The organism is Actinomadura latina NBRC 106108, assembly GCF_001552195.1.
In the GTDB taxonomy this organism is placed as follows: domain Bacteria; phylum Actinomycetota; class Actinomycetes; order Streptosporangiales; family Streptosporangiaceae; genus Spirillospora; species Spirillospora latina.
Window position 1 is genome coordinate 113296 of record NZ_BCQS01000027.1, and the last position, 55195, is coordinate 168490.

Sequence of the window (55195 nt, forward strand, 5' to 3'; positions counted from 1 at the left end):
CGGTCGCGATGCCGCCCGGCAGCATCACCAGGGTCCCGATGATGCTGGCCAGGGCCAGCCCCGTCGTGCCGGGGATGCGCCGCCCGGTGGCGGCGGTGAGCAGGATGTAGGACGCCCAGCCGACCGCGGCGAGCAGCGCGAAGACGATGCCGAGGAGGTCGATGTCGCCGTTTCCCCGGGCGAGCATGACCACGCCCGCGCCGGCGAGCGCGACCCACAGCACGTCGCGGGGGCGGCGGGAGCCGGCGATGGCGACCGACAGCGGGCCGAGGAACTCGATGGTCACCGCCACGCCCAGCGGGATCCGCGACAGCGACTGGTAGAACGCGAAGTTCATCCCGGCGAGCGAGATCCCGTACCCGGCGACGACGGCGAGGCTCGTCCAGGAGTGGTCGCGCAGCACGGTCCGCAGCGCCCTGCGGGCCAGGAAGCCCAGCACGAGCGCGGAGGCCAGCAGCCGGATCGACACGACGGCGGTCGGCGGCAGCCGGTCGAACAGGTGCTTGGCCAGGCCGGCGCCGACCTGCACGGAGACGATGCCGAGGAAGATCAGCGCGGGCGGCGGCACCGATCCGAGCGACAGCATCCGCGCCGCCGGCCGGGCGCGTCCGGCCGCCCGCGACGCGCCGCCGGGCGCGTCAGCGAGCGCCACGCGTCACTCCCACCGGAAGAAGCGGGCGGCGAGGACGAGGCCGGCGACGGCCCACACCGCGAGGACGACCAGCGGCTGCGCGGGGAACGCGGCGCCGTCCCGCAGGACGTCGCGCAGCCCGCCCGCCAGCGCCGAGATCGGCAGCAGTTCCAGGGCGTCCCGCACCGGGCCGGGGAACTTGTCGAGCGGGAAGACGACGCCGCCGACGGCCAGCAGCAGGATGTAGACGAGGTTCGCGCCGGCGAGGGCGGCCTCGGCGCGCATCGTCCCGGCCATGAGCAGCCCGAACCCGGAGAACGCGGCGGTGCCGAGCAGCAGCAGGACGAGCACCGAGGCGGGGTCGCCGTGCGGCTGCCAGCCGAGCGCCAGCGCCACCGCGCAGATCACCGCGGCCTGCACCGCCTCGACCGCGAGCACGCTGGCGGTCTTGGCGCCGATCAGCCCGGCGCGCGGCAGCGGGGTGGCGCCGAGCCGCTTGAGGACGCCGTAGCGCCGCTCGAACCCGGTCCCGATCGCCTGGCCGGTGAACGCCGTCGACATCACCGCGAGGGCGAGGATGCCGGGTGTGAGGAAGTCGACCCGGCGGCCGGCGCCGAGGTCCAGCAGCGAGGTGGCGCTGAACAGGACGAGCAGCACCACCGGGATGATCAGCGTGAGCAGCAGCTGCTCGCCGTTGCGCAGCACGGTGCGGAACTCGTAGCCGGCCTGCGACACGATCATCCGCGGCAGCGGCACGGCCCCGGGGGCCGGGGACAGGTCCAGTGGGGCGGTCATGACCGCAGCTCCCGTCCGGTCAGTTCGAGGAAGACGTCCTCGAGGGTGCGGCGCTCGATCCGCAGGTCCTCGGTCAGGACGCCGTGCGAGGCGCACCAGGCGGTGACGGTGGCGAGCAGCTCGGGCCGCACGTCCGCCTCGATCAGGTAGTGCCCGGCGGGCGACTCCTTGGCGGCGCTGCCGGCCGGCAGCGCCGCGAGCAGCTCGTCCAGGCCGAGGCCGGGCCGGGCGCGGAACCGCAGCTGCCGTTCGGCGCCGGTCAGCTCCTCGGGGGCGCCCTCGGCGACGACCTTGCCGTGGTCGACGATGACGACGCGGTCGGAGAGGCGTTCGGCCTCCTCCATGTTGTGGGTGGTGAGGACCACCGACACCCCTGCGGCGCGCAGCTCCTCGATCAGCTCCCAGGTGGCGTGCCTGGCCTGCGGGTCGAGCCCGGTGGTGGGCTCGTCCAGGAAGACCAGCTCGGGCCGCCCGACGATGGCGACGGCGAGGGAGAGCCGCTGCTGCTGCCCGCCCGACATGCGGCGGAACGGGGTGCGGGCGTGCCCGGTGAGGCCGAGCCGCTCCAGCAGGGCCGCGGGATCGAGCGGCGTGGCGTGGAACGAGGCGACCAGCTTGAGGAACTCCCCGGCGCGGGCGGTGCCCGGGACGCCGCCGGACTGCGGCATCACGCCCACCCGCGGCTTCAGCGCCCGGGCGTCCGCGACCGGGTCGAGGCCGAGGACGCGGACGGTGCCGGAATCGGCCCGCCGGAACCCCTCGCAGATCTCGATCGTGGTCGTCTTGCCCGCGCCGTTCGGGCCGAGCAGCGCGGTCACCGCGCCCCGGGCGGCGCGGAAGGAGAGGCCGTCGACCGCCGTGGCGGAGCCGTAGCGCTTCACGAGAGAGTGCAGCTCGACCGCGCCGTCTCGGCCGCCGCCTCCGGGGGGTGTCATGCTGACGAGTTTAGGTCCGGGCCCGGACAGCTGCGCGCGGGGTCCCGCCGCGGGGCCGGGTGAAGGTCCGGCAAAGCCTCCGGGTGGAAGTCGATCTAGTTTCGCCCGCCGGGCCCCGGGGAATTCCGGACCTGTCGCCGGGCCGTCCCCGGTGAGCTGGGGTCGTGCGGCACCGTGGCCGGGTCCCCGAGGAGGTGGGGGATGCCGTTCCACGTCGATTCGGAGGCCGGCCGGCTCCGGGAGGTGCTGCTGCACCGGCCGGAGCTGTCGTTGAAGCGGCTGACCCCCTCCAACGCGGCGGGGCTGCTGTTCGACGACGTTCTCTGGGTCAGGCGGGCGGTGGAGGAGCACGAGGAGTTCGAGGACGTGCTGCGGGCGGAGGGCGTCCGGACGCACCTTCTGACCGACCTGCTGGTCGAGACGGTCGGCAACCCCGAGGCGCGGGTGCACATCCTCGACGCCGTCGTGGACCCGCACTGGTACGGCCCGCTCGCCGTCGACGCGATCCGCAACTGCTTCGACGCCATGGACGCGGCGGAGCTGGGCTCCTACCTCATCGGCGGCATCACCAAGCGGGAGATCCTGGAGCGGATGCCCGAGCCGGCGTCGATCGCGTTCCACTCCCTCGACCTGGACGGTTTCGTCCTGCCGCCGCTGCCCAACCACCTGTTCACCCGCGACACCTCCTGCTGGATCTACGACGGCGTGTCGATCAACACGATGCGCAAGAAGGCGCGGATGCGCGAGACCGTCAACATGGAGGCGATCTACCGCTGGCATCCGCTGTTCGCCGACGGTTACGACCGGCGTGCCACCGGCGGCTTCCACGTCTGGAACCGCGGCATGGAGATGGCCCCGGCGACGCTGGAGGGCGGCGACGTCCTGGTCATCGGGAACGGCGCCGTGCTGGTCGGGATGAGCGAGCGGACGCAGCCGCAGGCCGTCGAGATGCTCGCGCAGTCGCTGTTCGCCGCCGGGTCGTGCGGCCGGATCGTCGCGCTGCGCATGCCGCACAAGCGGGCGTTCATGCACCTGGACACCGTCATGACGATGGTCGACCACGGCGTGTTCACCGCCTACGCGGGGATGGGCATGCTGCCGTCCCACACCATCGAGCCGGGCGACACCGAGAAGGAACTGAAGATCACCGATCACCCGCCGGAGGACATGCACCGGGCGATCGCGGCGGCGCTCGGCCTGGACGGCGTCAAGGTGCTCGTCCCGACGCAGGACGTGTTCGCCGCCGAGCGCGAGCAGTGGGACGACGGCGCGAACGTCCTGGCCGTCGCGCCGGGGGTCGTCGTCGCCTACGAGCGCAACGCGACGAGCAACAACCATCTCAGCCGGAACGGGATCGAGGTCATCACCATCCGCGGCAGCGAGCTGGGCCGTGGGCGGGGCGGACCGCGCTGCATGACCTGCCCGCTCGTGCGGGACGCCTGACGACCACGAGACCCGGGAGACGACATGGCGCTGGACCTTCGCGGCCGCAGCCTGCTCAGGGAACTCGACTTCACGCCGGAGGAGTTCGGGTTCCTCATCGATCTCGCGGCCGAGCTGAAGGCCGCCAAGGACGCCGGGACGGAGCGGCGGGCCCTGACCGGAAAGAACATCGCGCTGATCTTCGAGAAGACGTCGACTCGGACGCGCTGCGCGTTCGAGGTCGCCGCGCACGACCAGGGCGCCCACGTGTCCTACCTCGACCCGGCCGGGACGCAGATCGGCCACAAGGAGTCGATGAAGGACACGGCCCGCGTCCTTGGACGGATGTACGACGGCATCGAGTACCGGGGTTCGAGTCAAAGGCTCGTGGAGGAACTCGCCGAGTACGCGGGCGTCCCCGTGTGGAACGGGCTGACCGACGAATGGCATCCCACGCAGATGCTCGCCGACGTGCTCACCATGCGCGAGCACAGCGGCAAGCCTCTGCAGGACGTCACGTACGCGTACCTGGGCGACGCACGCAACAACATGGGCCACTCCTACGTGGCCACTGGCGCGCTCCTCGGCATGAACGTGCGGATCGTCGCGCCGCGCACCCTGTGGCCGGACGAGGAGACGGTCGTCCAGCCGTCCGGGAAGGTGGCGGCCACGACCGGCGCGGACATCACCCTCACCGAGGACGTCGCCGAGGGCGTGCGGGGCGCCGACTTCGTCATGACCGACGTGTGGGTGTCGATGGGCGAGCCCAAGGAGGTATGGGACGAGCGCATAGCGCTGCTCAAGCCCTACCAAGTCAACGCCCAGGTCATGCGGGCCACCGGCAATCCGGACGCCAAGTTCATGCATTGCCTCCCCGCCTTCCACGACAGGGGGACCACAGTGGGGGAGGAGATCTACCGGAAGACCGGCCTGGAGGCGCTGGAGGTCACCGACGAGGTGTTCGAGTCCGCCGCCTCCATCGTCTTCGATGAGGCCGAGAACCGGATGCACACCATCAAGGCGGTCATGGTCGCGACGCTCGGCCGGCCGGGCGGGTGAGGGGGGACGGATGCGCGTGGTCGTCGCGCTCGGGGGGAACGCGCTGGTCAAGCGGGGGGAGACGCCCGACGCCGGGCCGCAGCGCCACAACGTCGACCGGGCGGTGCGGGCGCTGGCGCCGCTCGCCGAGAAGCACGAGCTGATCATCACGCACGGGAACGGGCCGCAGGTCGGCGTGCTGTCGCTGGAGAGCGTCAACGACCCGAACCTGACCCGGCCCTACCCGCTGGACACGATCGGCGCCGAGACCCAGGGGATGATCGGCTACTGGATGCTGCAGGCGCTGCAGAACGCGCTGCCCGGCCGCCAGGTGATGGCCATGATCAACCAGACGCTGGTGTCGGCGGTGGACCCGGCGTTCGAGAACCCGACCAAGTTCGTCGGCCAGGTCTACGACCGCGAGGACGCCGAGAAGCTGGCCGGCGAGTACGGCTGGACGATCCGGCGGGACGGGGAGATGTGGCGCCGGGTGGTGCCGTCCCCGCGCCCGCAGCGGGTCATCGAGACGCGGCTGATCAGGGAGCTGGTCCGGCTCGGGACGGTCGTGGTCTGCGCGGGCGGCGGCGGCATCCCGGTGTTCCGCAACGACGTCGGGCGGCTGGAGGGCGTCGAGGCGGTGATCGACAAGGACCTCACCGCGTCCCTCCTGGCGGAGAGCATGGACGCGGACGCGCTGCTCATCCTCACCGACGTGCCCCGGGTGATGCGGAACTTCGGCACGCCGGAGCAGGAGGAGATCGTCCACACGACCCCGCACGAGCTGCGGGCGGAGGACTTCCCCGCCGGGTCGATGGGACCCAAGGTCGAGGCGGTCGCGGGCTTCGTGGAGCGGACCGGCGACATGGCCGCGATCGGGCTGCTCGACCACTGCGTGGAGATCCTGGCGGGCACCGCCGGGACGATCGTCACCCCTAACGCCACCTGGCCGCTGGAGAGCACCCTGTGACAGCGGGGGCGGCCTTCGCGCGCAGCCTGCTGCGCACCAAGCCGGTCGACCGGATCGTCGCCGAGGGCGGGCAGGGCGAGGGCGGCGAGCTGAAGCGCTCGATGAGCCTGCTGCAGCTCACCTTCTTCAGCGTCGGCGCGACCCTCGGCACCGGCATCTTCGTCGTCCTCGGCGAGGCGGTGCCGCTGGCCGGCCCGGCGGTCGTGCTGTCGTTCGTCCTCGCCGCCGTCACCGCGCTGTTCTCGGCGCTGTCCTACGCCGAGCTGGCCGGGACGATCCCGGTGTCCGGCTCGTCCTACTCCTACGCCTACGCGACGCTCGGCGAGCTGGTCGCCTGGGTCTGCGGCTGGTGCCTGCTGCTGGAGTACGCGGTGTCGGTGTCGGCCGTCGCGGTCGGCTGGGGCTCCTACCTCAACGCGTTCTTCGACTCCGCGTTCGGCTTCACGATCCCCGCGCAGATCAGCAATCCGCCCGGCGACGGCGGCCTGGTCAACATCCCCGCGGTGGTCGTGGTGCTGATCGCCACGATGCTCCTGCTGCGCGGCACGTCCGAGAGCGCCACCGCCAACACGATCATGGTGTTCCTCAAGATCGCCGTGCTGCTGTTCTTCTGCGCGGTCGCCTTCACCGCGTTCAAGGCCGGGAACCTCAGCGCGTTCACGCCGATGGGCTGGGCCGGCATCAGCGCCGCGGGCGGCAAGGTGTTCTTCTCCTACATCGGCTTCGACGCCGCGTCCACCGCGGGCGAGGAGGCGAAGAACCCCCGCCGCGACCTGCCGCTCGCGATCATCGTGTCGCTGATCATCGTCACCGTCCTCTACGTGCTGGTCGGGCTCGCCGCCGTCGCCGCGATGCACTGGGAGAGGTTCGCGATCAGCGGCGCGGAGGCGTCCCTGGCGGAGGTCCTGGACGTGGCGACCGGGAAGTCGTGGCCCTCGATGATCCTCGCCCTCGGCGCGGTGATCGCCATCGCCAGCGTCGTCCTCACCGTCATGTACGGGCAGACACGCATCTTGTTCGCGATGTCGCGGGACGGGCTCGTCCCGGACGTCTTCCAGCGGGTCAGCCCCAGCCGCCGCGTGCCCGTCGCCAACACGGTCATCGTGGCGGTCTTCATCGGCGTCCTCGCCGCGGTGATCCCGCTCGGCCGGCTCGTGGACGCCACCAGCATCGGGACCCTGTTCGCGTTCGCGCTGGTCAGCGTCGGCGTCATCGTCCTGCGCCGCACCCGGCCCGATCTGCCGCGCAGCTTCCGGACCCCGTTCTTCCCCGTGACCCCGCTGCTCGGCGTCGCCTTCTGCGTGTACCTGATGGTCGGCCTCGGCGGAGTCACCTGGGTGGTGTTCACGCTGTGGTGCCTGGCCGGGCTGGCCGCCTACTTCCTGTACGGCCGCCGCCATTCACGCCTGGCGGGCGGATCCGGGGGAAGGGGGACGCCGTGAACGATGTGAAGGGGAACGACACCGGCGGAATGCGGGTACTGGTCGGCTACGCGCCCGGCGAGCGCGGCGACGACGCGCTCGCGCTGGCCGCCCTGCTCGTCCGGACGATGAAGGCGCCGCTGACGGCCGTGCACGTCCATCCGCCGCCCTGGCCGACTCCCGGCCCGGGCGCGGTGGACGCGGAATGGGTCGCCTACCTCAAGGGCCAGGCGGACGAGGCGCTCGCCCGGGCCGCCGCGCGGCTCGGGGAGCTGGGCGTCCCGGAGCGGGACGTCGCGCTGCGCGTCCACGCCCACCGGAGCAGCGGGCGCGGCCTCATCCAGGTGGCGGGGGACGTGGGCGCCGACCTCATCGTGGCAGGCTCGGCGCCGCGCGGGCGGCGCGGCCGGGTCGCGATCGGCAGCACCGCCGACCAGCTGCTGCACGGCTCGCCCGTCCCGGTCATGCTGGCCCCGCGCGGCTACGCGGCGCGCCCGCCGAAGCGCATCGCGCGGATGACGCTGGCGTACTGGCGGCGCCAGGACGCCGACGGCCCGCTGACGGCCGCCGCCGCGATCGCCGAGCGGCTGGGCGCCGAGCTGCGGCTGCTCACCCTGGTGCTGCGGCCGCCCGGCCTGGCCGCGAGGTTCCGCGTCCCGGGCGGGGTGCTGGACCGCCAGCTCGCCCAGGCCGAGGAGGACCTGCGCTACGCCGCCGGGCTCTTCGGCGGCGGGACGCCGGTGGAGCGGGTCACGGCCATCGGTACCGACATCGCCAAGACGCTCGGCACCGTCGATATGCTGCACGGCGAGGTGCTCGCGTGCCTGTCCAGCCACGAGGGCCCGCTGCGCAAGGTCTTCCTGGGGGAGAGCTCCGGCAAGATCGTCCGCGCCGCGCCGTGCCCGGTGCTGCTGCTGCCACGCGGGGCCGCCGCGCCGACCGTGGGCGAGAAAGTCCAGGTTAGGTAAGGCTTACCTGCGTGAGCTACGACATCGGCGTTCCGGTGTTTCGCGGGAAGGAATTACGGCACACTGATGTTGTGAAATACGTGAGCGAGGACGAGACGACCACCGGAGGCGCCGCCGCGCGGCCTTCCGGCGCGCCGTCGGGCCCCGGTCACACCGAACGCGACACGCGCGCTCGGGTGGCCCGGCTGATCCTCGAGCACGGCCCGGTCACGGCGTCCACGCTGGGCGAGCGCGTCGGCCTCACGCCGGCCGCGATCCGCCGGCACCTGGACGCGCTGCTGGCCGAGGGGATGATCGAGGTGCGCAAGGCGCGGGTGCCGCAGACCCGGCGCGGCCGGGGACGGCCCGCCAAGTGGTTCGCGATCACCGACGCCGGGCGCAGCGCGTTCGTGCACGCCTACGACGACCTGGCGACCAGCGCACTGCGCTTCCTCGCCGACACGGCCGGCGACCGCGCCGTCGCCGAGTTCGCCCGGCGGCAGATCGCCGACCTGGAGCAGCGGTACCGGCCCGTCGTGCAGGACGCGCCGCCCCAGCAGCGGGTCCGCACACTCGCCGAGGCCCTTTCCGGCGACGGCTACGCGGCCGCCGCCGCCAAGGCCCCCCAGCCCGGCGGCGGTGAGCAGCTGTGCCAGCACCACTGCCCGGTCGCGCACGTCGCCGCGGAGTTCCCGCAGCTGTGCGAGGCCGAGACCGAGGCGTTCAGCCGGCTGCTCGGCACCCCCGTCCAGCGGCTGGCCACGATCGCCCACGGCGACGGGATCTGCACCACCCACGTCAGCCCGGTCGACTTGTGCGCCGACCGGGCCCGAGGTGACGGTCCGAAGGGATCTCCCTTTGGCATCCACCCAGCGGCCGAGGCCGAGGGGTCCGACCCGGGGGGCCGAGGTTGACGCTTCACAGACCGCCCAGCGGCGAAGTCTCCACGTCCTGCAACGGCATGCCCTGCCGCCGATCGCTTGGCTATCGCGACGTGACGAAAATATCACTCTCTGGAGTTGTTCTATGACTATGGCAGCCCACCCCGAACTCGAGGGGCTCGACAGGTACAAGTTCGGCTGGGCCGACTCCGACGAAGCCGGCGCTTCGGCCCGCCGCGGCCTGAACGAGGACGTCGTCCGCGACATCTCGGCCAAGAAGAACGAGCCCGAATGGATGCTCGACCTGCGCCTCAAGGGGCTGCGGCTGTTCGACAAGAAGCCGATGCCCACCTGGGGCTCCGACCTGTCGGGCATCGACTTCGACAACATCAAGTACTTCGTGCGCTCCACCGAGCAGCAGGCGTCGTCGTGGGAGGAGCTCCCCGACGACATCAAGAACACCTACGACAGGCTCGGCATCCCCGAGGCCGAGAAGCAGCGCCTCATCGCCGGCGTCGCCGCCCAGTACGAGTCGGAGGTCGTCTACCACAAGATCCGCGAGGACCTTGAGGAGAAGGGCGTCATCTTCGTCGACACCGACACCGGCCTGCGCGAGCACCCGGAGATCTTCCAGGAGTACTTCGGCTCGGTGATCCCGGTCGGCGACAACAAGTTCGCCGCGCTCAACACCACCGTGTGGTCGGGCGGCTCGTTCGTCTACGTCCCGCCGGGCGTGCACGTGGAGATCCCGCTCCAGGCCTACTTCCGGATCAACACCGAGAACATGGGCCAGTTCGAGCGGACGCTGATCATCGCCGACGAGGGCTCCTACGTCCACTACGTCGAGGGCTGTACCGCGCCGATCTACAAGTCGGACTCGCTGCACTCGGCGGTCGTGGAGATCATCGTCAAGAAGGACGCCCGCGTCCGCTACACGACCATCCAGAACTGGTCGAACAACGTCTACAACCTGGTGACCAAGCGCGCCGTCGCCTACGAGGGCGCCACCATGGAGTGGGTCGACGGCAACATCGGCTCCAAGGTCACCATGAAGTACCCGGCCGTGTACCTGCTCGGCGAGCACGCCAAGGGCGAGACCCTGTCGATCGCCTTCGCGGGCGAGGACCAGCACCAGGACGCCGGCGCCAAGATGGTGCACGCGGCCCCCAACACGTCCTCCACCATCATCTCCAAGTCGGTGGCGCGCGGCGGCGGCCGCACGTCCTACCGCGGGCTGGTGCAGATCCAGGAGGGCGCCGAGCACAGCAAGTCCACCGTCAAGTGCGACGCGCTGCTCATCGACCAGATCAGCCGGTCCGACACCTACCCCTACGTCGACGTCCGCGAGGACGACGCGGAGATGGGCCACGAGGCCACCGTCTCGAAGGTGTCGGAGAAGCAGCTGTTCTACCTGATGAGCCGCGGCCTCACCGAGGACGAGGCGATGGCGATGATCGTGCGCGGGTTCGTCGAGCCGATCGCGCGGGAGCTGCCGATGGAGTACGCCCTTGAGCTGAACCGGCTCATCGAGCTGCAGATGGAAGGAGCCGTCGGCTGATGGGGCTCGCCACTGCATCATCGGACTCACGGCCCCTCTCGACGCTGCACGAGAAGGCGTCCTACGACATCGCCGACTTCGGGGTGCCGACGGGCCGCGAGGAGGAGTGGCGGTTCACCCCGCTGCGCCGCCTCCGCGGCCTGCACAAGGGCGCCGCCGCGGACGGCGGCAAGGTCCTCCTGGAGGCCGAGGCGGCCCCCGAGGTCACCGTCGAGACCGTCGGGCGCGACGACCCGCGCATCGGCAAGGCCTACGTCCCCGCCGACCGGGTCAGCGCCCAGGCGTGGAACTCCTTCACCGACGCCACCGTCGTGACGGTCCCCAGAGAGGCCGTCGCCTCGGCGCCGACCGTCCTGCGGCTGCGCGGCGAGGACGCGTCGGCCGCCGCCTACGGCCACATCACCGTCGTGGTGGAGCCGCTCGCCGAGGCCACCGTCGTGCTCACGCACCGCGGCTCGGCGACCTACGCCGACAACGTGGAGTTCGTCGTCGGCGACGGCGCCCGCCTGTCGGTGATCAGCCTGCAGGACTGGGCGGACGACGCCGTCCACGTGTCCCACCAGCACGCCCTGCTCGGCCGCGACGCCAGGTTCGTCTCGCACAACATCTCGCTCGGCGGCGACGTCGTGCGGATCTCGCCGTCCGTCGCCTACGGCGCGCCGGGCGGCGACGCCGAGCTGTACGGGGTGTACTTCGTCGACGGCGGCCAGCACCTGGAGCACCGCCTCCTCGTCGACCACACCGTCCCGCACTGCCGCAGCCGCGTCGACTACCGCGGCGCGCTGCAGGACCAGGACGCGCACGCCGTCTGGATCGGCGACGTGATCATCCGCGCGGAGGCGGAGGGCACCGACACCTACGAGCTGAACCGCAACCTCGTCCTCACCGACGGGACGCGGGTCGACTCGGTGCCGAACCTGGAGATCCTGACCGGCGAGGTCGCCGGCGCCGGGCACGCCTCGGCGTCCGGGCGGCTGGACGACGAGCACCTGTTCTACCTGCAGGCGCGCGGCATCACCTTCGACGACGCGCGCCGCATGGTCGTCCGGGGCTTCCTCGGCCAGCTCGTCGACCGCATCGAGGTCGCCGAGGTCCGCGACAAGGTCCGCCAGGCCATCGAGGAGGAGCTCGACCAGGGAGCAGCTCGATGACCACATCCGCGAAGCCCGGCGGGCCTGGAGGGGCGTCCTCCCAGCAGGGGTACGTGAAGGTGTGCGCGCTGGACGAGATCCCCGCCGACGGGGCCCTCGGCGTCGAGGTCGACGACACGCCCGTCGCCGTCGTGCGCAGCGGCGACGACGTGTACGCCCTGAACGACATCTGCTCGCACGCCGAGGTCTCGCTCGCCGAGGGCGAGGTCTACGACGGCACCATCGAGTGCTGGCTGCACGGGTCCTGCTTCGACCTGCGCAGCGGCAAGCCCACCAACCCGCCGGCCACGCAGCCGGTCGCCACCTACAAGGTCAAGGTCGAGGGCGGGGACGTCTACCTCTCGCTCGGCGACGACTGACCCCACGACGAAGGACTACACGCACTATGGCCACGCTAGAGATCCGCGACCTCCACGTCTCCGTCGGCGACGGCTCCGACGGGGCGAAGGAGATCCTGCGCGGGGTCGACCTGACCGTGCAGGCCGGGGAGACCCACGCCCTCATGGGGCCGAACGGCTCCGGCAAGTCGACCCTGGCCTATGCCGTCGCCGGCCACCCCAAGTACACGGTGACGTCCGGCACCGTCACGCTGGGCGGCGAGGACGTCCTCGCCATGTCCGTCGACGAGCGCGCCCGCGCCGGGCTGTTCCTGGCGATGCAGTACCCGGTGGAGGTGCCGGGCGTGTCCGTCTCGAACTTCCTGCGCTCGGCCGTGACCGCCGTCCGCGGCGAGGCCCCGAAGCTCCGCGAGTTCTCCAAGGAGATGAAGACGGCGATGGACGACCTGTCCATCGACCCGGCGTTCGCGCAGCGCAGCCTGAACGAGGGCTTCTCCGGCGGCGAGAAGAAGCGGCACGAGATCCTGCAGCTGGAGATGCTCAAGCCGAAGGTCGCGATCCTCGACGAGACCGACTCCGGCCTCGACGTCGACGCCCTCAAGGTCGTCTCCGAGGGCGTGAACCGGTTCGCCGGCGGCGACACCGGCGTCCTGCTCATCACCCACTACACCCGCATCCTGCGGTACGTGAAGCCCGACTTCGTGCACGTCTTCACCGCCGGCCGCGTCGTCGCCGAGGGCGGCCCCGAGCTGGCCGACGAGCTGGAGAACGAGGGCTACGAGAAGTACGTGAAGGCGGGCGCGGCCCTATGACCATGCTGCCCGAGGAGCTGAAGAAGGACTTCCCGCTGCTGGGACGCACGGTCCGCGGCGGGCGTCCTCTGGTGTACCTCGACTCGGGGGCGACGTCGCAGAAGCCCGTCCGCGTCCTGGACGCGGAGCGGGAGTTCTACGAGCGGCACAACGCGGCCCCGCACCGCGGCGCGCACCTGCTCGCCGAGGAGGCGACGGAGGCCTACGAGAACGCCCGCGCCTCCATCGCCCGGTTCATCGGCGCGACGCCCGGCGAGATCGTGTTCACCAAGAACGCCACCGAGGGCATCAACCTGGTCGCGTACGCGATGAGCAACGCCGCGACCGCCGGCCCGGAGGCCGAGCGGTTCGCGGTCGGCCCCGGCGACGAGGTCGTGGTGTCGGAGATGGAGCACCACGCGAACCTCGTCCCGTGGCAGCAGCTCTGCCGCCGCACCGGGGCGACGCTGCGCTGGTTCGGCATCACCGACGAGGGCCGCCTCGACCTGGAGGACCTCGACGGCCTGGTCAACGAGCGCACCAAGATCGTCGCGCTGACGCACCAGTCGAACGTGCTCGGCACCGTCCCGCCGGTGAAGCAGATCATCGACCGGGCCCGCGCCGTCGGCGCGCTCGTCCTGCTGGACGCCGCGCAGTCCGTCCCGCACCAGCCGGTCGACGTGACCGATCTCGGCGCCGACTTCCTGGCGTTCTCGGGGCACAAGATGCTCGGCCCGACCGGCATCGGCGTCCTGTGGGGCCGCGGCGAGCTGCTGGAGGCGATGCCGCCGTTCATCACCGGTGGCTCCATGATCGAGCTCGTCCACATGGAGGAGTCCACGTTCATGCCGCCGCCGCAGCGGTTCGAGGCGGGCGTCCCGATGACCGCGCAGGCCGTCGGGCTCGGCGTCGCCTGCGAGTACCTCGCCGACATCGGCATGGACCGCGTCCAGGCCCACGAGGAGTCGCTCGTCGGGTACTCGCTCGAACGGCTCGGCGAGATCCCCGGCGTCCGCGTCATCGGCCCCGGCACGACCGAGGCGCGCGGCGGCGCGGTCTCGTTCACCGTGGAGGACATCCACCCGCACGACGTCGGCCAGGTCCTGGACGACCTGGGCGTCGAGGTCCGCGTCGGCCACCACTGCGCGTGGCCGATCTGCCGGCGCTTCGGCATCCCGGCGACCACCCGGGCGACGTTCTATCTCTACAACACGCTCGCCGACGTGGACTCGCTCGCCGACGGGGTACGGCACGCCCAGAAGTTCTTCGGAACACACTGAGCCGCGGGCCGGTTGTAGCGAAAAAGGCTTGGAAGGGACGACATGCAGCTGGAGGCGATGTACCAGGAGGTCATCCTGGACCACTACCGCAACCCCCACCACAAGGGGTTGCGGGAGCCGTTCGAGGGCGAGGCGCACCACGTCAACCCGACGTGCGGTGACGAGGTGACGCTGCGCGTCCACCTGGACGGCGAGGGCCAGGACGCCACGGTCGCGGACGTCTCCTACGACGCCATGGGCTGCTCGATCAGCCAGGCCAGCGCCTCGGTGATGTCCGACCTGATCATCGGAAAGTCCGTGAAGGAGGCGATGGCCGTCGGCGAGGAGTTCCTGGCGCTGATGCAGTCCCGCGGCCGGGACATCGAGCCGGACGAGGACGTCCTGGAGGACGCCATCGCCTTCGCCGGGGTCTCCAAGTACCCCGCCAGGATCAAATGCGCCCTGCTCGCCTGGATGGCGTGGAAGGACGCGACCGCACGCGCACTCGGAGAGGCATCATGACCGACACGCCCGCCACCACCGTCCAGGAGGAAGAGGTCCTGGAGGCCCTGAAGGACGTCGTCGACCCCGAACTCGGCATCAACGTCGTCGACCTCGGCCTGATCTACGGCGTCAACCTCGACGACGAGGTGGCCACCATCGACATGACGCTCACCAGCGCCGCCTGCCCGCTCACCGACGTGATCGAGGACCAGGCCCACAGCGCCCTGGAGGGCCTCGTCAAGGACGTCAAGATCAACTGGGTGTGGCTCCCGCCGTGGGGCCCCGACAAGATCACCGACGACGGCCGCGACCAGCTCCGCGCCCTCGGCTTCAACGTCTGAGCACCTTCAACGTCTGAGCACCTTGAACGTCTGAGCACCTTGAACGTCTGAGCACACCGCCCGCGGCCTGGGCGCACGCACGAGGCCGCGCCCCTGCCCCGGGGCGCGGCCTCGTGTGTTTCCGCCGGCCTTCCGCCGGACCCCGCGATCGTCACTCGCGCGGTGCGCGCTCCGCGCGGTCCTTCGGCTTGGCAGGCCAGAGGGTGTGGCTGACCGGCCAGATGGCCCAGATGGCGAGGACCGCGCCCAGGCGGGCCAGCCAGGCGGTGAGGGCCTGCGTGCGGTCCGGATCGTCCACGAGGACGATCATGGTGAGGAGCAGGGCGCAGGCGATGGCGGTGGCGAGGGCCGCCTTGCCGAACTCGCGCCACTCGTAGCGGGTGCGGGCCGAGCCGTACTCCGGCTTCCCGCGAGGGGGCGGGCCGCCGGCGAAGCGGTGCGCGAAGCGCTCGTCGGCCCAGCGGACCATGCCGTGCCCGAACGCGACAGAGTAGCCGAGGTAGGCGGCGGCGAGGCCGTGGCCGGTGCCGGCGGTCGCCCCGCCGCGCAGGTCGGCCGCCGTCGCGGCGAGCAGCACCAGGTCGACGAGGGGGACGCAGAGCAGCAGCGCGGCGCCGGTGCGGCGCAGCCGCAGCGGGTAGCGGGCGAGGAGGCCGGCGGCGAGGAAGACCCAGAACCCGATCTCGCATCCGGCGATGACGGCGATGAGCACGGTTCCATCGTGTTCGGGGAGGGGCGGGGGTTTCGTCGGCCGCGGTGAGGTTTCGCGGGTCCTCCGAAGGATGTACGCGGGCTCCTCACCCGGAGGGACGAGACATCGCGGCCGGGATGCTGAGATGTATCCGTGCACCTGATCCGACGGCCGACCACGCGCCAGGACGTGCTGATCGTCGTGGCGGCGCTCGCCGGCGGGCTGCTGATGCTCGCGGCGCACGGCTACTCGACGTGGTCGCGGGACTGGGACCCGTCGTTCTGGCTGCGTCTCGTCCCGCTGCTCGGGCTGTGCTCGGCGATGCTGCTGCGGCGGAGGGCGCCGCTGACCGGGCTGGCGCTGGCGACCCCGTTCAACTTCGCCGACGTCGCGTTCGGGCCCAGCATCGCCACCGCGATGATCTACGGGGACGCGCTGTACGCGGCGAGCCTGTACGGGCGGCGGCGGACCGCGGAGTGGCTGCTCGGCGCGACCGTGTCGGCGTCGCTGGCGGTGGTGGCCGGCGTCGGGATCGGGCTGCGCGGCGTCGCCGTCGGCGTGGTGGCGGGTGCGGTCGCCGGGCTGGTGTGGGTCGCGCCGGTGCTGACCGCGATGGCGGTCCGCGAGCACCGGTTCCGGGCCGACGCCGAGCGGCGGCGGGCGGAGGCGGAGCGGCGGCGGGCGGAGGCGGAGCGGCAGCGGGCCGAGCAGGTGGCGCGGCTGGCCGAGCTGGACCGGCGCGCCGCGGTGACCGCCGAGCGGGCCCGGATGGCCCGCGAGCTGCACGACGTGATCGCCAACCATCTGAGCGCGGTGGCGCTGCACTCCTCGGCGGTGCTGCGGGTGCCCGACCTGGACCGGGCCGAGATCGAGCGGTCCATGCGGGTCATCCGGGAGAACAGCGTGCAGGGGCTCGCCGAGATGCGGCGGATGATCGGGCTGCTGCGCGACGGCGGCGACGCCGACCCGGCGGCCCGGCCGCGGCTCACCGAGCTGGACCGGCTCGTCCGGCACACCGCGCGGGCCGACCTGTCGGCGCGCCTGGAGGTCGCGGGGGAGCCGGCGGAGCTGCCCGCGGCGGTGGAGCTGGCCGCGTACCGGATCGTCCAGGAGTCGCTGACCAACGCGCTCAAGCACGCCGGGCCCGGCCGCGCCGAGGTCCGGGTCGAGTACGGCCGGCGGCTGGTGATCGACGTGTCCAGCCCGCTCGGCCGGGACGGTTCCCGGCTGCCGGGCAGCGGCCGCGGCCTGGTCGGGATGCGCGAGCGCGCGGTGATGCTGTCCGGGGACTTCGACGCGGGACCGGACGGCGGCCGGTGGCGGGTGCACGCCGAGCTGCCCGTGGAGCTGGAGAGGACGCCATGATCGAGGTGCTGGTCGCCGACGACCAGGCGGCGGTGCGGGCCGGCCTGGTGCTGATCCTGCGCGGCGCGCCGGACGTCCGGGTCGTCGGGGAGGCCGCGGACGGGCTGCGCGCGGTCGAGCTGGCCCGGGAGCTGCGCCCCGACGTGGTGCTGATGGACGTCCGGATGCCCCGCCTCGACGGCATCAGCGCGACCCGGGAGATCGCCGGGTTCGCCGACGTCCTGGTGCTGACCACCTTCGACATGGACGAGTACGTGTTCGGCGCGCTGCGCGCGGGCGCCGCCGGCTTCCTGCTGAAGGACGTGGACGCCGACCACCTCGTGGACGCCGTCCGGACGGTCGCGGCCGGCGACGGCATCATCGCCCCGCGGGTGACCCGGCGGCTGATCGGCGCGTTCGCGTCCCGCCCGGCGGCCCAGGCGGCGGCGCCCGGCCTGGACGCGCTGACGCCGCGGGAGCGCGAGGTGTTCGCCTGTCTGGGCGAGGGCCTGTCGAACGGGCAGATCGCGGCGCGCCTCGACATGGCGGAGACGACCACCAAGACGCACGTCAGCCGCATCCTCGGCAAGCTCGGCCTGGCCGGCCGGGTCCAGGCGGCCATCCTCGCTCAGGAAACGGTCGCCACCGGACTTTCCCGGCGTGGTCCACTCGACGGGCCACCGAGCGCCCGCTGACCCGGCAGCGGCGGTCAGAGGCTGCGGGTGCCGGCCAGCGCGGCGATCAGGTAGGTGGCGCCGGCGACGGCCGCGAGCCACACGTACGGGGTGATGTCGGAGCCGCGCAGCGCCTGGACGACGAGGCCGCCGACCACCGCGACGGTCAGCACGTCGCCGGTCGTCGCGGCGGCGCGCAGGTGCGCGCGGGCCCGGGTGCCGGAGCCGAACCCGTCGCTGATCGGCAGCGCCGGTTCGTTGCGCCGGTAGCCCAGGTAGCCCGCGTATCCGGCCAGCGCGGCGAGCGCGATGAGGGCCGTTCCGGACCGTCCATCTGCGGCCAGCACGGCCCCGACCACCACACCGGCGGCCAGGACGAGTCCCGGCACGGCCCACCGGCTGATACTGCGGCGTTCGGGAGCGATCCACATGGTGCTCATCCTTCCCGATGTGCGCGCGAGCGCGACCGGCAACGCGCCGGGCTGTATCTTCTCGCTTCGTGGCGCAATTTCGATTGAACGGCTCGAAGATGCTCGCCGTCGACCTCGCGGGCGAGACCATCCGGGCGCTGAACGGCTCCATGGTCGCCTACGAGGGCCAGATGGCGTTCAAGCGGCAGGGCATGACGGGCGGCGAGGGGCTGCGGGGCGCCCTCAAGCGGCGGATCGCCGGCGAGGGCATGACCCTCATGGAGATCACCGGGCAGGGGACGGTCTACCTGGCGAGCGAGGCGACGGAGGTGACCCTCGTCCAGCTCACCGGCGACACCCTCTTCGTGGAGTCGGAGAGCCTGCTGGCCCTCGACGGGAACCTGCAGACCGGCGTCCAGTTCGTGGGGCTGCGGGGCATGGGCACCGGCCAGGGGCTCGCCACCACGAAGGTGGACGGGCACGGGACGGTCGCGGTCTTGTCCGACGGACCGGCCATCGCGCTGGAGGTGACGCAGCAGACACCGCTGTGCGTCGACCCCCACGCCTACGTCTGCCATCACGGGCAGCTCCAGCAGGATGTGGTCACCGACGTCAACTGGCGGACGGTGATCGGCCAGGGATCGGGGGAGAGCGTGCAGTTCCGGTACCAGGGGCACGGGCTGGTGTACGTCCAGCCGGCCGAGCGCGGCGGGATTCTGGAGATCTGATGCCCGGATACCAGTCGATCAACTCCAAGATGCTCCAGGTGCGGATCGGGCCGGGGCAGGAGGTCTACAGCAAGCGCGGCGCGATGCTCGCCTACACCGGGCCCGTGTCGTTCGCCCCGACCGCGACGGCCGGGCAGGGCATCGGCGGCACGCTCGGACGCGCCGTCGCCGGCGAGCGCAGCGCGATGATGCACGTCACCGGGCAGGGCAGCGTCATGTTCGGGCACGGCGGGCTGGAGGTCACCGTCATCGACCTGAACGGCGCCGACACCCTGTACGCCGAGGCCGACCGGCTCCTCGTCCACGACACGACCCTCCAGGTCGGGACGATGTTCATGGGCGAGCAGGGCGGCGTGCGCGGCATCGTCCGCGGCGCGGTCACCGGGCAGGGCCTGTTCACCACGACGCTCACCGGGCACGGCTCGTGCGCGCTGCTGTCGCACGGCGGCGTCATGGAGATGCCGATCACCCCGCAGCGTCCCGTCCACGTCGACCCGCAGGCGTACGTCGCCCACCGCGGCCAGGTGCAGAACAAGCTGACCACGGCGGTCGGGCTGCGCGACATGATCGGACGCGGCTCCGGGGAGGGCTTCCAGCTGGAGCTGAGCGGTTCCGGCGTCGTCTACGTCCAGGCCAGCGAGAGGAAGATCTGACCCGTGACCAGTTTCGGCACGCGGACCTGGAACCCGCACACGCTTCCGTCCAACGACAACGTCAATCCCTACGCCTTCAGCGTCGACCTCAACGGGCAGTGGTTCGCGCAGAAGGGCAAGATGATCGCCTACTACGGGCAGATCAGGTTCGAGGCGCTGTCGGCGGGCCCGCTGGACTCCCTCGTCGCGCACACGTTCAACTCCCCGCTGTACGCGCAGGACTGGATCGTCGCCCAGGGGCAGGGCAAGCTCGTCCTCGCCGACCGGGGGTTCGACGTCAACTCCTTCGACCTGGAGAACGGGAACCTGACCGTCCGGGCCGGGAACCTGCTCGCGTTCGAGCCGGGCCTGGAGCTGAAGCAGTCGATCATCCCGGGGTTCCTCACGCTGATCGGGACGGGGCGCTTCGTGGCGGCCTCCAACGGGCCCGTCCACTTCGTCGAGCCGCCGATCAGGGTCGACCCGCAGGCGCTGCTCGGGTGGGCGGACTGCCCGTCCCCCTGCCACCACTACGACCACTCCTACATGCGCGGGGCGTTCGGCGCCGCCCGGATGGTGTTCGGGATCGGCGGCCAGTCCGGCGAGGAGCACCAGTTCGACTTCACCGGCCAGGGCACGGTGATGATGCAGTCGTCGGAGGCCGTGATGAACGAGGACGTCCTGCTGCGCGACCTCGAAGGCCAGATCGGCCTGGTGGGCACGTCCGGGCTCCAGCGGCTGCACCAGACCATCGGGCAGCGGCTCGCCGCCGAGCGGCAGGGCTGACTCCGGGGCCGTTCTCCGGGGGCCCGGCGGGCCGGGCCCCCGGAGAACGGTCACGACTCGGGCTCGGGCGCCGGCTTCATCACGTGCAGCGGCACCCCGAACGGGTCGCGGACGGCGGCCGCCCGGCCGTACGGGCTGTCGGCCGGCTCGGAGTCGACCGTGCCGCCGCCCGCCCGCACCTTCCGGACCGCCGCGTCGGCGTCGTCGACCGCGAAGTACGTCGTCCAGGACGGGACGGGATCGCCGCCGCCCCCGAGGACGAGGCCGGAGCCGCCGAGGATCCCGCCGATGTAGCGGCCGTCGCCCGCGCGCCGCAGGACGAGGTAGTCCATGTCGCCCGGCATCGGCTCCGGCTCGTAGCCGAACACCGCCCGGTAGAACTCGCCGGCGGCCGCGGAGTCGGGCGTGGCCAGCTCGTTCCACACGAACGATCCTGGGGCGTTGACGATCCGGGAGCCGGGATGGGCCTGCCCCTGCCACAGGCCGAACTGGGCGCCCTGCGGGTCCTTGAGGATCGCCATGCGGCCCTGGTCCATCACGTCCATGGCGGGGGCGACGACCTCCCCGCCCGCGTCCGTGACGCGCTTGACCAGGCCATCGCAGTCGTCGGTGGCGAAGTAGACGTTCCACCAGTACTGCGCGGGCTGGTCGTCCGGGTTCCGCATCATCCCGGCGACGGGCTCGCCGCGCAGCATGCACATGTTGTAGTGGCCCCCTTCGGGGCCGGTGTCCTCGAATTGCCAGCCGAAGAGCGTCCCGTAGAACGTCTTCGCCCGCTCAAGGTCGGGGACGCCGATGTCGAGCCAGTTCGGTGTCCCCTCCGGCACATTCGCCGTGACCTGGGTCATCCGGCTCACCCTCCTTCGTGCCGGGACCAGTCGCTGGTCCCGGAGCCGTCCCGCCGCACGCCGCCACCCTCATACTGGCCCCCCGGGGGCCTTTCACACATGCCCCCCGCACCGGATCGGCATGGCCGGGACCGGCCCTGCCGTCCTCCGGCCCCCACCCGCCACCGGCCGGACGACGAGCGCCCCTCCGCGGTCACGTACACTGGGCGGATGGTTCCGCTCCCGAACTGACAGGCCGCCCAGCGCGCCGCCCGGTCACAGGACCGCGGCGCGCTGTTTCGTGCGCCTGTCCACCGAGCCGTCCGTCAGGGGAGCCCTGCACTGTGATCATCGCGAAAGACATCGAGCTGCGCGCCGGTTCCCGGCTGCTGATCGAGGCCGCCTCGTTCCGGGTGAACCCCGGCGACCGGGTCGGCTTCGTCGGGCGCAACGGCGCCGGCAAGACCACCCTCACCAGGGTGCTGGCCGGGGAGGCGCTGCCCGCGCAGGGCGCCGTGACGTCCTCCGGCACGATCGGCTACCTGCCGCAGGACCCGCGCGGCGTCGACCTCGACGAGCTGGCCCGCGACCGCATCCTGTCGGCGCGCGGGCTGGACGAGGTGATCCGCAAGCTGCGCGCCGCCGAGGACCGGATGGCGACCGCGACGGGCTCCGACCGCGACAAGGCCGTCCGCCGGTACGGGCGCCTCGAAGAGCGCCTGCACGTGCTGGGCGGCTACAGCGCGGAGGCCGAGGCCGCCTCCATCGCCTCCAGCCTCGGCCTGCCGGACCGGGTGATGACCCAGCCCCTCGGGACGCTGTCGGGCGGCCAGCGCCGCCGGGTGGAGCTGGCCCGCATCCTGTTCTCCGGCGCCGACACCCTGCTGCTCGACGAGCCGACCAACCACCTGGACGCCGACTCGATCGTCTGGCTCCGCGACTTCCTGAAGGGCCACCAGGGCGGCCTCGTCGTCATCAGCCACGACGTGGAGCTGCTGGACGCGGTCGTCAATCGGGTGTTCCACCTGGACGCCAACCGCAGCGTGATCGACATCTACAACGTCGGCTGGAAGAAGTACCTCGACAGCCGGGAGACCGACGAGCGGCGCCGCAAGCGCGAGTCGGCCAACGCGCACCGGCAGGCGTCCGCGCTGCTGTCGCAGGCCGACAAGATGCGCGCCAAGGCGACGAAGGCGAAGGCGGCCCAGCAGATGGACCGGCGCGCCCGGCAGCTGCTCTCCGGCGTCGAGGGCGAGCGGCAGGCCGACAAGGTGGCCAAGATCCGCTTCCCGGAGCCGGCTCCGTGCGGCAAGACCCCCCTCACCGCGGAGGGTTTGTCGAAATCGTACGGATCTTTGGAGATTTTCACCGACGTGAACCTGGCCGTCGACCGGGGCAGCCGCGTCGTCATCCTGGGCCTGAACGGCGCAGGCAAGACGACGCTGCTGCGCCTGCTGGGCGGCGTCGACAAGCCCGACACCGGCGCGGTGGTGGCAGGCCACGGCCTGCGGCTCGGCTACTACGCGCAGGAGCACGAGACCCTGGACGTCGACCGGTCCGTGCTGGAGAACATGCAGTCGGCCGCGCCCGGCATGGCGCCGGTCGAGGTCCGCAAGATCCTCGGCTCGTTCCTGTTCTCCGGCGACGACGTCGACAAGCCCGCGGGCGTCCTGTCCGGCGGTGAGAAGACCCGGCTGGCGCTGGCGATGCTCGTGGTGTCCAGCGCGAACGTCCTGCTGCTCGACGAGCCCACCAACAACCTCGATCCGGCCAGCCGCCAGGAGATCCTCGGCGCCCTGCGGACGTTCGCCGGGGCCATCGTCCTGGTGACGCACGACGAGGGGGCCGTTGAGGCGCTCTCACCGGAAAGAGTGATTTTGCTGCCCGATGGTGTGGAAGACATCTGGAGTGACGAGTTTGCCGATCTGGTGGCGCTCGCGTGACCTGCGGGGTGACTTCCGCAGATCTTTTCTGGCCGAGTGGGTAGCCGAACAGCCGGGAATGACTGATCATGGCGGGGGATAACGCAGCGGTCACCACATCACTACGGGAGGTACTCGTGGCCGAGACCCTTAAGAAGGGCACCCGCGTGACCGGTGCCGAGCGCGACAAGCTGGCGGCGGACCTGAAGAAGAGGTACGACTCCGGCGAGAGCATCCGCGCCCTGGCAGCCGCCACCGGCCGCTCGTACGGTTTCATCCACCGGATTCTGACCGAGTCCGGCGTCAACCTGCGCGGTCGCGGTGGCGCGACCCGGGGCAAGAAGTCCTGACCGGACCCCTGCCCCCGGATGAGCGCACCGCCTGATCCGGCGCCGCGGCCGGCCGAGTAGGGTTCGGTCGCGGCGGCGGACCGGGCGAGCGGGCCCGCCCCGTGGACGGCGGGGCGGGCCCGCCACGCTCATCGAGAGGAAGACCAGTGGGGGACGCGACAACGGCCGGACGGCCGGAAACGGTCATGGCGGACGCCGACCTGGAGAAGGCGGGGCTGCGCCTGGAGGTCGACGGCGCGGTCGCGACCGTCACCCTGAACCGGCCCGAGCGGCGCAACGCCATGACGTTCGGCACCTGGCGCGGGCTCGCCGCGATCGGGCGCTCCCTGCCCGCGGACGTGCGCGTCGTCGTCCTGCGGGGCGAGGGCGCCTGCTTCTCGGCGGGCATCGACCTCGGCATGTTCTCCGGCGACGGGGAGGGCTTCACCGACGGCTCGGACGCCGAGGCCACCGACCGCTTCATCGCCGAGCTGCAGGAGGGTTACACCTGGCTGCGGCGCCCCGACATCGTCACGGTCGCGGCCGTGCACGGGCACGCGATCGGCGGCGGGTTCCAGCTCGCGCTGGCCTGCGACATCCGGGTGGCGGCCGACGACGCCAGGTTCTGCATGAAGGAGCCCGCGCTCGGGCTCGTCCCCGATCTGACCGGCACCAAGCCGCTGGTGGAGATCGTCGGCATCGGGCGCGCGCTGGAGCTGTGCCTGACGGCGCGGACCGTCCTCGCCGACGAGGCGGCCCGGCTCGGCATCGCCGAGATCGTCGTCCCGCGCGACGGCCTGGACGGCGCCGTCCGCGACCTGGTGGCGTCGCTGCTCGCGGTGAACCCCGGCGCGGCCGTGGCGACCAAGCGGCTGCTGTGGGAGGCCGCCGAGAACACCCTTGAGGAGCAGTGCGCCGCCGAGCGCCGCGAGCAGATCGGCCGCCTCCGCGAGATGTTCGGCGGGTGACCGGCCGGGGGCGGGCCGGCTGCCCGCCCCCGGGGACTACTTCAGTGCCTCCCGGCCGCCGCGCGCCAGCGGCAGCAGCACCCTGCTGAGGCCGGGCCGCACCGCGACCTCGGTCCCGTCCGGGTAGCACAGCGTGTAGTCGTAGTCGGTGGACAGCAGGACGACGCCGAGCCGGTGCCCGGCCCGCACTGTGTAGTCGGCGGGTTCGAGATTCCACCGGAACGTGTAGGTCTTCCCGGCCTTGACCGGCTCGGTGCGGCTGAAGCCGCGCCGGTTCCGGGCGTCCAGCCACCCCCGCGTGATGATCTTGTAGGGGGCGGTCTCCGTCTTCAGCGCCTGCCGGGTCGTGCAGCCGGGGTCGCCAGGGACGCTCTCCCCGTAGCAGACCTGCTCATCGGTGTTGACGCGGGCGCCCGTCGGGCGCGTATCCGTGCCGTAGTCGACCAGCAGCGCCGTCAGGTACGGCGACCGCCCGTAGAGCGAAGCCCGCAGGGAGACCGACGGGATGCCGTCCACCCGGACGTCCCGGGGCAGCGGTCCGGTCAGGTAGGCGAGCCGGTCGGGGTCGGCCCGGTCCTCGCCGGCGAGGAGCTGCCCGGCGGTGCGGGTCTTGCCCGCGTCCACGAACGACTGGGTCCCGCCGGGCCGGGGCAGGAGCCCGAGCTTGCCCGGCCGGCCGGACGGCCCGGCGTTCAGGCTCAGCGGGACGATGTCGACGGTCTGGGTGACGGCGTCGGCGCGGGAGAACACCGGCTGGGTCTCACCGTTCCGCACCGTGACGCGGGGGGTGCCGTCCCTTGTGGGGACGTCCGCCGCCGCGGGGAGCGCGGTCGCGGCGAGCTGCGCGGCCGTGACGGTGATCACGCCGGCGCCGCGCCGGGGAGGCGTCGTTTCATCTGCGGGCTCCTGGGGGTGTGAGCCTGGGGATGTTGATCACAGTTACACCGGCGCCAGGGGTTGTCCAGGGCCGTGAGCGCCGTGATTACGCCGTGAGCGGAGCAGGGAAGCCCGGTGGGCGGGACGGCGTTGTGCGGGCCGGGTACGAGATGCTTACTTGATTACCCCGATGACGACGACGTCGGGGGCACGGACGCAGCGGAGGCAGATGTGGGAATGCCAGGCAACGGCTGGCAGGTGATGGCCTCGTTCCGCAGGGACAGCTCGGTCACCCAGCAGAAGCTCAAGCCCGGCACCGTCGGGCGGATCGCGGGGTACGCCCGTCCCTACGTCCGCGAGCTGGTGGTCTTCCTCGCGCTGAACTCGCTGGCGGCGGTGATCGTCGTCGCCAACCCGCTGCTGCTGAAGTCGATCATCGACAGCGGCATCGTGCCGGCCCGGCCGGACATCGTGGTCTGGCTCGCCGTCGCCGTCGCGGGACTCGCGCTGGTGGAGGCGGTGCTCGGCCTCGCGCAGCGCTGGTACTCGGCGCGCATCGGCGAGGGGCTCATCTACGACCTGCGCAGCCAGGTCTTCGCCCACGTCCAGCGGCAACCGGTCGCGTTCTTCATGCGGGCGCAGACGGGCTCGCTCGTCAGCCGCCTCAACAACGACGTGATCGGCGCGCAGCGCGCCCTGACCACCACGCTGTCGTCGGTGGTGTCCAACGTGATCAGCCTGGTCCTGGTGCTGGTCACGATGCTGATCCTGTCATGGCAGGTCACGCTGATCGCGCTGCTGCTGCTCCCGATCTTCGTCCTGCCCGCCAAGTGGGTCGGCAAGCGCCTGCAGCGCGTCAGCCGCGAGCAGATGGTGCTGGACGCCGAGATGGGCTCGCTGATGACCGAGCGCTTCAACGTGGCCGGCGCGATGCTCGCGAAGCTGTACGGGCGGCCCGCCGAGGAGGAGGAGAACTTCTCCAGCCGGGCGGCCCGCGTCCGCGACATCGGGATCGTCGCGGCCATGTACGGGCGGGTGTTCTTCACCGCGCTGACGCTCGTCGCGGCGCTGGCCACCGCCATGGTCTACGGCGTCGGCGGCTACCTCGTCGTGGGCGACACCCTCCAGCTGGGCACGCTCGTCGCGCTCGCCACCCTGCTGACCCGGATGTACGGGCCGCTGACCGCGCTGTCGAACGTCCACGTGGACGTCATGACCGCGCTCGTCAGCTTCGACCGGGTCTTCGAGGTGCTCGACCTCAAGCCGCTGATCCGCGACCGCGCGGACGCCCGCGCGCTGGGCGGGGAGCGCGCGTCGTCCAAGAGCCTCGGCAAGGCGCCGTCGATCGTGTTCGACCACGTCCGGTTCGCCTACCCGGCGGCGGACGAGGTGTCGCTGGCCTCGCTGGAGTCGATCGCCCGCACCGACACCTCGCCCAGCCGCGAGGTCCTGCACGACATCGACTTCCGCGCCGAGCCCGGGCAGCTCGTCGCGCTCGTCGGGCCGTCCGGCGCGGGGAAGTCGACCGTCACGCACCTGGTGTCGCGGCTGTACGACGTATCCGGCGGCGCGGTGCGGGTGGGCGGCGCCGACGTCCGCGACGTGACCCTGGAGTCGCTGCGCGCGGCGATCGGCGTGGTCAGCCAGGACGCGCACCTGTTCCACGACTCCATCCGGGAGAACATGCGCTACGCCCGCCCGGACGCCACCGACGAGGAGATCCTCGCGGCCGTGGAGGCCGCGCACATCGGCGATCTCGTCGCCGACATGCCCGACGGCCTGGACACCGTCGTCGGCGACCGCGGCTACCGGCTGTCGGGCGGCGAGAAGCAGCGCCTCGCGATCGCGCGGCTGCTGCTCAAGGCGCCGTCGGTCGTCGTGCTGGACGAGGCGACCGCGCACCTGGACTCCGAGTCCGAGGCGGCCGTGCAGCGGGCGCTGCGCACCGCCCTCGCCGGCCGGACGTCGCTGGTGATCGCGCACCGGCTGTCCACGATCCGGGAGGCCGACCAGATCCTGGTGATCGAGGACGGCCGGGTCGCCGAGCGCGGCCGGCACGAGGAGCTCCTGCTGGAGGGCGGCCTGTACGCGGAGCTGTACCGCACCCAGTTCTCCCACCAGCGGGGCGAGGAGCGGCAGACCGAGCCGCTCGGCGCCGAGTAGCCGGAGCCGGTCAGGTCTCCGGCGTGGTCCGGTAGCCGAGCCGCCGCAGCTCGGTGCCGGCGACCTTCTCGACCTGGGCGGCCTGCCGCGGGGTGAGCCGGTCGCGCCACGACCCGACCCCGCCGTCGTTCGCCTCGCCCGCTCTGACCAGGCCCGACAGCGCCGTCTTCGGGACCTGCGCGCCGAGGTGCCCGGCCAGGCCGGCCGCGATGGTGCGCGGCCTGGCCACCAGTTCCTCGTAGCGGACGGTGAACAGCTGCTCCTCGGGGACCTGCTGCCGGAGCTTCGCGCTGAGCCGCACCGCGCCGCGCCAGCGCAGCGCGCACTTCACGGCGAGCGCCGCGCGCGGCCAGCGGTTGCGGTCCGTGTGGTCCTCGACGCCGAAGAACGGGTTCGGGAACACCGTGTCGAGGTTGGCGAGGCCCGGCTTGAACCAGGCGAGGCAGCGCTCGTCGTCCAGCATGTCGGCGACGACGTCCCGGCCGTCCCGGATCACCTGGACGAGCTGGGCGTCGGGGAAGGCGTCCAGCAGCACGTCGGCGCTGTAGATCAGGTCGGGGGAGGCGTCGGCGAACCGGGTGAGCCCCTGCGGGTCCACGCACGGCTCCGGCAGGTCCGCCTCGGGCACCGGGCGGCCGGGCGGGACGGGCGGGCGCGGCGGCAGCCCGGCGAGCTCGCGGCACTCGTCCGGGCACTGCGCGCAGGCCCGGGCCGAGACCTGCCACGCCTCGGCGTAGGCGTCCCGCAGCACCCGCGCCGCGCCCTTGCCGCGCTCGGACGCGATCGAGGGCTGCCGCGCGAACGCGTACGTGACGCGCAGGACGCCGGGCCGGCCGGTGGTCAGATGGAAGCCGGGGGACCGCTTGACCGCGCGCGCCAGCAGCTCCGCACCCGAGTGCGGAGCCCCCACGATGAACACCGGGCGGCGGACCTTGGTGCCGTTGACCACCAGGATGTGCGGCGTCGACCTCATACGGGGCACAGTTTGTCACCTTTTGAGGGCCGGTCGGTCCGTGACCCTGCGTAAGGGCCGGCCCGATACCCATCCGTTAACCGGGGACGGGCGCCGGTCGCCGCGGCCACCCCGCGGCGGCGCCTACCATGTGAGAGTGGACGCTCCCCTGACGCTCGCCGAGCTCTTGCCCCAGGTCGAGTCCATCACCGTGCTGACCGGCGCCGGGATCTCCACCGACAGCGGGATCCCCGACTTCCGCGGCCCGCGGGGCGTCTGGACCAGGGACCCGGCGGCCGAGGCGATGTCCACGATCGGCGCCTACCTCGCCGACCCCGAGGTGCGGCGGCGCGCATGGCGGTCCCGCCGCGACGATCCCGTGTGGGGCGCCGAGCCCAACGCCGCGCACGCCGCGCTCGTCGAACTGGAGCGCGCCGGCCTGCTGCGCGCGCTGGTCACCCAGAACATCGACGGCCTGCACCAGCGCGCCGGATCGTCCGGCGCCAAGGTCATCGAGATCCACGGCACGATGCGGGAGGCCGTCTGCCTGTCCTGCGGCCTGCGCACCCCCATGCCCGACGTCCTCGCCCGCGTCGACGCCGGCGAGGACGACCCGCCCTGCGCCGAGTGCGGCGGCGTCCAGAAGTCCGCGACGGTCTCCTTCGGCCAGGCCCTCGACCAGGACGTCCTGGACGCGGCGATCGCCGCCGCCCGCTCCTGCGACCTGTTCCTGGCCGTCGGCACCTCGCTGACCGTGCAGCCCGCCGCCGGGCTGTGCCTGGAGGCCGTCGGCGCCGGCGCCCGGCTGGTGATCATCAACGCGGAGGAGACGCCGTACGATGAGCTGGCCGACGCGGTGCTCCGGCGGCCGATCGGCGAGACGCTGCCGCGCCTCGCCGGCCTCGCGCTCGGCACGGCGCGATGATCTGTTGGCGGGTCGTGACCGGCCGCCCCTTCCACTGGGGTCCGGATCCTGACAAGCTCTATCCGTCGCGGTGCGAGGAGGGATCGGGTTGATGAGCGGGGGCGCCCGCGCGCAGACGGCCGAGGGGCCGGCTGCCGCGCCCGCCGTCGGCATGCCCGGCGGCCGTGGCCGCGCCCGGAAGACCCGCAGGTACGGGCGGTTGCGGCCGGGCGACCGGGTCGCGGTGATCGCGCCCAGCGGCCCCGCCGAGCCCGCCCGGCTGGAGGCCGGCTGCGCCGCCCTGCGCGGCCTGGGCCTTGACGCCGTGGTCGGAAAGCACGCCCTCGACCGTGTCAACCTCGGCGCTCCCGGACCCGTCCGGGAGGACTGGCACCGGCTGGCCGGCAGCGACGCCGACCGGGCCGCCGACCTGCAGGAGGCCTGGTGCGACCCGCGCGTCCGCGGGGTGGTCTGCGCGCGCGGCGGCTACGGCGCGACCCGCGTCCTCGACCACCTCGACTGGGACGTCCTGAGCGCCGCGACCGAGGCGTCCGCCGCACCGGCGGTCCTGCACGGCTCGAGCGACATCACCGCACTGCACGCCGCTTTTGGAACGCGCCTAGGAGTCACGACGTCCTTCGGTCCCATGCCCGCCGGCCTCCTCGCCGAAGACGAACCGGACGGCGGCACGCTCGCCGCCCTGCGCGCCGCCCTCTTCGGCGGCCCCCTCATCCTCCCAGGCACGCGCGCCCTCCGGCCGGGACGCGCGGAGGGCCCGCTCACCGGCGGCACCCTCTCGCTCCTCGCGGCGCTGCTCGGCACCCCGTACGCCCCGCCGCCCGCCGAGGGCCGCATCGTCTTCCTGGAGGACGTCACCGAGGCGCCCTACCGGATCGACCGGATGCTCGTCCAGCTCCTCCAGGCCGGCTGGTTCGACGGCGCGGTCGGCGTGGCGCTCGGCTCCTGGCGCGACTGCGGCGACCCCGCCGAGCTCGACTCGGTGTTCACCGCCCGGCTCGGCCCGCTCGGCGTCCCCGTCCTGGCGGGCGTCCCCGCCGGGCACGGCCCGCGCCAGCTGACCCTCGAACTCGGCGCCCCCGCGGTGCTGACGGCTTCACCGCACGACCCTTCGACCCACCGTCCATCCCCGCATGATCCGCACCCCGCCGTGCCGGAACCCGGCGCGCTCACCCTCGAAGCGCCCCCGGGAGGTGCGCGATGAGCGGCCGCCATGCCCGTCCCGATTCCTGGGACGACGGGACCCTCGATTCGCTGCTCGTACTGGTCGCCGAGAGCCTCGGCTACCGCTGCACCCGCGTGCCCGGGGAGGTGATGCTGCTGGAGGGCGCGAACAGGCTGCACGTCAGCCTCCGCGACCTGCGGCAGCTCGCCCGCCTCGTGCCGCGCGACGACTGGCCGGCGCTCGTCTCCGACCACGTCACCACGATCGTCACCGCGATCGAGGAGCCGCTGGACCTCAGCGACTTCGACCTCGCCCAGCACCTGCTGCGCACCCGTATCTACCCGGCCGAGGCCGACAACGGCGTCCTCGCCGCCCGGCCGTTCGCGCCGGGCCTCATCGAGGCCGTCGTCGTCGACACGCCCACCACCGTGCGGACCGTCACGACCCAGGAGATGGGCGGCTGGCCGGTGTCCGGCGACGCGCTGTTCATGCTCGGCCGCGCCAACGTCCGCGCCGACGGCCCCCTGCAGATGGACGACCAGGACCTCGGCGGCGTACGCGTCTCCGTCCTGCACGGCTGGACGTTCTACGCCGTCACGCACCTGGCGTGGCTGGAGGAGTACCTGCCGATCGGCCCGTACGGTGCGCTGGTCATCGCCCCGAACCGCAGCCTCATCGTCGCGCACCCGCTCCGCATCGCCGAAGGGCACCCGAGGGCGCGCTACCGCGCGGCCGTGGCGGCGGCGACCGAACTTCAGGCGCAGGCGCACCGCGCCTACGAGGAGGGCCCCGGCTCGCTCAGCCCGCACCTGTACTGGTGGCGCGCAGGCGAGCTGACCTACCTGGAGACCCGCTACGAGGGCGACACGATGGTGCTGCCCGAGGAGTTCGCGTCCGTCCTGGCGACTCTGGCCGCCGAGCACTGAGCCGATGACCGCAGCGGAGCGCCGGCGGAGCGAGGATCACCGCTCAGTGCTTCGCGAGGGTCCGGGAAGCGTCCCCCAGAGGTGGTGCTGATGCGGGTCGTCGTCGCGCCCGACTCGTTCAAGGGCGGCCTGCCGGCGGCGGAGGTGTGCGCCGCCGTGGAGGCGGGCGTCCGCCGGGCCGTGCCGCGCGCCGAGGTGGTCGCCGTCCCGATGGCGGACGGCGGCGAGGGCACCCTCGACTGCTTCCTGCGCGCCCGCGCCGGCGACGCGGTCGAGATCGCCGCCACCGACCCGCTGGGACGTCCGGTGAAGGCCCGCTACGCCCTGTCCGGCGACGGGCGGTCCGCGGTGGTGGAGCTGGCCGCCGCGTCCGGGCTGCCGCTGGTCGGGGACGTCCCGCCGGACCCGATGGGCGCCGCCACCACCGGCACCGGCGAGCTGATCGCGGACGCGGTCCGGCGCGGCGCCCGCGACGTGCTCGTGTGCGTCGGCGGCAGCGCCGGCACCGACGGCGGCACGGGGCTGCTGCGGGCGCTCGGCGTCCGGTTCCTGGACGCCGGAGGGGGAGAGCTGCCGCCGGGCGGCGGCGCCCTCGCCCGGCTCGCCTCGATCGACGACTCGGGGGTGCCGGACGCCGTGCGCGCGACCCGGTTCCGGGTCGCCTGCGACGTCACCAACCCGCTCGTCGGGCCGGCCGGCGCCGCCGCCGTGTTCGGCCCGCAGAAGGGCGCGTCTCCCGGCCAGGTCGCCGAGCTGGACGCCGCCCTGACCGTCTTCGCGGACGTCCTCGCCGCCGGCGGCGGCGCCCGCGTCCACGACCTGCCCGGCGCGGGCGCGGCCGGCGGCACCTGCGGCGGCCTCGTGGGCGTGCTCGGCGCCGAGCCGTCCGGCGGGGCCCTCCTCGTCGCCGAGGCCGTCGGGCTCCCGGCCGCCCTCGCCGGCGCCGACCTGGTCATCACCGGGGAGGGCCGGGTGGACGGGCAGAGCGCCGGCGGCAAGGTCGTCTCGGCGGTCGCGACGCTCGCGCGGGGCCGCGGCGTCCCGTGCGTGGCGCTGGCCGGCGGCGTCGCCGGGCCGCTGGACGAGCTGCACGCCCTCGGCCTCACCGCCGCGTTCAGCCTCGCCGACGGCCCCCGCACCCTGGACGAGCTGAAGGCGGACGCCGCGCCGCTGCTGGCCGCGGTCGCGGAGCAGGCCGTCCGCCTCCTCACGCACCGGACGGCCCGCTAGACGGCGGCGGGCTCCGGTTCCGGGGCCGGTTCGGCGGCCGGGGGCCGGATCGTCAGCATCGGCAGGAAGACGTGCGTCAGCGGGCCGATCGCCACCGCGTACAGCAGCGTCCCGATGCCGACGGTGCCGCCGAGCAGCCAGCCGACGGCGAGCACGGCCAGCTCGATCCCGGTCCGGACCACGCGGATCGAGTGGCCCCGCGCGGCGATCCCGGTCATCAGCCCGTCGCGCGGGCCGGGGCCGAGGCCCGCGCCGATGTAGCAGCCGGTCGCGACGCCGCCGGCGAGCACCGCGACGACGAGGTACGCCCAGCGCGCCGCGAGCGCGCCCGGGTCGGGCAGCAGCCACAGGAACAGGTCGGCGAACACGCCGATGAGGACGACGTTGCTGATCGTCCCGATCCCCGGCCGCTGCCGCAGCGGGATCCAGGCCAGCATGACGACCGCGCCCGCGATGATGATCCACACGCCGATGGACAGGCCGAAGCGCCGCGTCAGGCCCTGGTGGAAGACGTCCCACGGGTCGTTGCCGAGGCCGGACGACACCTGGAGCGCGATCCCGAACCCGTACAAGGCCAATCCAACGTAGAGCTGCACGAGTCGCCGTGCCATCAAGGCCATTGTTCGCTCCTCACCCCGCAAGTGGCCATCTCCTGGACTACCTTGGCGTGAGGTGGACTGGTCTTTGCAGGGCCAATTATGCGAAAGTGGCTTGTATGAGCACCCGTTACGTGAGCGGCCCGAACCTGGCCCGGCTGCTGGGCGATCTGTCGGCCGAGCGCCCCGTGTACGCCGCGCTGGCCCGGTCGGTGCGCGGCCTCGTCCTGGACGGGCGGCTGGCGCTGCGGACGCGGCTGCCCGCCGAACGGGACCTCGCCGCCGCCCTCGGCGTCAGCCGCACCACCGTGACGACCGCCTACGACCGGCTCCGCGACGAGGGCTACGTGGAGAGCCGGCAGGGCGCGGGGAGCTGGACGGCGCTGCCGCCGGTGCGGATGTCGTCGGCGGAGCGGCGCGCCGCGCCGCCCGGCGGGCGGTTCGGCAAGGCGTACCCGGCGCCGGACGACGCGTCCTTCATCGACCTCGGCTGCGCCACCCCGGGCGCCCCGGCGATCTTCGAGGAGGCCGTCGCCGCCGCCGTCGACGAGCTGCCCCGCTACAGCTCCGGGCCCGGCTACGAGCCCGCCGGGCTGGCGAGCCTGCGGGAGGTCATCGCCGCCGGGTACGCGGCGCGCGGCGTCCCGACCCGCGCCGACCAGATCGTCGTCACCACCGGCGCGCAGCACGCGTTCACGCTGCTGACGCAGCTGCTCGTGGAGGCGGGCGACGCCGTCATGGTCGAGCGCCCCACCTACCCGCACGCGCTCGGCGCGCTGCGCCGCCGCGGCGCCCGGCTCGTCCCGGTCGGCGTCAACGAGGGCTGGGACGTGGAGCTCATCGCGGGCGCCATGCGGCAGGCCGCCGTCCGGATGGCGTACACGATCCCCGACTTCCAGAACCCGACCGGATACCTGATGGGGGCGGACGACCGTGCCGCGCTCGTCGACGCCGCGCGCCGCGCCGACGCGTTCCTCGTCACCGACGAGACGTTCGCCGACCTCGCGCACGACCTCGGCGCGCCGCGCGAGGCGCCGCTCGCCGGCCACGACGGCGGCGGACGGGTGATCACGATCGGGTCGGCGTCCAAGCTGCTGTGGGGCGGGCTGCGCATCGGCTGGGTCCGCACGACCGCGCCGCTGGCTCGCCGCCTCGTGGTGGCCCGCGAACCGTTCGACATGGCCAGCCCGGTGCTCGACCAGCTGATCGTCCGGGAACTGCTGCTGCGGGTGGAGGAGGTGCGCGCCGAGCGCGCTCGGAACCTGCTGCGCGGGCGCGACGCGCTCGCCGGGGCACTGCGCGAGGTGCTGCCCGGCTGGGAGTTCCGGCTGCCCGCCGGCGGCATGTCGCTGTGGGCGCGGATCGGCGCCCCGGTCGCCACGGCGCTGGCCGAGGCGTCCGAGCGGCTCGGCGTCCGGGTCGTCGCCGGGCCGGTGTTCGGTGCGGACGGCGTGCTGGAGGACTACGTCCGGCTGCCCTACGTGCTGCCGCCGGACACGCTGCGGGCGGCCGTCGAGCGCCTCGCCCTGGCCTACCGGGAGGTCCAGGCGGCCCCGGCCGCCCGTCCCCTGCCCGCCTACGTCTGACCGCCCGCGCCGGGCCCGGAGGGGTCAGGGCGCGCCCTGGATGTAGCCGACCAGGTGCTCGCGCTCGCTCTCCAGCTCGTCGATGGCGCTCTTGACGACGTCGCCGATGCTGACGATCCCGGTGAGCCGGCCGTCCTCGACGACGGGCACGTGCCGGAACCGGTGCTCGGTCATGGTGCGGCGCAGGTCCTCCACCTTGTCGCCGGGGCCGCAGCTGCGGACCTCGGTGGTCATGATCTCGGACACGGGCTTGTCGAGCAGCCCCGCGCCGCGGTCGTGGAGCCGCCGCACCACGTCGCGCTCGGAGACGATGCCGGAGATCGACTCTCCGTCGGGGGAGACCACCACCGCTCCGATGTTGTGCTCCGCCAGGATGGCGAGCAGCTGCCGCACGGTGGCGTCGGGCCGCACCGTGGCCACCGTGTCTCCCTTCCGCCGAAGGATGTCGCGAATCCGCATGCCTCACGCTCCGGTGCCGTCGCCGGGTGGCCGCCACCCGGCTGGTTCCTGACAAGGTCGCATGTTCCGGCCGCCAGGAAAACCCCGTGGCGGCCAAAACGCGCTACGGAGCCAGCAGGCGGCCGAGCGCGTTGAGGGCGGGAGTGAGGACGCGGCCCCCCGGTCCGGCGTGGGCGAGCGCGGCGCGGGCGGCGTTGGCGCCGCAGGCGCCGTGGACGCCGCCGCCGGGATGCGCGGACGCGGACGCGAGGTACAGGCCCGCGATCGGGGTCTCCGCCCGTCCGAGGCCGGGGACGGGGCGGAACACGAGCTGCTGGTGGATCAGCGCGGTTCCGCCGTTCAGCGCGCCGTTCACCAGGTTGGCGTCATGCTCCTGAAACGCGGGGGGCGCGATGATGCGGCGGTCGGTGATCCGGGAGCGGAAGCCGGGCGCTAGGCGCTCCACCACGTTCTCCACGCGGCCGGCCATGGCGTCCTGCTCGCGTTCGTCCCAGCCGCCGGTGATGCCGTCGGGGCCCGCGTCGGCCTTCACCCGGTGCGGGACGTGCGTGTAGGCCCAGACCGACTCCGTCCCGGCGGGGGAGCGGGTGGGGTCGGCGGTCGTCATCTGGCCGAGCAGCGCGAACGGTTCGGCCGGGACGCGCCCGGTGGCGAGGTCCGCGCTGTAGTCGGTGAGGGCCTCCATGCCGGGGGACAGGTGGACGGTCCCGGCCCGTCCGGCATCGGGCGACGACCACGGGATCGGTCCCGACAGCGCCCAGTCGACCTTGAAGGTGGCGTGGTCCCAGCTGAAGCGGCGCATGTCGGCCCGCAGCGAGCCGGGCAGGTCGGACCAGCCGACGAGGCCGCCGTAGAGCGCGGGCGCCGCCACGTCGGCGAGCACGGCCTTCGCCGCCCGGACCGGCTCCCCGCCGGCGGTGCGGACGCCGAGCGCGCGCCCGCCCCGGACGACGACCGAGGCGACCGGGACGCCGCAGCGGAGCCGCCCGCCCCGCGCCTCCAGCCGCCGGACGAGCGCGGCCGTCAGCTCGCCCGCCCCGCCCTCGGGGACCGGCCAGCCGTGCCGCTGGCCGATCATCGCGAGCAGCCAGCCGAACACCGACCCGGCCGTCGACTCGGGGAACATGTCGGTGTGCAGCGCCGACCCGGCGAGCAGCAGCGGCCCGCCCGGTCCGGTGAACTCCTGCTCGCCCAGCGTGCGGACGGGCGTGAGCAGCGACCGCAGGACGCGCAGACCGCCCGCGCGGCGCGCCGCGACCGCCAGCGGCAGTGCCGCCCGGACCGGGGGGAACGGGGTGAACAGGGCGCGCAGGACGTCCTCGCCCATCTCGTCCCACAGCGCGCAGAGCCGCAGCCACGCCTCGCCGTCGCCCGCGCCGAGCGCCTCCAGGCCCGCCGCGGTGGCGTCGCGGTCGCGTTCGAGGACGGCGGCGCGCCCGTCCGGCAGCGGATGGGCGAGGACGGCGGGCGCGTGCCGCCAGCGCAGCCCGTGCCGTTCCAGCTCGAGCGCGCGCATCACCGGGGACGCCACGCCCAGCGGGTAGAACGCGCTGCACATGTCGCTGACGTAGTCGGGATGCACGCCCCGGTCGCTGCGGACGGCGCCGCCCGGCTCGGGCTGCGCCTCCAGGACCTCGACGTCCCAGCCCGCGTCGGCCAGCACGTTGGCCGCGACGAGCCCGTTGTGCCCCGCACCGATGACCACGGCGTCGGCCATGTGGCATCCCTCCCGTGATCACCCTACGGGCACCCCGGCGAGCGGCGTTCAGCCCGCGGCGTCCGCGACGTGCTCGGTGATCCAGTGGGCGACGGCGCCGGGGTGGCTGCGCGGCACCCAGTGCCCGGCCGGGAGGGAGCGCAGCGACAGGTTCGGGACGCGCGCGGCGAGCCCGCCCACCAGGTGCGGCGAGACGAACAGGTCCCTGGTGGGGACGATGACCAGCGTCGGAACGTCCGTGCGGCGGTCGCGCGGCCTGCGCAGCCGCCGCGCCATGTTCGCCCGGTACAGCCCGACCCCGGCCGCGGCGTCGCGCGCCATCGTCCGCGCCGGGTGGCCGGGACGCGGCGCGACGCCCTCGCCCGCGGCCAGGGCGCGGGTGAACAGCTTGGTCATCCCGGCCAGCCACAGCAGTTCCGGCAGGACCGGCGTCTGGAAGAAGCCGATGTACCAGGACCGCAGGCCCTGCCCCGCCGCCCGCCTGAGGCCGGCCGGCGTGGGCCGGGCGAGCCTGCGCCGCATCCAGTGCCCGGCATGGTCGAGGCACGGCCCGGAGATCGAGGTGAAGGAGGCGAAGCGGTCCGGCATCGTGCAGGCCGCCTCCCAGCCCTGGATCGACCCCCAGTCGTGCCCGACGAGGTGCACCCGTCGGTCGGGCGCGGTCGCGTCCAGCACGGCCCGCATGTCCGACATCAGGTAGTCGAACGTGTAGCGCTTGCGCCCGAGCGGACGCGACGACGCCCCCGCGCCGCGCACGTCGTAGCGGACGACGTGGAACCGCTCGGCGAGCCGCCCGGCCACCTCGTCCCACACCGCGTGCGTGTCGGGGTAGCCGTGGACGAGCAGCACCGTCGGCCGCGACGGGTCACCCTGCTCGTAGACGGCGAGGTCGACGCCGTCGCCGCGGACCCTGCGCCTGCGGGTCAGCGGAACCCGGGCGGCTTTATTGGACATCTTGGTAATAAATCGCCGAACCGTCCCCGCGGTCAAGGGGATGCGGAGTGAGCCGCGCCACGAGAACCGGCCGGACCACGACAACCGCCAAGGGCCCGTACGGCGCGGCGGTACGGGCCCTCGGGCGGGGTCTCGGCGTCAGTACGGGTCGTAGCCGGCGGCCTTCGCCGCGGGCGACTGCATCAGGTACTCCAGCGCGCGCGGCGTCGAGCACACCTTCGACGGGTGGTGGTTCGGCCTCAGGTAGACGGGCGCCTCACCGAGCAGCAGCTTGAAGATCCCCGGCACGTGCCCCAGCCGGACGGACCGCCGGTAGGACCGGTACACGCGCAGCGGCGTCACCCGCTTCTTGATCGTCGGGTCCCGCTTGAGCAGGTACAGCGACCCGCCGATCAGCGCCCAGTACAGGAAGAACAGCGACACCACCCAGGCCGCCACGCGCGTCGGGTAGCGGCCGCCCATGGCCTTGTAGACGTCGAACACCACCGACCGGTGCTCGACCTCCTCGGCGCCGTGCCAGCGCAGCAGATCGAGCATGGTGGGGTCGACCCCGGCCTGCTCGAACCGCTCGTTGTCCATGATCCACTGGCCGAGGACGGCGGTGTAGTGCTCGATCGAGGCGACCGCGGCCAGCTCGAACCGCAGCCGGCGCCGCCACGCCCGCGGGTTCTTCTCCTTCAGCGCCGCCATCTGCGCGGGCCGGTCGGCGTTGCCCTTCGCCGCCGGGCCGGTGATCTTGGAGACGTCGATCCCGTTGGCCTCCAGGATCTGGTCCAGCACACCCTGGTGGGAGCGGGCGTGCACCATCTCCTGGCCGATGAAGCCCCTGATCTCCTCCAGCAGGCGCTCGTCCTTGATGTACGGGCGGGCGTCCTTCACGCACTGAATGAACCACTTCTCGCCCTCCGGCAGGACGATGTGGAACGAGTTGATGATGTGCGTGGCGACGGGGTCGCCCGGCACCCAGTGCAGGGGCGTCCCCGACCAGTCGAAGGACACGCGCCGAGGCTTGATCGGCGGATGGCGCTCATCGATGCCGGCTCCGCCGTCTGTCAGGGGCCTCGTCATGCCGTCCTCGCCTCCGCGCGTGCGTATGCCATTGGGGGAGCAGTCAACTCTTGCGGACCGTGTGGTTTCTTGCGGCCGAACCAACAAGTTACCGCTTGGTTTTCGGCCTGGGGTGACAACCGCCGTTCCTCACAGGGCGATTCGCTCCGCGCCCGCGTAAACGTTCATGGTCTGGCCCCGCAGGAAACCGACCAGCGTCATCCCGGCGTCCTCCGCGAGCTCCACCGCCAGCGACGACGGCGCGGACACCGCCGCCAGCACCGGGACGCCCGCCGACATCGCCTTCTGCGTCAGCTCGAACGACGCGCGGCCGCTCACCATGAGCACGGTCCCGGTGAGCGGCAGCCGCCCCTGCCGCAGCGCCCACCCGACGGCCTTGTCGACCGCGTTGTGCCGCCCGACGTCCTCCCGCAGCGCGAGCAGGCCGCCGTCCGCGTCGAACAGCCCGGCCGCGTGCAGCCCGCCCGTCCGGTCGAACACCCGCTGCGCCTCCCGCAGCCGCTCCGGCAGCACCGCGAGCACCTCCGGCGACACCCGCACCGGATCCTCGCCCACCTCGTACGGCCGGTCGGTGCGCAGCGCCTCGATGCTCGACTTCCCGCACACCCCGCACGCGCTGGTCGTCGTGAAGGCCCGGGTCATGGAGTCGTCCGGCGGCTCCACCCCGGGCGCCAGCACGACGTCCAGCGTGTTCTGCTCCGCCGTGTCGGCGCAGTACCGCATCGCCGCCAGGTCCTGCGCGCCCCCGATCACACCCTCGGCCGCCAGGAAGCCGGCCACGAGATCGAAGTCGTGCCCCGGCGTGCGCATCGTGATCGTGAGCGGCTTGCCGGCGACCCGTATCTCCAGCGGCTCCTCCACCGCCAGGGTGTCGGGCCTGCGCCCCCGCACCCCGCTCGTACTCAGCCGCAGCACGGGCTTGCGCACGGTGATCCGCCCCATGGACCGGACCGTACCCCGGAAACTCGCGAGTAACGAAAAGTTCGGCCCATCTTGTCCTGTTTCGGGTCCTTTCTTACTCGGGACGGAACACCCTGGTCGCCGGGTCGGGCCGGAACCGATCATCGGAACGTGCCAAAGCGCGCCCCACGGGGACCGGGGCGCCGCACGACGCGAGGAGTCACGACACCGATGCGCAAGTTCCTGCTCATGCCCGCCCTGCTCGGCGCGCTGGCCCTGGCCACCACCGCCTGCGAGGTGAACAAGAGCGTCTCCATCGGCACCAAGACCGTTTCGGCCGCCAAGGTGGAGAATCAGATCGTCGCCAAGTTCAGCCAGCCCTTCGACGACGGCGGCATCGGGCCGGCCACCGCCGAATGCCCAGCGGACCTCAAGGGCGAGGTCGGCGCCACCATCGAATGCACCGTCCAGGACGGCAACGGCCGCGACTACCCGCTGATCGTCACCGTCACCTCGGTCGAGGGGGACCAGGTCCGCTTCACCATGAAGGAGCCGCCGCAGCCGAAGGGCGCCGAGTAGCCCTCAGTCGCGGCGGTCGATGCTCCAGTTCGCCACGATCGCCGCGAACGGCGGAATGACCAGCGCCACCGCCGACATCACGAGCGCGGCGGTGTGCGACCAGTGGCGCACGACGGCCCACGCCAGCACGAACAGCGTGAGGCACGTCCCCATCATGACGCCATAAGCGATCTTCCGCCCCCGCACACCCCCCACGCTACGCCGTCCCCCGCCGCCGGGGGACGGCGCGCAGCGGAGGCGTACGGGAATCGAACCCGCCGTCCCGAGATCCTCGGGACCGTCGGCTTTGAAGGCCGGGGAGGCCACCAGGCGCTCACACGCCTCCGCCAGTGATCTTAGCCCGCGGGGTCAGCCCTCGTAGAGGGCCTCGATGTCGGGGGAGTACTTGGTGTGGACGACGCGGCGCTTCAGCTTGAGGGTCGGGGTCAGTTCCTCGCTCTCGGCGGTCCACTCGGCGGGGAGCAGGCGCCACTTCTTGACCTGCTGGACGCGGGCCAGGCGGACGTTGGCGTCCTCGACGGCCTTGGCGACCTCCTCCCGGACGAGGGGGTGGTCGGCGAGGGCGGCGAGGTCGGTGGTGTCGATGCCGTGGGCGGCGGCCCAGACGGGGGCGACCTCGCCGTCGAGGGTGATGAGGGCGACGACGTAGGGGCGGCGGTCGCCGAAGGCGAGGGCCTGGCCGACGAGCGGGTGCTCCTTCAGGTGGTTCTCGATGAGGGACGGGGCGATGTTCTCGCCGCCCGCGGTGATGATCAGTTCCTTCTTGCGGTCGACGACGGTGAGGAAGCCGTCGGCGTCCAGCCGGCCGACGTCGCCGGTGCGCACCCAGCCGTCGGGGTCGATCAGGTCGGCGGTCGCGTCCGGGCGGTTCAGGTAGCCGGGGGTGCAGGTGGCGCCGCGGACGAGGATCTCACCGTCGTCGGCGAGCCTCAGTTCGACGCCGTCGAAGGCTCGGCCGACGGTGCCGAGCTTGAAGGCGTCGGCGAGGTTGGCGGTGATGGCGCCCGTCGTCTCGGTCATCCCGTAGGCGTCGAAGATCTTCAGGCCGAGGCCGGAGAAGAAGCGGGCGACGTCCAGGGGCAGCGGCGCGGCGGCGCTGGAGGCCTGCCGGACGCGGTCCAGTCCGAGGAGGGCGCGCATCGGGGTGAGGACGGCCTTGTCGGCCTGCTCGAAGGCGGCGGTGATCTCGGGAGTGGGCGTGTTGCCGAACTCCTGGGCCCGCACGTGGGCGCGGCCCGCTTCGAGGGCGGCGGCGACCGCCTGCTTCTTGGCCTCGTCCGGCTCGGCGGCGAGGACGGCCTGGATGCCCGCCATGAGCTTCTCCCAGATGCGCGGCACGCCGAAGAAGGAGTGCGGGCGCACGTCCTTGAGGATCGCGCCGAGCTGCGTCGGGTCCGGGCAGAAGTGGACGTGGGAGGCGAGCGTGACCGGCAGGTAGTAGCTCAGGACGCGGTCGGCGATGTGCGCGAAGGGCAGGTAGGAGACGCCAGCGGGGTGGTCGGGCAGCATCGAGCTGCGCTTCACCATCGCCGCCTCGTGCAGCACCATCGAGTGGGTGATCAGGACGCCCTTGGGGTCGCCCGTGGTGCCGGACGTGTAGAGCAGGGTGACGGTGTCGCCGGGCTTGACGGCCTGCCAGCGGCGGTCGATCTCGGCCGGGTCGGTGGCGAGCCGCTCGCGGCCGAGGGCGGTGAAGGCGTCCCAGGTGAGGTAGCGGTCGCCGGCCGGGCAGGCGGCCGCGTCCACCACGATGATCTTGCGCAGCCCGGGCAGCCGGTCCAGGACGGGCAGCCAGCGGTCGAGCTGGTCCTTGCCGTCCAGGACGGCGTACCTGGCCGCGCAGTGCACGGCCACGAACGCGACCTGGTCCGGCGCGAGCGTCGCGTAGACGGTGGCCGGCACGCCGCCCGCGTGGACGGCGCCGAGGTCGGCCAGGACGTGCTCGGAGCGGTTCGGCATCATCAGCGCGACGACGTCGCCGGGCTCCAGGCCGAGGGCGGCGAACCCGGCGGCCGTCTCCAGCGCGCGTGTCCGGGTATCGGCCCAGGTCAGGGTCTTCCATTCGCCGCCGATGCGGTCGGAGTACGCCGGCCGGCCGCCGTGCCGCGCGGCGGTCTCCGCGAGGCTCGTGCAGACGGTCCGGCCCGCGACGGCCTGGTCGGGTTCGGCGCCCTGTTCGCGAATCCCCATGTCGCCCCTCAATAAGTAAGTGATAACTTGCAAGAGAGTGAATCGCATCATGCCGAACGTCGTTCGGACAAGACCTTCCCGGATTTCCCCGCTGGTCGGGCGGGAAGTTCGCTCCCCGGTAACGAGGCCCGTACTGTCCGTTTCTTGATCATTTGCGGTAGTTGTGCGTTAAATCGTGCGGGTGACCCGCCTCGCCCCCGTCGCACGCCTGACGCAGTACGCGCACGGCGGCGGCTGCGCATGCAAGATCCCGCCCGGGGTGCTGGAGCGGGTCGTGACCGGCCTCACCGGCGGGGACGACTCGCTGGTCGTCGGCGGCGCCGACGGCGACGACGCGGCCGTGCTGCGGATCAGCGGCGACCGGGCGGTGGTGTCCACCGCCGACTTCTTCACCCCCGTCGTCGACGACGCCTACGACTGGGGCCGCATCGCCGCCGCGAACGCGCTCTCCGACGTCTACGCGGTCGGCGGTGAGCCGCTGATGGCGCTCAACCTGCTCGGCTGGCCCGTCGACGCGCTGCCCGCCGAACTGGCCCGCGAGGTGCTGCGCGGCGGACGGGACGTCGCCGCGCTCGCCGGCTGCCCGATCGCGGGCGGGCACAGCATCGACGACCCCGAGCCCAAGTACGGCCTGGCGGTGACCGGCGTCGCCGACCCCGGCCGGCTGCTGCGCCTGGACGCGGGCCGCCCCGGCGTCCCGCTGTCGCTGACCAAGCCGCTCGGCAGCGGCGTCCTCAACGCCCGGCACAAGGCCACCGGCGAGGTGTTCCCGCACGCGGTCGAGACGATGGTCCGCCTCAACGCGGAGGCGAGCGTCGCCGCGCTGGAGCGCGGCGCCGTGTGCGCCACCGACGTCTCCGGCTTCGGGCTGCTCGGCCACCTGTACAAGGTCGCGCGGGCTAGCGGCGTCACCGCCGTCGTCGACGCCTCCGCCGTCCCCTACCTGGACGGGGCGCGGCCCGCCGTCCGGGACGGGTTCGTGCCCGGCGGGACGCGGCGGAACCTGTCGTGGGTGTCCCCGCACACCGACTTCCGCCGGATCGCCGAGGAGGAGCGGCTGCTGCTGGCCGACGCGCAGACCTCCGGCGGGCTGCTCGTCGCCGGCGAGGTCCCGGGCGCGCCGGTCATCGGCGAACTGGTCCCGCGCGGGCGGCACGCGCTCGTCGTCCGCTGACGCCGCCCCGGTCGTGTCGCCGCCGGGGACACGGGTAGGGGTTCAGGCACCGTTCCCACGGGACGGGGGAGTGAGGAGCGCGCATGACCATCGGGGGGCTCGTGGCCGCCGTCGTCCTGGGCGCGGTGATCGGTGCTCTCGGGAGGCTGCTCGTGCCGGGCCGGCCGGGCATGCCGGGCTGGCTCCTGATGGCGGCCGGCGTCGTCGCGGCGTTCGCCGGGACGGGCCTGGCCCAGGTGTTCGGTCTCGCCGGCGGCGGCTGGAGCCCGTGGGAGACCGTCCTGCAGATCGTGCTCGCGGCCGCCGGCGTCTGCCTGGTGGCGGCGTTCTGGCCGAAGCGGACCGGCGGGCGCCCCTAACCGCGGCGCAGGACGGGGCGCAGCACGTCCAGGACGCCGGGGTCCTCGATCGTGGACGGCACGGTCACCTCCCGGCCGTCGGCGATGCCGCGCATCACGCCTCGCAGGATCTTGCCCGAGCGGGTCTTCGGCAGCGCCGGGACGACGGCGATCTCCTTGAGCGCCGCGACCGGCCCGACCTGGTCGCGCACCATCTCGACCAGCTCCGCGGCCAGTTCCCCGGGCTCGGCGAGGACGCCGCTCTTGAGCACGACGAGCCCCCGCGGGATCTGCCCCTTCAGCGAGTCGTGGACGCCGATCACCGCGCACTCTGCGACCGCGGGGTGGGACGAGATGACCTCCTCCATCGTCCCGGTCGACAGGCGGTGCCCGGCCACGTTGATGACGTCGTCGGTGCGGCCCATCACCCACACGTAGCCGTCCTCGTCGATGTGCCCGCCGTCCCCGGTGAGGTAGTGCCCCGGGAACTTCGTCAGGTACGACTCGACGAACCGCTCGTCGTCCTGCCACAGGGTGGGCAGCGTGCCGGGCGGCAGCGGCAGCCGGATCGCGATGTCGCCGTCGGTGCCGGGCGGCACCGGCGCGCCGTCCTGGCCGAGGATCCGCACGTCGTAGCCGGGCACCGGCACGGAGGGCGACCCCGCCTTGACCGGCATCGGCTCCAGCCCGCGCAGGTTCGCCACGATCGGCCAGCCGGTCTCGGTCTGCCACCAGTGGTCGATGACCGGGCGGTCCAGGATCCGCGACGCCCACCGGTAGGTGTCGGGGTCGAGCCGCTCCCCGGCGAGGAACAGCGTGTCCAGCGCCGACAGGTCGTGCCCGGCGAGCAGCGCGCCCTCGGGATCCTCCTTCTTGACCGCCCGGATCGCGGTCGGCGCGGCGAACAGCGCCTTCACCCGGTGCTGCGCGGCGACGCGCCAGAACGCGCCCGCGTCCGGCGTCCCCACCGGCTTGCCCTCGTACAGGACGGTCGCGCAGCCGGTCAGCAGCGGCGCGTACACGATGTAGGAGTGCCCGACGACCCAGCCGACGTCGGACGCGGCCCAGAACACGTCGCCCGGCCCGACGCCGAACACGTTCTCCATCGACCAGCGCAGCGCCACCGCGTGCCCGCCGTTGTCGCGGACGACGCCCTTCGGCCGCCCGGTCGTCCCGGAGGTGTACAGGATGTACAGCGGGTCGGTCGCGGCGACGGGCACGCACTCGGCGGGCTCGGCGGCGGCGACGGCCTCGTCCCAGTCGACGTCGCGCGGCCTGGCCAGGTCGGCGTGCAGCTGCTCGCGCTGCCGGATCACGCACCGCTCGACCTTGTGCCGCGCCATCTCCAGCGCCTGGTCTAGTAGCGGCTTGTAGGCGACGATCCGGCCCGCCTCGATCCCGCAGGACGCCGACACGACCGCCTTCGGCCGGGCGTCGTCGATGCGGACGGCCAGCTCCCGCGCCGCGAACCCGCCGAAGACCACCGAGTGCACCGCGCCGAGCCGGGCGCACGCCAGCATCGCGATGACCGCCTCCGGGATCATCGGCAGGTAGACGACCACGCGGTCGCCGCGGTCGACGCCCTGCGCGCGCAGCGCCCCGGCGAACCGCGCGACCAGGCCGGTCAGCTCCCGGTAGCTGTAGGTGCGCACCGTCCCGGTGACGGGGCTGTCGTAGATGAGCGCGGCCTGGTCGCCGCGGCCCTCCTCGACGTGCCGGTCCAGCGCGTTGTCGCACGTGTTCAGCTCACCGCCGGTGAACCAGCGGTAGAACGGCGGTGCGCCGTCGTCCAGCACCCGGTCCGGTGGGACGACCCAGCGGACGTCGCGCGCCGCCAGCCCCCAGAAGCGGGTCGGGTCGGCGATGCTGCGTTCGTACGCGGCCGCGTAGGCGCCCATGTGGTCCTCCCGGTGGCGGGTCCCTGGCCCGGTCTGCGCTGCGGCCCTGATCGGCGATGGGCCGCATCCCTATAGGGCATGGCCCGGGGGCCGTTCGTCAAGGGCCCGCGCCGTCCGGTCCCGCTCCGGCGCCCGGCGGCCGGCGGGGCGCGGCGGTCAGCCGGGGTGCCGGAGCGCGTGCGCGACGGCGATGACGGCGGCCAGGCCGGCGCCCGCCGCGACGATCCAGAAGCACAGCTCGTAGGCGCCGAGCGCGGGCACCTCGGTCCCGGCGATCACCTGCCCGGCCAGGACCGACGCGGTGACGGCCCCGGCGATGCTCCCGCCGGTGGTGCGGACGAGCGAGTTGATGCCGCTGGCGATGCCGCTCTGGTCCATCGGGACGTGCTGGATGGCGAGCGTGCCGAGCGCCGCGTAGGCGATCCCGAACCCGATGCCCTGGATCGCGCTGAACGCGAGCATGTCGTACACGTGCGAGTTGGACACCGCCAGCCACGCGTAGCACAGCCCGGCGAACGCCGACCCGACCGCGAGGGTGTAGGCGGTGCCGATCCGGCCGACGATGCGCCCGGACGTCCACGAGAACACCAGCATCGTGACGGTGCTCGGCAGCATGTAGAGGCCGACGTCCAGCACCGAGCCGTCCAGCCCGTACCCGACCTGCGCGGACGGCGCCTGCACGAACCCGGCGATCAGCGTGAACGCGGCGAACATCGAGAAGCCGAGCAGCGCCGAGACGAGGTTGGCCGACAGCGACCGGGCGCCGACCAGCAGGTTCAGCCGCACCAGCGGGGCGCGGACCCGCAGCTCGACCGCGACCCACACGGCGCACAGCACGCCGGCGGCGGCGAACAGGCCGAGGACGCCGCCGGACGTCCAGCCCCACGCGTTGCCCTCGCTGATGGCGAGCAGCAGGCAGACCAGCCAGGCGGCCAGCAGCGCCGCGCCCGGGATGTCGGGCCGCCCGCCGGGCCGCCCGCCGGTGTCGCGGGCGCACGCCGCGACCAGCGCCAGCGCGGTGGCGCCGAGCGCGGCGGTGATCCAGAACACCGGCCGGTGGCTGTCGGTGCGGACCGCGATCAGCCCGGTCACGATCATGCCGGCGCTGCCGCCGACGCCCATGGTGGCGCTGACGACGCCGATCGCCGTGGTGATCCGCTCGCGCGGGAAGGCGTCCCGGATCATGCCGATGGCGAGCGGGATCATCGCGGACGAGACGCCCTGCAGGGCGCGCCCGGCGACGAGGACCGGCAGCGAGCCGGACACCGCGCAGACCACCGAGCCGGTCAGCAGCAGGACCAGCGCGAGCATGATCATCCGCTTCTTGCCGTACATGTCGCCGAACCGCGTCAGCAGCGGGGTGGCGACCGCGCCGGCCAGCAGCGACGCGGTGAAGACCCAGGTCACGTCGGTGATCGGGGCGTCGAAGCGGTGCATGAGCTGGGGCAGCAGCGGCAGCACGAGGGTCTGCTGCACCGAGACGACCATCCCGGCCGCGGCGAGCGCGAGCAGGGTGCGGCCGGTGCGCGCCGGGTCCGCGGGCGGGCGCCCGCTCGCCGTGCGCGCCGTGGCCGGGGCGCCGGTCATGCGAACCTCCCCGTGGGCGATGGAGCAGGTGGTGGGCGATGGAACAGGTGCGGGCCGTCCGCCGGGCGGGGTCCCGGCCGCGCGGGCACTGTGCTTACTTAAGTTAAGTAAGTGTAGAGGGGTAGGGTTTGCGGCATGTCGCCAGTGGTGCCCCCGGAGTCGGCCGAGCTCGGGATCGTGGAGATCGAGCGGGCGCTCAGCCGCGTCGCGCACCTGCTCACCCGCGCCCGGCAGCACGACCGGACCGTCGTCGCCGCCGGGGTTCCGGTCGAGCGCGCCGCCGTCCCGGTGCTGCGCGCGCTGGCCGACAGCGGCGGCCCGATGCGGCCCGGCGAGCTGGCCGCCGCGCTGGCGGTGGAGGCGCCGCACGTCACCCGGCAGGTGCAGCGGCTGGAGCGGGCCGGGTACGTCGAGCAGGTGCCCGATCCCGACGACGGCCGGTGCCGGCGGGTGACGCTGAGCGCGTCCGGGCGGGAGGCGGTGGAGTGCATCCGGGCGTCCGGGCGGCGCTGGATCGCCGAGGCCCTCGCCGCGTGGCCGCCCGGCGACCGGGAGCGGCTGGCCGGGCTCGTCCACCGGATGGTCGACGACTTCGCGGCCCATGCGGACGCCGCGCGGCCGGGCCATGCCGGTTCCGGACGCGACTGAACCGGCGACGATTTCTGGTCGTTTGTGGTTTGCGTGAGGTCAGTGGGCATTTCCGGTCCGGGCCGCGGGCCCGATCCGGTTTTGCGCGGGGCCACCGCGTCCCTAGGGTTGCCTTCCGTGGACCCTCTCTTGGGCGAACCCCGTCTGCACGACCCCCGCGTTGAATCCCCCCGCACGGCCTTTCGCGTCTCGGCCCGGAAAGGACGCTGATGCAGGTCGTCACCACCGCCGGTCACGGTGGGCACGGCAAGTCGGCGCTCGTGCGCGCCCTCACCGGCAAGGAGCCGGGGGAGACGGGCGCCTGGACGGATCTGCCGTCGGGGCGGCGCGTGGCGTTCGTCGACGTCGCGGGCGGGGAGCGGTCCGTCCCGGCCATGCTCGCCGGCGCGGCGCCCGCGCCCGCCGCGCTGCTCGCCGTCGCCGCCGACGAGGGGTGGATGCCGCAGACCGCCGAGCATCTGGACGCCCTCGGCGCGCTCGGGATCCGGGCCGGCGTCCTCGCGGTCACCAAGTCCGACCTTGCCGACGCGCGGCTCGCGCTGCGCCAGGTCCGCGAGCGGCTCGCCGGCACCGCGCTGCGCGGCGTCGAGGCCGTCGCCGTCAGCGCCGTCACCGGCGCCGGGATCGGCGAACTGACCGCCGCCCTCGACCGGCTCGCCGCCCGCCTCCCCGTCCCCGACCCGGGCGCTCCGGTGCGGCTGTGGGTCGACCACGCGTTCACCGCCGGGCGGCAGACCGTCGTCACCGGCACCCTCGCCGCCGGGACGGTCGCGGTGGGCGGCGAACTGCTGCTCATGCCCGCCGGGGACCGCGTCCGCGTCCGGACGATCGGCTGCGCCGGCGAGCCGTGCGACACGGTCGGCGGCGTCTCCCGCGTCGTGCTGACGCTCCGCGACGCGGGCCGCGTGGACGGCGGCATGGCCCTCGTCACGCCCGGCGCCTGGACCCACACCACCTGCGTCGACGTCCGCACCCGGTTCGGCGAGGCGTCCGGGCGGCTCGCGCGGCGGCTGACGCTGCACCTCGGGTCCGCCGCGGTCCCGGTCGGGCTGCGCCCGCTGGGCCCCGACACGGCACGGCTGACCCTGAACACCCGGCTCGCCCTGCACCTCGGCGACACCGGCGTCCTGCGCGACCCGGCGCGCCGCTCGATCGCCGGGGTGAGCGTGCTGGACGTCCGGCCGCCGACCCTCGTGCGGCGCGGCGCGGGAGCGGCCCGCGCGCGGGAGCTGTCGTCCTGGCCGGACCGGCCGGACGGCGCGATCGTGCTGAAGCGGCACGGCGTGCTGCGGCGCTCGGAGCTGTCGCTGATGGGGTGCGCGCCGCCGCCGGACGCCGTCGCTCTGGACGGCGGGTGGGTCGCCGACCCGGCGCACTGGTCGTCGCTGTTCGACCGCCTCGCCGAGGAGACGTCCCGGCACGCCGCGGGCAGCCCGCACGCGCCCGGCATCCCGCTGGAGACCGTCCGGCTGCGGCTCGGCCTCCCGGCCCGGCAGCTCGTCACCGCGCTCGTCCGGCCGCCGCTGCGGGTGGACGCGGGCCGCGTCTACGGCCCCGCGACCGGCCCAGGCCCCGCCCCCGCGGCCGCCGCGGCGCCGACCGCGATCGCCGCGACACCGCCGCCGCCCTGGACCGAGGCCGTCGAGCGGCTCCGCGCCGGCCTCGCGGACGCCCCCTTCGCACCGCCGTCCGCCGGGCGGCTCGAAGAACTGGGCCTCACCGGCGACCTCCTCGCCGCCGCCGAGCGCGCCGGGGCGGTCCTGCGCATCTCCGAGGAGGACGTCCCCGATGACGAGGGCGGCATCGTCCTGCTGCCCGGCGCCGACCGGGAGGCGCTGCGCGTCCTGGACGGCCTGCCGCAGCCGTTCACGCCCGGCCAGGCCGCCGAGGCGCTGGGCACCGGCCGCCGCGTCGCCGTCGCCCTGCTGCGCCACCTGGACCGGCTCGGCCTCACCGAACGCCGCGGCGCCGGACGGTCATGAACCCCTCCATGACGGGAAAACCGGTTGAACGGCGACCGGTGATTCTGGCCTCATAGATCGCGGTCCGGTTCCCGTCGATCAAGGAGAAGGCATGCCGTACCAGACGCTCGAGGGCGGCCGCGTTCCCATCCGGATGTGGACCGACCCCTCCACCGTCGAGGACCTCGCCCTCGACCAGCTCCGCAACGTCTCCGCCCTGCCGTGGGTGGAGGGCCTCGCGGTCATGCCCGACGTCCACTACGGCAAGGGCGCGACCGTGGGCTCGGTCATCGCGATGAAGGACGCGGTGTCCCCGGCGGCCGTCGGCGTCGACATCGGCTGCGGCATGACCGCGGTCAAGTCGTCCCTCACGGTCGAGGACATGCCGGACGACCTGGCCAGCCTCAGGCACCGCCTGGAGAAGGCGATCCCGGTCGGGCGCGGCTCCCACAAGAACGCCGTCGACCCGTCCGCGCTGCCCAACCTGAAGGAGCGCGGCTGGTACGACTTCTGGAAGCAGCTCGACGACCTGCATCCGGCGGTCCGGGCACGGCACGGCCGCGCCCGCCAGCAGATGGGCACGCTCGGCGGCGGCAACCACTTCCTGGAGCTGTGCGCGGACGGCGAGGGCGCGATCTGGCTCGTCCTGCACTCGGGGTCGCGCAACATCGGCAACGAGCTGGCCGAGCACCACATCGAGGCCGCCCGCAAGCTCCCGCACAACCAGGACCTTCCGGACAACGACCTCGCCGTGTTCCTCACCGGCACCGCCAAGATGGACGCCTACCGCCACGACCTGTTCTGGGCGCAGGAGTACGCGCGCCGCAACCGCGCCGTCATGATGGCGCTCGCGCAGAACGTCGTGACCCAGCGGTTCGGCGAGCAGCGCTGCACGTGGGGCGAGGTCATCTCCTGCCACCACAACTACGTGGCGGAGGAGGTGTACGGCGGCGAGGAGCTGCTCGTCACCCGCAAGGGCGCGATCCGCGCGGGCCGCGGCGACCTCGGGATCATCCCGGGCTCGATGGCGACCGGCACCTACATCGTCCGCGGCCTCGGCAACGAGACGGCGTACAACTCCGCGTCCCACGGCGCGGGCCGCCGGATGAGCCGCAACAAGGCCCGCAAGAGCTTCACCGTGGACGACCTGATCGAGCAGACGAGGGGCGTCGAGTGCCGCAAGGACGGCGGCGTCGTCGACGAGATCCCCGGCGCCTACAAGGACCTGGAGGCGGTCATCGAGGCCCAGTCCGACCTGGTCGAGGTGGTGGCCCGCCTCCGCCAGCTCATCTGCGTGAAGGGCTGAGGACGTGGCGGCGGCGCGGTTCAGCGCCGGCCGAGGGCGCGGTCTATGAAGGCGGTGACGTCGGCGAGGACCTCGTCGCGGTTCGTCTCGTTGAAGACCTCGTGCCGGGCGGCGGGGTAGATCCGCTGCGTCAGGTCGTCGCCGCGGATCGCCTCGATGCCGGTGAGGGTGCCCTCCAGCGGGACGAGCCGGTCGTCCTCGCCGTGCACGTGGAGGGTGGGCAGTGCGCCCAGGGCGCCGTGGTCGCCGATGCGGCGGAGCTCCGTGTCGAGAGCCCTGATCGTGGGCTTCTTGAAGGGGCCGTGCCAGACGAGCGGGTCCTCGGTGTAGGCCTCGCCGACGGCCGGGTCGCGGGAGAGCGTGGCGGTGTCGATGGGCGCGTCCGGCATCTCGTCCAGGGGGAGCAGCTCGCTGACGGCGTGCCAGCGGCCGAGGACGGGACCGGAGAGGACGAGGGCGGCGAGGCCGCTCCCGTGCAGCTGGGCGTACCGGGCGGCGATCAGGCCGCCCATCGAGTGTCCGATCATGACGACGGGCAGGCCGGGATGGTCGCCGCGCGCCGACTCCACGACCGTGTGGACGTCGGCGACGACGTCCTCGTAGTCCTCGATCAGGACGCGGTCGCCGGCGGAGCGCCCGTGGCCCATGTGGTCGGGGCCGCAGACGACGGCGCCGTGCCGGACGAGGACGTCCGCGACGTGGTCGTAGCGGCCGAGGTGCTCGCCGTAGCCGTGCACGAGCACCGCGACGTAGCGCGGATCGCCGTCCGCCCAGATCCGCGCGGTGATCGCGCCCCGCGTCCCGGCGAACTCCCACTCGCGTATCGTCGTCACTCCGGCCTCCTCGATGGTCGACAGAACGTCACGGTCCACCGGGATGCGACGAAACGTCAACCACCGCAATAGGCTGGTGTGTCCGACCGCAATTCTCCGGCGGGCCTTCACGTCCGGGCCGCCGGTCAGCAGGAAGGGGCGCCCGTGCTGGTCGACACATTCGGCCGTACCGCGACGGACCTGCGGGTCTCGCTCACCGACCGCTGCAACCTGCGATGCTCGTACTGCATGCCCCCGGAGGGACTGGACTGGCTGCCCAAGCCGGAGCTGCTCACCGACGACGAGGTGATCCGGCTGGTCGGCCTCGCCGTCCGCGACCTCGGGATCACCGAGGTCCGCTACACCGGCGGCGAGCCGCTGCTGCGGCGCGGGCTGCCGGACATCGTGCGGCGGACGGCGCAGCTGAGCCCGCGTCCCCAGATCTCGCTGACCACCAACGGCATCGGGCTCGACCGGCTGGCCGCGCCGCTGGCCGAGGCGGGGCTCGACCGGGTGAACGTGTCCCTCGACACCCTCGACCGCGACACGTTCAAGCGCCTCGCGCACCGCGACCGGCTGGACGACGTGCTGAAGGGGCTCGCGGCGGCGCAGGACACCGGGCTGGAACCGGTGAAGGTCAACACCGTGCTGATGCGCGGGATCAACGACCACGAGGCCGTTCCGCTGCTGCGGTACTGCCTGGAGCGCGGCTACCGGCTGCGGTTCATCGAGCAGATGCCGCTGGACGCCCAGCACGGCTGGACCCGCGAGAACATGATCACCGCCGACGAGATCCTCGCGCGGCTGTCCGCCGAGTTCGACCTGGCCCCGGACGAGGAGCACGACCGGGGCAGCGCGCCCGCCGAGTCGTTCGTGATCGGCGGCGGCCCGGAGACGGTCGGCGTGATCGGCTCGGTGACCCGGCCGTTCTGCGGCGCGTGCGACCGGGTGCGGCTCACCGCCGACGGGCAGATCCGCAACTGCCTGTTCGCGACCGAGGAGTCCAACCTGCGGGACGCGCTGCGCGGCGGCGCCACCGACACCGAACTGGCCGACCGCTGGCGCAAGGCGGTGTGGGCCAAGCGCGCCGGGCACGGCATCGACGATCCGTCGTTCCTGCAGCCCGCCCGGCCCATGTCGGCGATCGGCGGCTGACGGGCCGCCGCCGATGGACTTCGACGCCGTGCTGCTGGCGGGCGGGCGGGCCCGCCGGTTCGGCGCCGACAAGCCCGCCGCGCCCGTCGGCGGGCGCGCCCTCATCGAGTGGACGGCCGCCGCCGCGGCCGGCGCGTCCCGGCTGGTCGTGGTCGGGCCGCGGCGGGACGTCCTGCCGGGCGCCGTCGTCGTCCGCGAGGACCCGCCCGGCGGCGGTCCGGTGCCGGCGCTGCGCGCCGGGCTCGCCGAGGTCCGCGCGCCGCGGCTCGCGCTGCTGGCCGCAGACCTGCCGTTCCTGCGCCCCGCCCACGTCGCCCGGCTGCTCGCGGCGATGGGGGACCGGCCCGGCGCCCTGCTCCTGGACGAGGAGGGCCGCGAGCAGTGGCTCGCCGGCTGCTGGCGCGCCGACGCCCTGCGGGAGGCCCTCTCCGGCTACCGGGGCGCGTCCCTGCGCGGCCTGCTCGGGCCGCTGGAGCCCGTCACGGTCGAGCTCCCGGCGGGCACCCGCCCCGCCTGGTACGACTGCGACACTCCCGAGGATCTGGCCGCCGCGGAGCGCCTGCTCTGACCGTGGGATGGAGGCGGCAGGCCTCGTTCGTCCGGACGAGAGCCGCGCGAGGGCGCTCATGAGCTTGCAGTACCCTGGCCAGGCGATCAAGCGGGCGTACAGGTACCGCTTCCCACGGTCCCCGAGCAGGCGGATCTGCTCAACCGTACGTTCGGGTGCGTCCGCCTGGAGTGAAGCTCTTCCTCCCGGGGAGGGGGGAAGCCACCGTGCGAAAGCGGGCAGAGTTGCCTGCACCATGCGTGAAGGGGGACCCATGTCGGTGCTGGAGGACTGGATCAACGCGGCCTGCCTCGAACTGGGCCTGGAACGCGGCGACATCGACCAGAGCCTGATCCTCGACCTGGCCCGCGACGTCGCGCACGGGGTCGCGCGGCCGGGCGCGCCGCTGACGGCGTACCTGCTCGGCCTCGCGGTCGGCCGCGGCGCGCCCGCGCGGGACGCCGCCGCCCGGCTGACCGAGATGGCCGAGGGCTGGAAGGGCGAGGTCCCGGAGGCGCCCGAGGTGCCGGAGGTTCCGGGACCGGCCGGCGAACCCGTCCTCGACGAGGCCTAACCGCGGCCTAGCCGTCCCGGGGCGGGGCGTCGCGGTCGGCGACGGGCACGACGTCCTTCAGGAAGTCGCGGCGGGACAGGAACACCGACAGGCTCTCGCGGTGCTCGTCGCAGGCCAGCCAGATCTTCCGCCGGTCCGGCGTGTGGAGCTTCGGGTTGTTCCAGCGCAGCGCCCACACGGCGGGGGCGCGGCAGTCCCTGGCGGAGCACAGCAGTTCGTCGGGGCCGGTCCCCGGGGCGGAGTCGGTCATCCGGCAACTGTGGCACAGCCGTCCGGCGGGACCGCCCCCGGCCCGTGTTTCGCCCCGGTGATCCCCGGATAGGAGCCCGCCGTGCGGACAGAGTCGGCGGAGGCCCCGCAGGCGGGCGGGGACGGGGTCCGCCGCTGGCGGGCGCTGTCGGTGTGCCTGGTCGCGGCGTTCATGACCCTGCTGGACGTCAGCATCGTCAACGTGGCGCTGCCGTCCATCCGGGAGGGCCTGCAGGCGTCGGACGCGCAGCTGCAGTGGATCCTGTCGGGGTACGCGCTGACGTTCGGGCTCGTCCTCGTCCCGGCGGGACGGCTCGGGGACGCCCGCAGCCGCCGCGCCGTGTTCATGTCGGGCCTCGCGCTGTTCACGGTG

At 73.3% G+C, this 55195-nt stretch carries 57 protein-coding genes and 1 tRNA gene (2 of these 58 running past the window's edge); 37 read left to right on the plus strand and 21 right to left on the minus strand.

Translation table 11 applies throughout. From position 1 onward, the window contains the following. The 3 genes in view from AL2_RS28460 to AL2_RS28470 are tightly spaced (at most 3 nt apart) and all read right to left on the minus strand, a layout consistent with a single transcriptional unit that may run on beyond the window. Positions 1-652, minus strand: the 5' portion of a protein-coding gene (locus tag AL2_RS28460) for an EamA family transporter (protein WP_067638909.1). 299 nt of this gene lie to the left of the window's left edge; only the first 652 of its 951 coding nucleotides appear in the window; its start codon is at positions 650-652; its stop codon lies off the left edge, out of view. Between the two features lie 3 nt (positions 653-655). Further along, a complete protein-coding gene (locus tag AL2_RS28465; protein WP_067638911.1) occupies positions 656-1426 on the minus strand; it encodes an ABC transporter permease in 771 nt (256 codons plus the stop codon). Then, positions 1423-2361 (minus strand): ABC transporter ATP-binding protein, encoded by a 939-nt coding sequence (locus tag AL2_RS28470; protein WP_067638913.1) that lies wholly within the window; start codon positions 2359-2361, stop codon positions 1423-1425. The genes AL2_RS28465 and AL2_RS28470 overlap by 4 nt, the downstream gene beginning before the upstream one ends. 201 nt (positions 2362-2562) lie before the next feature. On the opposite strand from AL2_RS28470, the gene AL2_RS28475 reads away from it, so the two are divergent. The 13 genes from AL2_RS28475 to AL2_RS28535 all read left to right on the plus strand — a co-directional run bounded on the left by AL2_RS28475 (position 2563) and on the right by AL2_RS28535 (position 14979). Then, positions 2563-3804 carry an arginine deiminase gene (locus AL2_RS28475; RefSeq protein ID WP_067638915.1) on the plus strand — a complete coding sequence of 414 codons (1242 nt, stop codon included), beginning with the start codon at positions 2563-2565 and terminating at the stop codon, positions 3802-3804. Positions 3805-3828: 24 nt separating this feature from the next. Beyond that, entirely contained in the window at positions 3829-4842 is a 1014-nt protein-coding gene (gene argF / locus AL2_RS28480; RefSeq protein ID WP_067638917.1) for an ornithine carbamoyltransferase, read from the plus strand. A 10-nt stretch (positions 4843-4852) separates the two neighbouring features. After that, entirely contained in the window at positions 4853-5788 is a 936-nt protein-coding gene (gene arcC, locus AL2_RS28485) for a carbamate kinase (protein WP_067638919.1), read from the plus strand. Next, positions 5785-7230 (plus strand): amino acid permease, encoded by a 1446-nt coding sequence (locus AL2_RS28490; protein WP_218003718.1) that lies wholly within the window; start codon positions 5785-5787, stop codon positions 7228-7230. The genes arcC and AL2_RS28490 overlap by 4 nt, the downstream gene beginning before the upstream one ends. Then, positions 7227-8177, plus strand: coding sequence for a universal stress protein (locus AL2_RS28495; protein WP_245667005.1), 951 nt, complete (start codon positions 7227-7229; stop codon positions 8175-8177). The genes AL2_RS28490 and AL2_RS28495 overlap by 4 nt, the downstream gene beginning before the upstream one ends. Positions 8178-8257: 80 nt before the next feature. Beyond that, positions 8258-9070 (plus strand): helix-turn-helix transcriptional regulator, encoded by an 813-nt coding sequence (locus AL2_RS28500; RefSeq protein WP_083947000.1) that lies wholly within the window; start codon positions 8258-8260, stop codon positions 9068-9070. A gap of 118 nt (positions 9071-9188) precedes the next feature. Beyond that, positions 9189-10595 (plus strand): Fe-S cluster assembly protein SufB, encoded by a 1407-nt coding sequence (gene sufB, locus AL2_RS28505; RefSeq protein ID WP_439951374.1) that lies wholly within the window; start codon positions 9189-9191, stop codon positions 10593-10595. Further along, positions 10595-11746 carry a Fe-S cluster assembly protein SufD gene (gene sufD / locus AL2_RS28510; RefSeq protein WP_067638925.1) on the plus strand — a complete coding sequence of 384 codons (1152 nt, stop codon included), beginning with the start codon at positions 10595-10597 and terminating at the stop codon, positions 11744-11746. The genes sufB and sufD overlap by 1 nt, the downstream gene beginning before the upstream one ends. Then, positions 11743-12105, plus strand: a complete 363-nt coding sequence (locus AL2_RS28515) for a non-heme iron oxygenase ferredoxin subunit (RefSeq protein ID WP_067638926.1) — start codon at positions 11743-11745, stop codon at positions 12103-12105. Before sufD ends, AL2_RS28515 begins: the two co-directional genes overlap by 4 nt. A gap of 26 nt (positions 12106-12131) precedes the next feature. Continuing rightward, positions 12132-12896, plus strand: a complete 765-nt coding sequence (gene sufC / locus AL2_RS28520) for a Fe-S cluster assembly ATPase SufC (protein WP_067638928.1) — start codon at positions 12132-12134, stop codon at positions 12894-12896. After that, the gene (locus AL2_RS28525) at positions 12893-14155 is read left to right on the plus strand and encodes a cysteine desulfurase (protein WP_067638930.1); all 1263 of its coding nucleotides are present in this window, start codon (positions 12893-12895) and stop codon (positions 14153-14155) included. Before sufC ends, AL2_RS28525 begins: the two co-directional genes overlap by 4 nt. A gap of 42 nt (positions 14156-14197) precedes the next feature. Further along, a complete protein-coding gene (sufU, locus tag AL2_RS28530) occupies positions 14198-14656 on the plus strand; it encodes a Fe-S cluster assembly sulfur transfer protein SufU (RefSeq protein ID WP_067638932.1) in 459 nt (152 codons plus the stop codon). Beyond that, positions 14653-14979 (plus strand): metal-sulfur cluster assembly factor, encoded by a 327-nt coding sequence (locus tag AL2_RS28535; RefSeq protein ID WP_067638934.1) that lies wholly within the window; start codon positions 14653-14655, stop codon positions 14977-14979. Before sufU ends, AL2_RS28535 begins: the two co-directional genes overlap by 4 nt. A gap of 151 nt (positions 14980-15130) precedes the next feature. On the opposite strand, the gene AL2_RS28540 is transcribed toward AL2_RS28535, so the two are convergent. Further along, entirely contained in the window at positions 15131-15691 is a 561-nt protein-coding gene (locus tag AL2_RS28540; protein ID WP_067638936.1) for a hypothetical protein, read from the minus strand. A 132-nt stretch (positions 15692-15823) separates the two neighbouring features. Between AL2_RS28540 and AL2_RS28545 the strand changes: the two genes are divergently transcribed. Both AL2_RS28545 and AL2_RS28550 read left to right on the plus strand, forming a co-directional pair. Then, positions 15824-17035, plus strand: coding sequence for a sensor histidine kinase (locus AL2_RS28545; protein ID WP_067638940.1), 1212 nt, complete (start codon positions 15824-15826; stop codon positions 17033-17035). Further along, positions 17032-17709 (plus strand): response regulator, encoded by a 678-nt coding sequence (locus AL2_RS28550; RefSeq protein ID WP_067638951.1) that lies wholly within the window; start codon positions 17032-17034, stop codon positions 17707-17709. Before AL2_RS28545 ends, AL2_RS28550 begins: the two co-directional genes overlap by 4 nt. A 14-nt stretch (positions 17710-17723) precedes the next feature. Here the strand turns inward: AL2_RS28550 and AL2_RS28555 are convergent, their stop codons facing one another. Next, entirely contained in the window at positions 17724-18119 is a 396-nt protein-coding gene (locus AL2_RS28555) for an ABC transporter permease (protein ID WP_067638953.1), read from the minus strand. A gap of 68 nt (positions 18120-18187) precedes the next feature. On the opposite strand from AL2_RS28555, the gene AL2_RS28560 reads away from it, so the two are divergent. The 3 genes from AL2_RS28560 to AL2_RS28570 are packed head-to-tail and all read left to right on the plus strand — an operon-like array spanning position 18188 to position 20244. Next, positions 18188-18826, plus strand: a complete 639-nt coding sequence (locus AL2_RS28560) for an AIM24 family protein (RefSeq protein WP_245667006.1) — start codon at positions 18188-18190, stop codon at positions 18824-18826. Beyond that, positions 18826-19479 (plus strand): AIM24 family protein, encoded by a 654-nt coding sequence (locus tag AL2_RS28565; protein ID WP_067638957.1) that lies wholly within the window; start codon positions 18826-18828, stop codon positions 19477-19479. The genes AL2_RS28560 and AL2_RS28565 overlap by 1 nt, the downstream gene beginning before the upstream one ends. Positions 19480-19482: 3 nt before the next feature. Beyond that, the gene (locus AL2_RS28570) at positions 19483-20244 is read left to right on the plus strand and encodes an AIM24 family protein (RefSeq protein WP_067638959.1); all 762 of its coding nucleotides are present in this window, start codon (positions 19483-19485) and stop codon (positions 20242-20244) included. 50 nt (positions 20245-20294) lie between these two features. On the opposite strand, the gene AL2_RS28575 is transcribed toward AL2_RS28570, so the two are convergent. Next, complete coding sequence (locus tag AL2_RS28575) at positions 20295-21092, minus strand: VOC family protein (RefSeq protein WP_067638961.1); 798 nt, start codon at positions 21090-21092, stop codon at positions 20295-20297. Between the two features lie 323 nt (positions 21093-21415). Between AL2_RS28575 and abc-f the strand changes: the two genes are divergently transcribed. The 3 genes from abc-f (at position 21416) to AL2_RS28590 (ending at position 24290) form a co-directional block, all read left to right on the plus strand. Further along, entirely contained in the window at positions 21416-23014 is a 1599-nt protein-coding gene (gene abc-f, locus AL2_RS28580; protein WP_067638962.1) for a ribosomal protection-like ABC-F family protein, read from the plus strand. 116 nt (positions 23015-23130) lie between these two features. Then, entirely contained in the window at positions 23131-23343 is a 213-nt protein-coding gene (locus AL2_RS28585; RefSeq protein ID WP_021596738.1) for a helix-turn-helix domain-containing protein, read from the plus strand. Between the two features lie 185 nt (positions 23344-23528). Further along, complete coding sequence (locus AL2_RS28590; protein ID WP_067638964.1) at positions 23529-24290, plus strand: enoyl-CoA hydratase/isomerase family protein; 762 nt, start codon at positions 23529-23531, stop codon at positions 24288-24290. A 36-nt stretch (positions 24291-24326) separates the two neighbouring features. On the opposite strand, the gene AL2_RS28595 is transcribed toward AL2_RS28590, so the two are convergent. After that, complete coding sequence (locus AL2_RS28595; RefSeq protein ID WP_067638966.1) at positions 24327-25154, minus strand: CocE/NonD family hydrolase C-terminal non-catalytic domain-containing protein; 828 nt, start codon at positions 25152-25154, stop codon at positions 24327-24329. 249 nt (positions 25155-25403) lie between these two features. On the opposite strand from AL2_RS28595, the gene AL2_RS28600 reads away from it, so the two are divergent. Beyond that, complete coding sequence (locus AL2_RS28600) at positions 25404-27329, plus strand: ABC transporter ATP-binding protein (protein WP_067638968.1); 1926 nt, start codon at positions 25404-25406, stop codon at positions 27327-27329. 10 nt (positions 27330-27339) lie between these two features. Here the strand turns inward: AL2_RS28600 and AL2_RS28605 are convergent, their stop codons facing one another. Continuing rightward, positions 27340-28302, minus strand: coding sequence for a sulfotransferase family protein (locus AL2_RS28605; RefSeq protein ID WP_067638971.1), 963 nt, complete (start codon positions 28300-28302; stop codon positions 27340-27342). Between the two features lie 136 nt (positions 28303-28438). Between AL2_RS28605 and AL2_RS28610 the strand changes: the two genes are divergently transcribed. The 4 genes from AL2_RS28610 (at position 28439) to AL2_RS28625 (ending at position 32524) form a co-directional block, all read left to right on the plus strand. Next, positions 28439-29206: an SIR2 family NAD-dependent protein deacylase gene (locus AL2_RS28610; protein WP_067638973.1), complete on the plus strand. Its 768-nt coding sequence runs from the start codon at positions 28439-28441 to the stop codon at positions 29204-29206. Between the two features lie 91 nt (positions 29207-29297). Continuing rightward, on the plus strand, positions 29298-30407 hold the full coding sequence (locus AL2_RS28615) for a S66 peptidase family protein (protein WP_067638975.1): 1110 nt from the start codon (positions 29298-29300) through the stop codon (positions 30405-30407). Next, positions 30404-31294: a hypothetical protein gene (locus AL2_RS28620; protein WP_067638976.1), complete on the plus strand. Its 891-nt coding sequence runs from the start codon at positions 30404-30406 to the stop codon at positions 31292-31294. Before AL2_RS28615 ends, AL2_RS28620 begins: the two co-directional genes overlap by 4 nt. Before the next feature lie 90 nt (positions 31295-31384). Beyond that, on the plus strand, positions 31385-32524 hold the full coding sequence (locus tag AL2_RS28625) for a glycerate kinase (RefSeq protein ID WP_067639071.1): 1140 nt from the start codon (positions 31385-31387) through the stop codon (positions 32522-32524). Here AL2_RS28625 and yczE read toward each other — a convergent pair. Beyond that, positions 32521-33144, minus strand: coding sequence for a membrane protein YczE (gene yczE / locus AL2_RS28630; protein ID WP_067638978.1), 624 nt, complete (start codon positions 33142-33144; stop codon positions 32521-32523). The two genes, AL2_RS28625 and yczE, sit on opposite strands and share 4 nt — an antisense overlap. A 95-nt stretch (positions 33145-33239) precedes the next feature. Here yczE and yczR point away from each other — a divergent pair, with 95 nt between their 5' ends. Then, positions 33240-34706: a MocR-like transcription factor YczR gene (yczR, locus tag AL2_RS28635; RefSeq protein WP_083946993.1), complete on the plus strand. Its 1467-nt coding sequence runs from the start codon at positions 33240-33242 to the stop codon at positions 34704-34706. Positions 34707-34730: 24 nt separating this feature from the next. Here the strand turns inward: yczR and AL2_RS28640 are convergent, their stop codons facing one another. From AL2_RS28640 to fdhD, 5 genes are all read right to left on the minus strand, one after another. After that, on the minus strand, positions 34731-35165 hold the full coding sequence (locus AL2_RS28640) for a CBS domain-containing protein (protein ID WP_067638980.1): 435 nt from the start codon (positions 35163-35165) through the stop codon (positions 34731-34733). A gap of 103 nt (positions 35166-35268) precedes the next feature. Continuing rightward, positions 35269-36882 (minus strand): phytoene desaturase family protein, encoded by a 1614-nt coding sequence (locus AL2_RS28645; protein ID WP_067638982.1) that lies wholly within the window; start codon positions 36880-36882, stop codon positions 35269-35271. 48 nt (positions 36883-36930) lie between these two features. Then, on the minus strand, positions 36931-37836 hold the full coding sequence (locus tag AL2_RS28650; RefSeq protein WP_067638984.1) for an alpha/beta fold hydrolase: 906 nt from the start codon (positions 37834-37836) through the stop codon (positions 36931-36933). Between the two features lie 138 nt (positions 37837-37974). Next, complete coding sequence (locus tag AL2_RS28655; RefSeq protein WP_312032859.1) at positions 37975-38835, minus strand: metal-dependent hydrolase; 861 nt, start codon at positions 38833-38835, stop codon at positions 37975-37977. 198 nt (positions 38836-39033) lie between these two features. Beyond that, positions 39034-39846, minus strand: coding sequence for a formate dehydrogenase accessory sulfurtransferase FdhD (gene fdhD, locus AL2_RS28660; RefSeq protein ID WP_067638986.1), 813 nt, complete (start codon positions 39844-39846; stop codon positions 39034-39036). 189 nt (positions 39847-40035) lie between these two features. Between fdhD and AL2_RS28665 the strand changes: the two genes are divergently transcribed. Continuing rightward, positions 40036-40383: a DUF4333 domain-containing protein gene (locus AL2_RS28665; RefSeq protein ID WP_067638988.1), complete on the plus strand. Its 348-nt coding sequence runs from the start codon at positions 40036-40038 to the stop codon at positions 40381-40383. 3 nt (positions 40384-40386) lie between these two features. Here AL2_RS28665 and AL2_RS36815 read toward each other — a convergent pair whose 3' ends face one another. From AL2_RS36815 to AL2_RS28675, 3 genes are all read right to left on the minus strand, one after another. Further along, positions 40387-40569, minus strand: coding sequence for a DUF3099 domain-containing protein (locus AL2_RS36815; RefSeq protein ID WP_083946995.1), 183 nt, complete (start codon positions 40567-40569; stop codon positions 40387-40389). Between the two features lie 45 nt (positions 40570-40614). Further along, positions 40615-40708, minus strand: a tRNA-Sec gene (locus AL2_RS28670). 23 nt (positions 40709-40731) lie between these two features. Next, on the minus strand, positions 40732-42573 hold the full coding sequence (locus AL2_RS28675; RefSeq protein WP_067638990.1) for an AMP-dependent synthetase/ligase: 1842 nt from the start codon (positions 42571-42573) through the stop codon (positions 40732-40734). A gap of 181 nt (positions 42574-42754) precedes the next feature. Here AL2_RS28675 and selD point away from each other — a divergent pair, with 181 nt between their 5' ends. Next, positions 42755-43747: a selenide, water dikinase SelD gene (gene selD / locus AL2_RS28680; RefSeq protein ID WP_067638992.1), complete on the plus strand. Its 993-nt coding sequence runs from the start codon at positions 42755-42757 to the stop codon at positions 43745-43747. 83 nt (positions 43748-43830) lie between these two features. Beyond that, positions 43831-44106 carry a transglycosylase gene (locus AL2_RS28685; protein ID WP_067638994.1) on the plus strand — a complete coding sequence of 92 codons (276 nt, stop codon included), beginning with the start codon at positions 43831-43833 and terminating at the stop codon, positions 44104-44106. Here AL2_RS28685 and AL2_RS28690 read toward each other — a convergent pair. Both AL2_RS28690 and AL2_RS28695 read right to left on the minus strand, forming a co-directional pair. After that, positions 44103-45983, minus strand: a complete 1881-nt coding sequence (locus AL2_RS28690; RefSeq protein WP_067638996.1) for a propionyl-CoA synthetase — start codon at positions 45981-45983, stop codon at positions 44103-44105. The genes AL2_RS28685 and AL2_RS28690 overlap by 4 nt on opposite strands. Positions 45984-46139: 156 nt before the next feature. Beyond that, positions 46140-47570, minus strand: coding sequence for an MFS transporter (locus tag AL2_RS28695; RefSeq protein WP_067638998.1), 1431 nt, complete (start codon positions 47568-47570; stop codon positions 46140-46142). A gap of 135 nt (positions 47571-47705) precedes the next feature. Between AL2_RS28695 and AL2_RS28700 the strand changes: the two genes are divergently transcribed. The 3 genes from AL2_RS28700 to AL2_RS28710 all read left to right on the plus strand — a co-directional run bounded on the left by AL2_RS28700 (position 47706) and on the right by AL2_RS28710 (position 51485). Next, a complete protein-coding gene (locus tag AL2_RS28700; RefSeq protein ID WP_067639000.1) occupies positions 47706-48218 on the plus strand; it encodes a MarR family winged helix-turn-helix transcriptional regulator in 513 nt (170 codons plus the stop codon). A gap of 209 nt (positions 48219-48427) precedes the next feature. After that, positions 48428-50200 carry a SelB domain-containing protein gene (locus AL2_RS28705; protein WP_067639002.1) on the plus strand — a complete coding sequence of 591 codons (1773 nt, stop codon included), beginning with the start codon at positions 48428-48430 and terminating at the stop codon, positions 50198-50200. A 91-nt stretch (positions 50201-50291) separates the two neighbouring features. Next, positions 50292-51485, plus strand: coding sequence for an RtcB family protein (locus AL2_RS28710; RefSeq protein ID WP_067639004.1), 1194 nt, complete (start codon positions 50292-50294; stop codon positions 51483-51485). Positions 51486-51505: 20 nt separating this feature from the next. On the opposite strand, the gene AL2_RS28715 is transcribed toward AL2_RS28710, so the two are convergent. Then, entirely contained in the window at positions 51506-52318 is an 813-nt protein-coding gene (locus AL2_RS28715; protein WP_067639077.1) for an alpha/beta hydrolase, read from the minus strand. Between the two features lie 144 nt (positions 52319-52462). Between AL2_RS28715 and moaA the strand changes: the two genes are divergently transcribed. The 3 genes from moaA (at position 52463) to AL2_RS28730 (ending at position 54573) form a co-directional block, all read left to right on the plus strand. After that, positions 52463-53452, plus strand: coding sequence for a GTP 3',8-cyclase MoaA (moaA, locus tag AL2_RS28720; RefSeq protein WP_067639006.1), 990 nt, complete (start codon positions 52463-52465; stop codon positions 53450-53452). Between the two features lie 13 nt (positions 53453-53465). Next, positions 53466-54020, plus strand: coding sequence for a molybdenum cofactor guanylyltransferase (gene mobA, locus AL2_RS28725; protein ID WP_067639008.1), 555 nt, complete (start codon positions 53466-53468; stop codon positions 54018-54020). A 253-nt stretch (positions 54021-54273) separates the two neighbouring features. Then, positions 54274-54573 carry a DUF6457 domain-containing protein gene (locus AL2_RS28730; RefSeq protein WP_067639010.1) on the plus strand — a complete coding sequence of 100 codons (300 nt, stop codon included), beginning with the start codon at positions 54274-54276 and terminating at the stop codon, positions 54571-54573. 7 nt (positions 54574-54580) lie between these two features. Here AL2_RS28730 and AL2_RS28735 read toward each other — a convergent pair whose 3' ends face one another. Further along, positions 54581-54823 (minus strand): hypothetical protein, encoded by a 243-nt coding sequence (locus tag AL2_RS28735; RefSeq protein WP_067639012.1) that lies wholly within the window; start codon positions 54821-54823, stop codon positions 54581-54583. A gap of 81 nt (positions 54824-54904) precedes the next feature. Between AL2_RS28735 and AL2_RS28740 the strand changes: the two genes are divergently transcribed. Beyond that, positions 54905-55195: the 5' portion of a DHA2 family efflux MFS transporter permease subunit gene (locus AL2_RS28740; protein WP_067639014.1), read on the plus strand. The gene runs 1128 nt beyond the window's last position; the window shows 291 of its 1419 coding nt (coding positions 1-291); it begins with the start codon at positions 54905-54907; its stop codon lies beyond the right edge, outside the window.

Excerpts from the sequence above, each read along its gene's own strand:
- AL2_RS28465 (WP_067638911.1), bottom strand. The coding sequence starts at position 1,426 with ATGACCGCCCCACTGGACCTGTCCCCGGCCCCCGGGGCCGTGCCGCTG.
- AL2_RS28470 (WP_067638913.1), bottom strand. The coding sequence starts at position 2,361 with ATGACACCCCCCGGAGGCGGCGGCCGAGACGGCGCGGTCGAGCTGCAC.
- AL2_RS28475 (WP_067638915.1), top strand. The coding sequence starts at position 2,563 with ATGCCGTTCCACGTCGATTCGGAGGCCGGCCGGCTCCGGGAGGTGCTG.
- argF (WP_067638917.1), top strand. The coding sequence starts at position 3,829 with ATGGCGCTGGACCTTCGCGGCCGCAGCCTGCTCAGGGAACTCGACTTC.
- arcC (WP_067638919.1), top strand. The coding sequence starts at position 4,853 with ATGCGCGTGGTCGTCGCGCTCGGGGGGAACGCGCTGGTCAAGCGGGGG.
- sufB (WP_439951374.1), top strand. The coding sequence starts at position 9,189 with ATGGCAGCCCACCCCGAACTCGAGGGGCTCGACAGGTACAAGTTCGGC.
- sufD (WP_067638925.1), top strand. The coding sequence starts at position 10,595 with ATGGGGCTCGCCACTGCATCATCGGACTCACGGCCCCTCTCGACGCTG.
- AL2_RS28515 (WP_067638926.1), top strand. The coding sequence starts at position 11,743 with ATGACCACATCCGCGAAGCCCGGCGGGCCTGGAGGGGCGTCCTCCCAG.
- sufC (WP_067638928.1), top strand. The coding sequence starts at position 12,132 with ATGGCCACGCTAGAGATCCGCGACCTCCACGTCTCCGTCGGCGACGGC.
- AL2_RS28525 (WP_067638930.1), top strand. The coding sequence starts at position 12,893 with ATGACCATGCTGCCCGAGGAGCTGAAGAAGGACTTCCCGCTGCTGGGA.
- sufU (WP_067638932.1), top strand. The coding sequence starts at position 14,198 with ATGCAGCTGGAGGCGATGTACCAGGAGGTCATCCTGGACCACTACCGC.
- AL2_RS28535 (WP_067638934.1), top strand. The coding sequence starts at position 14,653 with ATGACCGACACGCCCGCCACCACCGTCCAGGAGGAAGAGGTCCTGGAG.
- AL2_RS28550 (WP_067638951.1), top strand. The coding sequence starts at position 17,032 with ATGATCGAGGTGCTGGTCGCCGACGACCAGGCGGCGGTGCGGGCCGGC.
- AL2_RS28555 (WP_067638953.1), bottom strand. The coding sequence starts at position 18,119 with ATGTGGATCGCTCCCGAACGCCGCAGTATCAGCCGGTGGGCCGTGCCG.
- AL2_RS28565 (WP_067638957.1), top strand. The coding sequence starts at position 18,826 with ATGCCCGGATACCAGTCGATCAACTCCAAGATGCTCCAGGTGCGGATC.
- AL2_RS28575 (WP_067638961.1), bottom strand. The coding sequence starts at position 21,092 with ATGACCCAGGTCACGGCGAATGTGCCGGAGGGGACACCGAACTGGCTC.
- AL2_RS28590 (WP_067638964.1), top strand. The coding sequence starts at position 23,529 with ATGGCGGACGCCGACCTGGAGAAGGCGGGGCTGCGCCTGGAGGTCGAC.
- AL2_RS28600 (WP_067638968.1), top strand. The coding sequence starts at position 25,404 with ATGCCAGGCAACGGCTGGCAGGTGATGGCCTCGTTCCGCAGGGACAGC.
- AL2_RS28605 (WP_067638971.1), bottom strand. The coding sequence starts at position 28,302 with ATGAGGTCGACGCCGCACATCCTGGTGGTCAACGGCACCAAGGTCCGC.
- AL2_RS28615 (WP_067638975.1), top strand. The coding sequence starts at position 29,298 with ATGAGCGGGGGCGCCCGCGCGCAGACGGCCGAGGGGCCGGCTGCCGCG.
- AL2_RS28620 (WP_067638976.1), top strand. The coding sequence starts at position 30,404 with ATGAGCGGCCGCCATGCCCGTCCCGATTCCTGGGACGACGGGACCCTC.
- AL2_RS28625 (WP_067639071.1), top strand. The coding sequence starts at position 31,385 with ATGCGGGTCGTCGTCGCGCCCGACTCGTTCAAGGGCGGCCTGCCGGCG.
- yczE (WP_067638978.1), bottom strand. The coding sequence starts at position 33,144 with ATGGCCTTGATGGCACGGCGACTCGTGCAGCTCTACGTTGGATTGGCC.
- yczR (WP_083946993.1), top strand. The coding sequence starts at position 33,240 with ATGAGCACCCGTTACGTGAGCGGCCCGAACCTGGCCCGGCTGCTGGGC.
- AL2_RS28640 (WP_067638980.1), bottom strand. The coding sequence starts at position 35,165 with ATGCGGATTCGCGACATCCTTCGGCGGAAGGGAGACACGGTGGCCACG.
- AL2_RS28645 (WP_067638982.1), bottom strand. The coding sequence starts at position 36,882 with ATGGCCGACGCCGTGGTCATCGGTGCGGGGCACAACGGGCTCGTCGCG.
- AL2_RS28650 (WP_067638984.1), bottom strand. The coding sequence starts at position 37,836 with ATGTCCAATAAAGCCGCCCGGGTTCCGCTGACCCGCAGGCGCAGGGTC.
- fdhD (WP_067638986.1), bottom strand. The coding sequence starts at position 39,846 with ATGGGGCGGATCACCGTGCGCAAGCCCGTGCTGCGGCTGAGTACGAGC.
- AL2_RS28665 (WP_067638988.1), top strand. The coding sequence starts at position 40,036 with ATGCGCAAGTTCCTGCTCATGCCCGCCCTGCTCGGCGCGCTGGCCCTG.
- AL2_RS28675 (WP_067638990.1), bottom strand. The coding sequence starts at position 42,573 with ATGGGGATTCGCGAACAGGGCGCCGAACCCGACCAGGCCGTCGCGGGC.
- AL2_RS28685 (WP_067638994.1), top strand. The coding sequence starts at position 43,831 with ATGACCATCGGGGGGCTCGTGGCCGCCGTCGTCCTGGGCGCGGTGATC.
- AL2_RS28690 (WP_067638996.1), bottom strand. The coding sequence starts at position 45,983 with ATGGGCGCCTACGCGGCCGCGTACGAACGCAGCATCGCCGACCCGACC.
- AL2_RS28695 (WP_067638998.1), bottom strand. The coding sequence starts at position 47,570 with ATGACCGGCGCCCCGGCCACGGCGCGCACGGCGAGCGGGCGCCCGCCC.
- AL2_RS28700 (WP_067639000.1), top strand. The coding sequence starts at position 47,706 with ATGTCGCCAGTGGTGCCCCCGGAGTCGGCCGAGCTCGGGATCGTGGAG.
- AL2_RS28705 (WP_067639002.1), top strand. The coding sequence starts at position 48,428 with ATGCAGGTCGTCACCACCGCCGGTCACGGTGGGCACGGCAAGTCGGCG.
- AL2_RS28710 (WP_067639004.1), top strand. The coding sequence starts at position 50,292 with ATGCCGTACCAGACGCTCGAGGGCGGCCGCGTTCCCATCCGGATGTGG.
- mobA (WP_067639008.1), top strand. The coding sequence starts at position 53,466 with ATGGACTTCGACGCCGTGCTGCTGGCGGGCGGGCGGGCCCGCCGGTTC.
- AL2_RS28730 (WP_067639010.1), top strand. The coding sequence starts at position 54,274 with ATGTCGGTGCTGGAGGACTGGATCAACGCGGCCTGCCTCGAACTGGGC.
- AL2_RS28735 (WP_067639012.1), bottom strand. The coding sequence starts at position 54,823 with ATGACCGACTCCGCCCCGGGGACCGGCCCCGACGAACTGCTGTGCTCC.